This is a genomic window from Streptosporangium sp. NPDC049376 (assembly GCF_044466505.1).
Taxonomy (GTDB): domain Bacteria; phylum Actinomycetota; class Actinomycetes; order Streptosporangiales; family Streptosporangiaceae; genus Streptosporangium.
On sequence record NZ_JBITMT010000003.1, the window covers coordinates 393453 to 448607 of the forward strand.

Below are 55155 nucleotides of genomic sequence, written 5' to 3' on the forward strand. Positions count from 1 at the left end.
AGCATCTCGATGAGGGAGTCGGTGGCGCCGATCGCGTCGTTGTTGTCGACGGCCAGCAGCAGCATGCCGAGCGCGTTACGGGTCGACTGGTCGAGACGGCCGACCGAGCCGAAGTCGAGCAGCCCGAGCCTGCCGTCCTCGGTGAGGAGGATGTTGCCAGGGTGCAGGTCGGCGTGGAAGACGCCGGTGTGCACGAGCTGCCTGAGGATCTCGCCGAGCAGCCGTCCGGCGATCGCCTCCCGTTCCGCCGGGGGCAGCGCGGCCAGCAGCTCGCCCGCCTCACCGACCGGGGTGCCGTCGAGGCGGTCCATGACCAGGAGCCTGCCGGTCGAGTACCCCTCGTGGGCGACGGGCACCCTGATCCCGTCGCCCAGGGTGGCCGCGACACCCCGCAGGTTGTCCAGCTCGACGGTGTAGTCGAGTTCCTCGTCGAGGGAGGCGGCGAAGCCCTCGGCCAGCCGGGACACCCGCAGCGACCTGCCCCACGGCGTCGTCCGCTCAAGCCACGCGGCCAGCCTCAGGATGATCTCGACGTCCGAGGTGACCTGCTTGCGCGCCCCGGGACGCTGCACCTTGAGCACGACGGGCTTGCCGTCGAGCAGCCGGGCGGAGTGGACCTGCGCGACCGAGGCCGAGGCGAGCGGGGTGGGATCGACCGTCTGGAAGACCTCGGTGAGCGGCCTGCCGAGCTCCTCCTCGATGGCCCGTTCGATCTGTTCCCACGGCTCGGGCTCCGCCCTGGTCTGCAGGGTCGCGAGCTGGTCGACGAAGACCTCGGGCAGCAGGTCGCGCCGGGTCGAGAGCATCTGCCCGAGTTTGACGAAGGTGACGCCGCCCTCGTTGAGCGCGTCACGCAGCGAACGGGCGATCGCGGCGGGCCTCTCCCCGGCCCTGCTGCGCCGTCCGAGGTAACCGCCGAGCCCGTGCTTGGCGGCGATCCGCATGACCTGGGTGTAGCGCCGGGCCCTGCTCCTGCGGGCCTTCCAGCCGCGCAGGAACGCCGAGGGCGCGGGAAGCGTGCCCGTCGGGACGAACAGTTCGAGCAGGACCAGGACGATCAGGCCGATCACGAAGGTCCACGCGGTGACCAGCGCCGTGACGACGAAGACCACGCTGAGCGGGGCGCTGATCCTGCCGTTGGCGTAGACGCCGGTCAGCGTGCCGACCTCGGTGGCCGCCCACGCGACGCTCAGGCCCAGGACCACGCCCATGACGAGGGCGCGCGGCCAGCCGACCGGCACCCCGAGCGTCCTTCTGGCGAAGAGCGCGACGAGATAGGCGTTGACGATGGTGGCGAAAACAGCGATCAGGTTGGACATGTCAGTATCCGTCTCCGCCGTTCAGGCCGTCCCCGGGTGCCATGGCGCAACCCTAATGCGTTTTCCGGACATAGATCGGTATGTCCGGTGCCGTGTTCACTGGACGATGCGCAGCATGATGTCGGCGGCGGTCGGCCGGTTGCCCGGCTGCTTGTCCAGGCACTCCGAGGCCAGCGGGCGCAACGACTGGGGCAGCGCCGACAGGTCGGGATGCTGGTTGATCACCCGGTTGAGGATCGCCGGGATCGTGTCCTCGCCGAAGGCCACGCGCCCGGACGCGGCGAAGATCATGGTCGCCGCCCAGCTGAACACGTCCGTCTCCGGGCCGATGTTCCCCCCGGCGAGCTGCTCGGGGGACATGTAGGCGGGGGTGCCCATGATGTTGCCCGAGGTCGCGGTGACCTGGTTGAGGGCGCGGGCGATGCCGAAGTCGATCACCCGGGGGCCGTCCGGGCCGATCAGCACGTTCGCGGGCTTGAAGTCACGGTGCACGACCCCCGCCCGGTGGATCGCGGCGAGCGCGCCCGCCGTGGCCAGGGCGAGCCGGGTCAGGCCGTCCTCGTTGCGGGGACCCTGGTCGCGGACGAGCTGCTCCAGCGAGATGCCGTCCACGAACTCGCTGACGATGTAGGCCTGGTCGTCGGTGATGTTCACGTCGAGCACCCTGGCCGTCGAGAAGGTCGCCACCTTGCGCGTCGCCTCGACCTCCCGCAGGAACCTCTCCCTGACCATCTGGTCGCCGGTGAGGTGCTGGTGCAGGAGCTTGATCGCGACCTTCTGCCCCTGCGGGGTGAGGGCCAGGTGGACCGTGCCCTGCCCGCCCTTGCCCAGCTCCCCGATCAGCCGGTACGGCCCCAGCCAGCCCTTGGTCGGGTTCTGCTGCTGGGTGGGAGCCGGCTGCGGCCGGGACGGCTGGGAGTGCTGGAGGTGAGGCTGGGGCTGGGGCCGTACGGTGTGCTGGACCGGCCGGTGGGCGGGCGGGTGGACGTTCGAGGCGACGGTCGGCGCGGTCGGGTACGGCACGGCATGGACCGGGGGCGGGGGCGCGTTGAAGGACTGCACGCCGTAGTTCGGCATGTTCCGCGGGCCCTGCGCGTTGTGGGGGTCCTGCCTGAAGACCGATCCTCTGATGATCAGCGCGTGCCCCATGCCGCCGAGCCAGCTGCCGAAGAGCCCGATCGTCGTGACGGCGTCCAGCCAGCCCGGCATCAGGTCGGTGTCGTCGTAGACGGAGATCGCGACGATGAACACCCCGATGCCCAGGGCGTACAGGACCGCGGCCAGGGCGTGGAGCGGACTGCGCAGTCTGCGGGCGGCGTGCGCCATGATCAGGGGCGTCCCCATGCCACAGGTGAACAGGGGGACCAGTGCCCACACCACACTCAGCCCCGTATTCGATCGAGGAGGTGGCGGCTGGTTGTGCCACGGGGCACCGTACTGGTGGGACATGTGGCGAAGAATACGTATTTCTGGTTGGTCTTGCAGTCCTCTTCAAGGGTGATTCTTCGGCGGAAGGCGACACTCGAACACACAGTCTGTGGATAACGGCTGTGGATAACTTGGGATGATCGGCGGACGTGTTGTGTTTTGCGAGGTTCTCGCGCACGGGTTCTCGTTCGCGGGGGACGGGGATGTCAAGATGTTGAGGTGGCACGGATACCAGGAGTGGGGCTGGCGAAGGGGCTCTCCGTCACCCTTCGCCACATGCTGAGCAAGTCGGTGACCCAGCAGTACCCCGAGGTGCGGCCCGACCTGCCCGCCCGTAGCAGGGGCGTCATCGGCCTGGTCGAGGAGAACTGCACGGTCTGCATGCTCTGCGCCCGTGAGTGCCCCGACTGGTGCATCTACATCGACTCCCACAAGGAGACGCTCCCCGCCCCCGAGGGAGGACGGCCCCGCGCCCGCAACGTGCTCGACCGCTTCGCGATCGACTTCTCCCTGTGCATGTACTGCGGCATCTGCATCGAGGTCTGTCCCTTCGACGCGCTTTTCTGGTCCCCCGAGTTCGAGTACGCCGAGGGCGACATCCGCAACCTCCTGCACGAGAAGGACAGGCTGGCCGGATGGGCGGAGACCGTGCCCCCGCCGCCCGCGCACGAGCCGAACGCCGAACCGCCGAAGGAACTGGCCGCCGGGTCCCGGCCGGCCCGCACCCCGCCGTCAAGGCCCGGCGGCGGTCGTACGGCGGGGGACGGTCCCGTGGCTCCGGGCGACTCCCCGGATGTTCCTTCAGGTGATTCCGGAGACTCGGGCGCGCGGCCGCCTCGGGACGCTTCCGGACCACCGGGTTCTTCGGCTGGGGACGGGCCGGCGCGGCGTGTTTCCGCGGGGCATGCGAATGTCCGGGCGATCAGGCCGCCGGGTGCGCTTCCCAGGAAGGACACGCCTCCTGCACAGGACGCCTCGGGGGCCTCCGGGTCTTCCTCCGATCCTTCGGGGCCTTCGGGTGCTTCGGGGCCTTCTGCGGCTTCCGGGGCCTCGGCCGGGGGCAGGCCCGCGCGGCGTGCTTCGGCGGGGCATGCGAATGTCCGGGCGATCAGGCCGCCGGGTGCGCTTCCCAAGAAGGACACGCCTCCCGAGGAGGAAGCGGGGGGAAAGTTTTCCACAGGCGAGTCCGCCGGTGAGAAGTTGTCCACAGGTGGGGGTGGCGTGCCACCGGCGGAGGGCGCGACGGAGCAGACTTCTGCCACGGAACCGAACAGCGGGCCTCAGCGGCCTGAGGAGCCCGGGGAGTCCTAGGAGGAGACGTGGCCGACGTGCCGTCCTATCTGTCACCGACGGGGCAGGAGATCGTCTTCCTGCTGCTCGGCGTCGTGGCGGTCGGGGCGGCGCTGCTCGTGGTGACGACCAGACAGCTCGTCCACGCGGCCCTGTGGCTGGTCGTCTGTCTCGGCGCCCTCGCCGGGGGCTATCTCGTCCTGACCGCCGAGTTCGTCGCGTGGGTCCAGGTGCTGATCTACGTCGGCGCGGTCGTGGTCCTGCTGCTGTTCGGCCTGATGCTCACCCGAGCCCCGATCGGCAGGGCCGCCGATCTCGACAGCCGTAACCGGCCCGTCGCCGCGGTCGTGGCGACGGCCACCGCGGTCGTGCTGGTCACCGTGGTCGTCGACGGCTTCCGTACGGCCTACGCCCCCCTTGAGCCGGGTGGCGGGTCCGCCAGAGAGATCGGCTCCAGCGTCTTCCGCACCTGGGTGCTTCCCTTCGAGGTGCTCTCGGTCCTGCTGCTGGCCGCCCTCGTCGGCGCCATCGTCCTGTCCCGCACCGACATCCGCGGGAGGAGATGACGTGCACGTCGTCTATCCGGCGGTCGTCTCCGCGCTGCTGTTCTCCATCGGGGTGTACGGCGTGCTCGCCCGCCGCAACACGATCCTCGTCCTGATGTCGGTCGAGCTGATGCTCAACGCGGTCAACCTCAACCTCGTCGTGTTCGACGTGTGGCTGCGCGACCGGCTGCACAGCGGCCAGGTGCTCACGCTGTTCGTCATCGTGATCGCCGCGGCGGAGGTCGGCCTGGGGCTGGCGATCGTCCTCGGCCTCTACCGCAACCGCGCGACCGTCGACCTCGACCGCCTCCGCGCCCTGGCCGAGTCCCCCGACCCGCCCGCCGAGACTCCCACCGGGAGCCCTTCAGGAGGGCCGCGGAAGGGCGCGGCCGGGCAGACCGCCAGGGCGGCCGTCGTCACGGCTCCCACCCACCCGCCGGGCCGGGACGACCCCCCGGAGGTCACGCCGTGACCGCCGTCGCCCTCGTCATCCTGCTGCCCTTCCTCGCCGCCGTCGCCGGGCTGCTGGGCTCCAGACTGCCCGGGGGAGCCAGGGGCGGGGCCGCCGACCTGGCCGCCAACCGCAGGGCGGCCCTGATCGCGGTCGTCCCGGCCGCCCTCTCCACCCTGCTCGCCCTCTGGACGGCCTACACAGCCCTCACCGGCGGGGGCGTGTCAACGGGCACCCTCGACGTCATCCCCACCGGGTCACTGCCGATCTCGGTCGGCCTCCTCGTCGACCCCCTGTCCGCCTCGGTCGCGGTGCTGGTGACCGTGGTCGCGCTGGCCGTGCAGGTCTACTCGGTGGGCTACCTGTCAGGAGACCGGCGCTACCCCTCCTACAGCGCCTTCGTCAGCCTGTTCACCAGTGCCATGCTCCTGGTGGTCCACGCCGCCGACCTCCTCGTCCTCTACGTGGGCTGGGAGGTCATGGGCCTGTGCTCCTACCTGCTGATCGGCCACTGGTGGGAAGACCGCGCCAACTCCCGGGCCGCGATCAAGTCGTTCCTGGTCACCAGGGTCGGCGACGTCGGCTTCCTGTTCGGGGTCTTCGTCCTCGGCACGGCGGCCGGGAGCTTCAGGATCGCCGACGTCATCGCGGCGGTCCCGCTGATGTCCTCGGGCACGGTCGTCACCGCGACCCTGCTGCTGCTCGCCGGGGTCGCGGGAAAGAGCGCCCAGGTGCCGCTGCACACCTGGCTTCCCGACGCGATGGCGGGCCCGACCCCCATCAGCGCGCTCATCCACGCCGCGACCATGGTCGCGGCCGGGATCTTCCTCGTCGCCCGTCTCCACCCGGTCTTCGCCGGGGCGGGTCCCACCCTGGACGTGCTCGCCGTGGCCGCCGCGCTCGGCATGCTCGGCGCCGCGCTGGCGGCCCTGGCGCAGGACGACCTGAAACGGGTCCTGGCCTACTCCACGATCAGCCAGCTCGCCTACATGGCCGGAGCCCTGGCCGCCGGGTCGGACGACGCCGCGATCCTTCACCTGATCACCCACGGCGCCTTCAAGGCCCTGCTCTTCCTGTGCGCGGGGGTCGTCATCCACACGGTCGGCTCCAACCTGATGAGCGCGATGGGCGGTCTGCGGGGAAGGCTTCCCGTCACCTTCGCCGCGATGACCGTCGGCTTCGCCGCCCTGATGGGCCTGCCCCCGGCCAGCGGCTTCTTCAGCAAGGACGAGGTGCTGGTGTCCATGGAGCGGGCCCTGTCCACCGGGCCGCTCACCGACGCCGCCGCCCTCCTGCTGTACGGCTGCGCCCTGGCCACGGTCGCGGTGACCGGTGCCTACGCGACCCGGGCGTGGCTGCGGACCTTCTTCGGCGAGCGCCGGGCCGTACCGCTTCCGGTGTCCGCCGCTCCGCACACCGGCGGTTCCCGTGAGGCTCCGTCGAGCATGCTCTGGCCGGTCGTCGTGCTCGCGGTGCCCACGCTGCTCCTCGGGTTCACGGGCGTCGGCTTCGCGGGTGCCGCCGACGTTCACTGGGGCACCGCCGTCCTCAGCGTCCTGCTGGCGCTGCTCGGGGCCGCCTCGGTCTACGTCGTCTGGCGCGGCGCCCCGCTGGACGACCCCGCCCGGGTGCTCGGCCCCTTCCGGGTGTTGTTCGAACGGGCCTTCTTCGTCGACTCCCTCTACCGCGCGCTGTTCGTCCTGCCGGTGCTGCGCCTGGCCCGTCTGACGGCCCGCGCCGACGACCGGGTGGTCGACGGCGCCGTCCGCGGCTCGGGAAGGGCGACACTGAGCCTGTCCGGCCTGGTCAGGGCGACACAGAACGGCAACGCCCAGCTCTACGTCACCGCCGTCCTTGCGGGTGTCCTCCTTCTCGCGGTGGGGGCGGTGGTCCTCGGATGACCGGCCACCTCCAACGCCGAGCGCCGCGCCCTGGTCGCCGTGATCCAGGCGGTGGTCCTCGGATGACCGGCCATCTCCGCCACGGCCCCACGTGCCAGGTCTCTCCCGCCGACCGTTCCCGCCGCGATTCCCACCGTGATCTCACCGCCCGGGGCACCGTCCCGGCCCAGGAGAGGGGGGCCGGGAGATGAGCTGGGTGCCGGTGGCGATGCTCGCGGTTCCGCTGGCCGGGGCCGTGGCGCTGCTCATGCCGTACGGGAGGGGGCGGCTGCTCAGGGCGCACGCGCTGACGGTCTCCGGGGTGACGTTCGCGCTCTCCCTGGTGGCCGCCGTCACGTACGTCCGTGGCGGCGCGACGGGCATCGGCCTGGAGACCGACCTGGCCTGGGTCCCCTGGCTGAACCTGAGGTTCCACCTCGGCGTCGACGGGGTCTCCCTGCCGCTGGTCGTGCTGACCACGCTGCTGACGTTCCTGTGTTTCGTCTACCTGTGCCGTGGGGGCGTCGGCGGAACGGACCGGCTGCCAAGAGGGAGGCCGGGGCCGGAGCGGGCCAGGGCACTGGTGTTCACGCTCCTGCTCCTCGAAGTCGGCATGGTCGGCACCTTCCTCGCCCTCGACCTGCTGCTGTTCTTCGTGTTCTTCGAGGTCGTCCTGGTCCCGATGTACTTCGTGATCGCCATCTGGGGCGGTCGTGCCCGGCGGGCGGCGGCGACCAAGTTCATCCTCTACACGCTGCTCGGCTCGGTCGTCCTCCTGATCGGCCTGCTGTTCGTCTGGGCGCGGACCGGCACTCTGGACATGGTCTCCCTCGCCGCGGCGCACGGGGCGGGCATGTCCCGCCCGGCGCAGATCCTCGCCTTCGTCGCCATCGGCGTCGGGCTCGCCGTCAAGGCCCCGATGTGGCCGCTGCACACCTGGCTGCCGGCCGCCCACACCGAGGCGCCGACCGTCGGCTCGGTGCTCCTGGCGGGTGTGCTGCTGAAGATGGGCACCTACGGCTTCGCCCGCATCGCCATCCCGATCCTGCCCGAGGGCGCCGCGGCCGTCGCCCCCTGGCTCGGCGCGTTCGCGGTGATCGGCGTCATCTACGGCTGCCTGGCCTGTCTGGCCCAGCGTGACCTGAAGCGGATGATCGCCTACTCCTCGATCGGCCACATGGGGTTCGTGCTCCTGGGCTTCGCCACGCTCACCCCGGTCGGGCTCAACGCCGCGCTCTTCGGCAACATCGCCCACGGCCTGATCACCGCGCTGCTCTTCTTCGTCGCCGGAGCGATCAAGGAGCGCTACGGCACCGCCGACATCCCGGCACTCGGCGGCGGCATGCTGGCGCGCCTGCCGCACCTCGCGTCCCTGCTCACCTTCGCCTGCTTCGCCTCCCTCGGCCTGCCCGGTCTGGCGGGCTTCTGGGGGGAGATGCTCGCCCTCCTCGGCGCCTTCGACCCGGCACCGGGTCTGTCCCGGCCGCTCTTCCTGCTCTTCATGGTCGTCGCGGGGGTCGGCACCGTCCTGACCGCGGCCTACTTCCTGGTCATGCTGTCCAGGGTCACCCACGGCCGTCCGACCGAGACCGTCCACGCCCCCCTGCTCACCGCGGCGGGCGCCACCGGGACGCCGGAGGCGGGTGAGGCGGTCCAGGAGGCCCGGGAGGCCCAGGAGGCGATGGTGGCCGCGGAGCGGGTGACGGAGAAGGTCACCGCGGACGCCGAACAGGTGGTCGAGGAGACCATGGCGGGTGACGGCCCGCCGGACACGACCGAGAGAGCCGGAGGTTCGGGAAGCGCGGGAGAAACCGGAAGCGGCCGAGGCACCGGAGGAGCCGGGAGCGGGCGCACGCGGGACGTGACCGCCCATGAACTGGCCGCCTGGGTGCCGCTGGTCGCCCTGATCCTGCTGTTCGGTCTGTGGCCGAAGGCACTGCTGTCCCTCACCGACCCGGTGGTCCACAGCCTGCTGGGGACGCCATGATTCAGTCGATCGACTACTTCGCGGTGGCGCCGCCACTGGTTCTGGCGCTGGCCGCCGGGCTGGTGCTGCTCCTGGACGCCTTCCTGCCGCGCAGGCCGTACGTCAGGCCGATGCTCGGCGTGGTCACGCTGGCCGGGGTGCTCACCGCCCTGGGCTTCGTGGTCGCGCAGGCGTCGCGTTCGGGGGAGGCCCTCCGGACCTTCTGCGTGCCCGAGGGCCTGACCACCGCGCCCAGGATCGTCCCGGCCCTCCCACCGGGTGTGCGGCCGACGACGGGGAAACTCACCGGAACGATCGCGGTCGCCGCCTCCGGGCCTGAGACGGGGGCCGTGCCGTCGTGCTCGTTCGTGGTCGACGACTTCACCCTGGTCTTCGCCGGGCTCGCCCTGGCCGCCGGGATCGTCGTGGTGCTGCTGTCCATGACCTTGCTCGCCTCCGGTGAGATCCCCGTCGGCGAGTGGCACTTCCTGCTGCTGTGCACGCTCACCGGCGCCGTCGCCCTGCCCGCCTCCCGAGACCTGATCATGCTGGTCGTCGCGCTTGAGCTGGTCTCGCTGCCGGTCTTCGCGCTCACCGGGCTCAGACGCCACGACGGCCGTGCCTCAGAGGCGGCGGTCAAACTCTTCCTGGTCTCCGTGGTCTCGACGGCGGTGACGCTCTTCGGCGTCTCCCTGCTGTACGGCGCGACGGGAACCGTCCACCTCGACCGGCTGGCCCAGACCCTGCGTGAACGCGCGGCCGTTCCCGCCGTCCCCGGTCCCGGCCAGGCGGCCGGTGACGCGCTGCCCCAGGTGACCGGGACCACCGAGGCCACCGAGGCCTACGTCTCCGCGCTTCACCTCTCCTACGACTCGCCGCCTCCCGACCTGTCGTCCGTGCTGGCCGTGGCCGTCGTCCTGGTGCTGGCCGGGTTCGCCTTCAAGGTCGCCGCGGTGCCGTTCCACGCCTGGGCGGGTGACGTCTACCAGGGGGCGCCGGTCCCGGTGGCCGCGCTGCTCTCGGTGATCTCCAAGGCGGCCGGGTTCGCCGGGCTGATCCTCATCCTCGTCACGGCGCTGGGGAGCGAGGCGAGCACCTGGGGCCCACCGGTGGCGCTCGTCGCGGCGCTGACCATGACGGTCGGCAACCTCCTGGCGCTACGGCAACGCCACGCCGTACGGCTGCTCGCCTGGTCCTCGGTGGCGCAGTCGGGCTACATCCTGGCGCCGCTCGCCGTCCGTGACGACGAGGCGACGGGCGCGTCGATCGCCTATCTGGTGTTCTACGCGGCGATGAACCTCGGGGCGTTCGCGGTGGTCATGCTGGTCTCGCGGCGCGCCGCACGCAACGAACTGGACGACTACCGGGGGCTCGCCTTCCGTGACCCGGCCGCCGGGCCGGCGCTGGCGTTCTTCCTGCTCTGCCTGGCGGGCCTGCCGCCGGGGCTGGCGGGTCTGTTCGCCAAGATCGTGGTGTTCCGCGAGCTCGTCGGTGGCGGCGTGGCATGGCTGGCCGTGGTGATGGCGGTCAACACGGTCATCGGCCTCTACTACTACGTGGCCTGGGCGGCACGGATCTTCACCCCGGCCCCGCGCGGAGCCGACCAGGGGGTTGTTTCGGATATGCCGGATATATCGGCTCCGGGGGCCGTGGCGGACCCGGAAAATCCGGTCGGCTCGGGGGAGGAAACGGGTGGCGGTCGCAGGGGGTGGTTGCCGGTCGTCGTCGCGATCGGACTGACCGTTGTCGTCGCCCTGGTGTTCTCGGTCGCGCCACAGGTGGTGCTCGACCTCCTCCCCGGGGGCGCCGGCATCGGGAGGTGAACGTTTCCGGGAACGTTCGGCCAGGCCGGAGACGTTGGAGAAGGTGAATCGGCATCAACCGACAAGGGGGGTGTAGTGCACCACAACGGTCTGCGTACCGCCGTCCTCCTTGGCGCACTGTCCGCGGCGATCATCGCCGTCGGGGCGTGGCTGGGCGGTGGCGTGGGCCTGCAGATCGGGGTTCTGGCCGCCCTGCTGACCAACGGTTTCGCCTACTTCTTCTCCGACAGGATCGCCCTGTCGGCCATGCGGGCCCGTCCGGTGAGCGAGGTCGAGCAGCCGACCCTGTACCGGATCGTGCGTGAACTCTCCACCGAGGCCCGTCAGCCCATGCCCAGGCTGTACGTCTCGCCGACCATGCAGCCCAACGCCTTCGCCACCGGACGCAACCCCCGCAACGCCGCGGTCTGCGTGACCTACGGCATCACCCAGTTGCTCGACGAGTCCGAGCTGCGCGGGGTCATCGGACACGAGCTGTCCCACGTCTACAACCGCGACATCCTGATCTCCTCCGTGGCCGGGGCGCTGGCCACGATGATCACCTACCTCGGATACATCGGCCTGTTCTTCGGCGGGGGAGACGACGACGAGGGGCCCGGTTTCCTCGGCGCGCTGCTCATGATCGTGCTCGGCCCGGTCGCCGCGGGGATGATCCAGATGGCGGTCTCCCGCTCCCGGGAGTACCAGGCGGACGAGTCGGGGGCCCGGCTGACCGGAGACCCCCTGGCCCTGGCCTCCGCGTTGCGGAAGATCGAGATGGGCGCCCGGCAGCTTCCCCTCCCGGAGAACGCCCGTCTCGCCTCGGCCTCACACCTCATGATCGCCAACCCCTTCCGGGGCGCGGGCATCGGCAGGCTGTTCTCCACCCACCCGCCGACCGCCGAGCGCATCGCCCGTCTGGAGCGGATGGCGGGCTACCGCCGCTGAGCGGGGCGGTAGCCCGACCGGCCGTCACGTATGCCCGGCACACACCTCGCCGCCGGTCACCGTACGTCTCTCAGCAGGCCGACCAGCGGGGCGGCGGCCAGCGTCAGCAGGCCACAGACCGAGAAGAGCACGAAGTAGTTCGGCCCCTCGGCGAAGGGGTCGGACCCCAGGCCGAGCAGGACCGGAGCCAGCGCCGGGGCGATAGCGCTCGGCAGGTGCTTGGCCATCGCGAAGGCGCCGAGATAGCGGCCCGCGTCCCGCTCGTCAGGAAGCACCTGGGTGACCAGGCCGAGATCGACGGCGTAGTAGACGCCGGTGGCGGCGCCGCTGATGACCGCTACGACGATCACCACGCCGACGCTGGCGGTCGCGGCCTTCAGCAGCAGCGTCACACCCAGGATCGCCGTCGCCCACAGCACGAACGGACGGCCCCTGCCGATCCTGGCCGACCAGCGGCCACCGAGATAGGCGAAGAGACCGGACAGCAGGGTGCTGGCGATGGTGGTCAGCCCGACCAGCGCGACGGCCTCGGCGGTCGGCATGCCGATGCGACTCTGCAGGTAGTAGAGCGAGTAGGAGGAGATCAACGCGAAGCCGATGCTGACGAGCAGCCGCTGCACCCACAGCAGCCGGTAGTCACGGGCGTGCCGGGGCAGTACGAGCAGCGCCGAGGCGAGACTGCCGACGTTCACCGGGCGTCGCTCGGCCGGGTCGAGACGACGGTCGGGCAACAGCGCGCAGAGCACGCCGGCGGCCGTCACGGCGAGTCCACCGCAGATCGTGAACTGCAGCAGCAACTCGCCCTTGAACATCTGGGACAGCGCCATGGCCGGGACGACGCCGAGCATGTTGCACATCGAGAACACGCCCGCCACCCGGACGCGGCGTTCCACGGGGAACTGGTCGACGACCGTCGCGGTCAGCCCGGCGACCATGGCCTGGTAGCCGGTGACGGCGACCATCCAGCCGACCGCGACGAGGGCGATCGACCCGGCGAGCGCCAGGAGGATCAGCCCGGCCAGGCCGAGCAGGGAACCGCCCAGGATCCACGGCCTGCGCATGCCGTACCGGCTGGTGGTGCGGTCGGACAGGTGGCCGCTGAGCGGGTTGGAGATCACCGTGGCCACTCCGCCGAGCGCGGCGACGAAGCCGAGTACGGCCTCCTTGTTGGCGGGCGCGATCTCCTGGACCTTGAGGCCGAGACCGAGGATCAGCGGCAGGGCCCCGGCCGCCGCGTAGAAGAGTTCGGCCACACCGATGGCCGCGACCAGCCCACGGCCGGTTTTTTGGGGTGCGCCGGTTTCCCGGGGAAGGGTGAGGGACACGGGGTCGCCTTTCTGGTCAGCCGACGAGGGCGGCGCGCAGCCGCTGGACGTGGCCCTCGGTCAGACCGTGGGCGGTGAGCAGCCGTTCGGCGCCCCCGCGGGCGTCGAGAGCGGTCAGGAAGGTGCGGATGGCGGCCTCGGGGGCGTCGAGCAACCCGGACACGGCCCCCGCGACCGAGACCGAAGCGGCCGGGGACAGAGCGACCGGGGACAGAGCGACAGGGGGCGGGGTGGCCAGAGGCGAAGCGGCCGGGGGCGGGGTGGTCAGGCCGAGCATCGTCATGATCTGGGGGAGGTGCGTCACGGTCGCGGCGTAGTCGCGGACGATCGCCTCGTGATCCACCCCGACCAGATCGAGGATCAGGGCGACGACCAGGCCGGTGCGGTCCTTGCCCGCCGCGCAGTGCACCAGGGCGGGCAGCCCGTCGGCGATCTCCGCCACGACGGAGGCGAACCAGGCGGTGCGGTGGTCGAGCATCAGCACATAGAGGTCGCCGAGGTCGATTCCCGGCGGAAGGGCGGACAGGTCGGCGGGGGATCCCGAGGTGCCGAGGCGGGTGACCCTGACACCGAGGTCGGTCAGGAGGGCCCAGTCGTCCCCGGCGAGTTCGGCCTCGCTTCGCAGGTCCGCGACGAGCCGTAGTCCTTCGAGCTGCCCACCGAGGAGATCCGCCAACCGGTCGGTGTCGGCGGCGGTCAGCCGGTGGGGTTGCGCCGAGCGCAGCAGCATCCCGGAGCGGACAGGAGTTCCGGCGCCTTCGGCGACGTCACGGAGGTTCAAGAGCGGCATGAGTCATATATATGACCGGCTGACCTGCGTGAACGCGGCGAAAAGATGGATTCGCGATGAACGGCCGGGCAATCCCTGGATCATCGGCGGGGCAGGGAAGGCGGGAGCCGTACAGTTGTCCAGATGTCCAGAGAAGCCCGCTACCGCGCGATCGCCCGTGAGCTCGGGCGGCGCATCGAGTCCGGTGAGCTGCCCCCCGGTGAGCGGTTGCCGACCGAGGACGCGCTCGCCGAGCGGTTCGGCGTGCACCGGCTCACCGCCAGGCAGGCCATGGTCGAGCTGCGTAGGGCCGGGCTGGTCGAGACACGGCACGGCCTGGGGAGTTTCGTCAGGCGTGTCCCGCGCCGGATCGAGGTGTCCATCGACCCGGTGACCCGCAGGCACCGGCGGGCCGACCTGGAGGGGCTGGCGACGGTCTTCGCCGGGGGAGAGGAGATCCTCGGCCGGGGGCTCGTCGAGCATCCGGCGGGGGCGCGGCACCTGAGGGTCGCGGGTGAGGAGGTCTACGAGATCACCACCCTGCTCAGGTCCGAGGGGGCGCCATGTGTGCTGAGCCGCTACCGGCTCCACCCGGAGCGCGCCGACCTGCTCTGCGACCCCGAACTCGGCGTGCTCGGCTCTCTGGAGGCCGGTGGGGTCTCCTACCGCTACACCTGGCACGCGATCTCGGCGGACCTCGCCGACCTCGCCGACCAGTCCGCCCTCGCGCTCGACGCGGGCGCCGCGGTACTGGTGCGCGAGGGGCTCGTCATGCACGGCGACGAGCCCCTGTGTCACGTCGAACGGCGCTGCCGCGCCGACCTCGTCTCCTTCGTCACCCGCTATGACCGGCCAGGTGACTGAGCAGTACCTCGGTGTCCAGCTCGTAGACCGGGGGAGCCGACGTCATCGGGACGACCGTGGTGATCACACCGTCCTCGGTGACGTCCACCCGGCTGAAGGCCTGTGACGGTATGCCCCTGGTCTTTCCCGCGGGCGCCATGGTGTCGGCGGCGTAGGCCCCGCCGGGACCGATCCAGACGGGGATGCCCGCCAGTGTGCCCGCGGACGCGCTGTGCGTGTGCCCGGCGAGGACGATCCGTACGTCGGAGCCGGTCAGTGCCCGCGCCAGCCTCTCCGGCTCCCGCAGGCCGATCCCGTCCATCAGCGGCAGCACACTGGGGATGGGCGGATGGTGCAGCACCAGCACGCTCCCGTCGGGCGCGGGCTCGGCCAGCACCGAGGCCAGCCACTCCAGCTGGTCGGCGGACAGTTCGCCGTGGTGCTCACCGGGCACGGTGCTGTCCAGCGTCACGATCCGCAACCCGCCGACCCAGGTCACCACGTCGTACGGCTCACCGCCCACCTGGTCGCCTGTCCGGTCACCTTCTCGGCCGTCCGCCTGGTCGTTGACGAGGGCCGAACGGAAGGCGCCCCGCTCGTCGTGGTTGCCCATCGCGACCACGACGGCCGCGCCGAGCTCACCGGCGGCCTTCTCCAGCGCCCGCGCGACCAGCCGGTAGGAGGGCTCGTCCCCCTGGTCGGCGATGTCGCCGGACAGGATGATCGCGTCCACGGGCTGCCCCGCGGCGACCACGGTGTCCAGCGCGTTCCTGAACGCCGTGGTCGAGTCGACGTGGCCGTGGAGCAGGCCGTCGGCGACGGCGTGGACGTCGGTGAGATGGATGAGGGTGTAACGCTTCATGACCACAACGGTCGTCCACGCCACTGAACGTGACCGGTCATCTATATGAATTACGGCCGTACGGCTCGCGGCGCACCGGTCAGGAGTGCTGGGTGACCGGGTCCGTCTCCTCGGGGGCCAGGCCGGCGATGCCGTCGATGCTCTCCCGGTTGTTCTTCGCCCGGTAGATCCGTCGCTGCTGCACGTCCTTGCGCTCCGCCCACTCGTCGAGCAGCGTCCGGTCCTTGTCGAACGACATGAACGGCACCGAGAAACCACAGGAGTCGGCGATGCGCTCACAGTCGACGATGATGATCGACCGGACACCCGGATGCGACCCGAACCTCGTGAGCAGCCCGGAGAACTCGGCGTCGCCGGGGGTGACGACCCGGCCTGTGCCGTACAGGCGAAGGATGTTCGGAGGACCGGAGAAGGCGCAGAACATGATCGTGATACGCCCGTTCTGGCGGAGGTGGGCGATGGTCTCCACACCGCTGCCGTCCAGATCGAGGTAGGCCACGGTGGTGTCGTCGATCACGGAGAACGTGTCGGCGTATCCCTTGGGGGAGACGTTGACGTGACCACCCTGCTCGGGAGCGGTGGCGACGAAGAAGACCGGCTGCGCCTCGATGAACGCACGCAACCGGTCACTGAGCTTTTCATGGACTTTCCCCATGAAGAGAAGATATGTCCTCCCAACCCACCGGGTTTAGGTCACTCGCCGAGTTTCGGGCCGCCGGTTGAGCCTTGGACCGCTCATTGAACTTGGGCCGTCGGTTGAGTCCGGATCGCCGGCCGGGTTTCAGGTAGCTGACCGAAGCTTTGGCTGTCAGTCGGGTCTTGGCCACCGGCCGAGTGTTGAGTCGCTCGTGGGGCCTGGGCCATCGGAACGGGTTCTGGGTGATCGGCTGAGTGTTGGGTGGCTTGTCGGGCCTGAGCCATCAGCCGGGCCATGGGGTATCGGCTAGGCCATAAGCCACCGGCCGGGCGTTGGATCACTCGCCGGGTAGCCACCAGCTCCACGGGGCGTTCTTGATCGGGAAGGAGTCCACCGTGCGGACGGTGCCGGTCCTCGCGTTCACCGTACGCTTCGCCGCCGAGGTGACCTGTCCGCCGTGGGCCTCGCTGAAGCTCGTCCAGAGCGTCAGCGCGCCCGCCGGGTTCCAGGAGAGCCGCTGCGCGCCGTCGTTGACCGAGACGCCGAGCCGTACCGCCGCCGAGACCGTGTCCGAGGTCAGGCTGTAGGTGTGCAGCCGAGCCTTCTTCGTCATCGCCCCGGTGACGACGAACGCCGTCGTGGTGCCGTCGTTCGCCAACGCGACCGGGGAGTTGTTGGCCACGATCTGCGGCACGACCCGGCTGGCCGTCACCCGCCCCGCACCGTCGAAGACCACGAACTCAGTGGTGCTGTCATCGGTGTAGCGGCTGGTGAGCACGTGCCGTCCGTCCGGGCTGAAGCCCATCACGTTGATCTTCGCGGGAAGCGTGGCGATCTTCCCGCTCTCACGGTCGACGAGCAGGGACGGCAGTCGCTCCTCGTCGTCGAGGTAGTCGATCACGACGGCCGATCCGTCCTCGGAGAGCATGGTGTCCACGCTGGCCTGGTCGAGCCCCTTGGGCAGGGTCGCGGCCCTTCCCGGCAGCGGGACGACCTTCCCACTGGTGACGTCACGAACGACGAGGACGTCCCCCCTGAGGTAGTTCACGACCCGGCCGTCACCGCTGACCGCGAAGGTCGTGCCCGCGTCCTTGTCCACGGTGCCGTTGGCCCGCCGGGGATTGACCCGCGCGTCGTCGAGCCTGACGGTCCTGCCGCTGCGCAGCGTCAACGTCCACTTCCCGCAGGGGACCGTGTGGTCTCCCTTGGCGCAGCTCTTGATCCACGCGTACCGGACCAGGTCGTCCGTCCTGGCCTCCGCCGGGGGAACGGTCATGGTCATGGCCACCACGGTGGCTGTCACGGTGCCGAGCGCGAGTACGGCCAGGCCGCGGATCGAGGACATCGCGTCTTCCTTTCGTCACCGAGGTAGATGCCTCCTCCGGGCGAAAGGTTCTGTCACGGATCAGCCACACCACCGGTTCCGGTACTCCAGCGGGGTGAGCCCGATCCTGCGGCGCATCAACGCGCGCAGGTTGGCGGCGGTTCCCAGCCCGCTGCGCCGCGCGACCACCTCGAAGCGCGACTCGCCACGCTCGATCATCCGGCACGCCACGTCGAGCCGTTCCCCGGTGAGCCAGGCCAGCGGTGTGGTGCCCAGCTGCGCCCGGAAACGGCGGTGCAGCGTCGCCTGACTGACCGAGGCCCGCGCCGCCAGGTCGGAGACCGTGAGCGCGGTGTCCAGCCGTTCCTGCGCCCAGGCAAGGAGGGGCGCCAGGGACTCGTCCGGTACGTCGGGAACCGGCCGTTCCACGAACTGCCGCTGCCCGCCGTCGCGGTGCGCGGCGAAGACGAGCCGCCTGCTCACGGCGTTGGCGACCTCCGCGCCATGGTCGAGCCGGACGATGTACAGACCGAGATCGAGCGCCGCCGAACTCCCCGCGGCGGTCAGGATGTCGCCGTCGTCCACGAACAGCACGTCCGTCTCCAACCGTACCGACGGGAACCGGGACCGGAAGGAGTGCGCCCACTGCCAGTGCGCCGTGGCCCGCCGTCCGTCGAGGACCCCGGCCTCGGCAAGGGTGAAGGCACCGCTGCAGAACCCGACCAGCCGGGCGCCCCGTGCGTGCGCCCGCCGAATGGCCGCGAGTACGGCGGGCCGCCGGGGAACCTCCACGTCGGGGCGGTTGGGGACGATCAACGTGTCCGCCGTCTCGGCCGCCTCAAGGCCCGCGACGCCCGTGAGCGTGAAGAAGCCGTCCCGCATCGGCGTACGCGGCTCCGGCGAGCACAGCCGAAAATCGTAGAGGTCACGCCCGAGCTCCGGCCTGCGCAGACCGAAGACCTCGGTCGCGCACCCCAGCTCGAACGGGTTGGAGTTCTCGTCCACGATCACGACAACCCGGTGCAGCGCCTCCCCCGCACCCACCGCTCGTCTTTTGCCCTGCTCCGCATGCGCTTCGCGGACCGCGCGCACCGCCTGTTCCATGTGCGCTTCACGAGCTGCGTGTGCCGCTTGTTCCGTGTGCGCTTCACGGACTACGCGCGTTGGCTGTCCTGCGTGCGCTGTCTGCTCCGTATGCGCTTCGCGGGCCGTATGCACCGCCTGTTCCGCGTGCGCTTCTCGAACCGTGTGCGCCACCCGTTCTGTGTGCGCTTCACAGGTTGTGTGTGCTGCCTGCTCTGCCTGCTCTGTGTGCGAGGATTCTTGCGCCATGTGCTATTCCTAGCACTCGCCCCGGCCGTACCGGTGGGCCAGGATTCACCTGTGAGCAACGAACCCATCGCCCTCGACGAGGCCCTGACCTCGTTCGACGCCCTCTGGAGTCCCCGCGTCGTCACGCACGTCAACGACTACGACGTTCGGATCGCCAAGGTCGAAGGCGAGCACATCTGGCACGTCCACCAGGAAACCGACGAGTTCTTCCTGGTGCTCGACGGGGAACTGACCATCGGCCTGCGCGAACCCACCGGAGAACGCACGGTACGGCTCCCGCGCGGCTCGGTGTTCACCGTCCCCCGTGGCACGGAGCACCGGCCGTCGGCACCCACCGGCGCCGCGATCCTCATGTTCGAGCCGACCGGAACCTCGTCGGTCGGTGACCGGCCAACCGAGATCCCCGCCCACATCGACGCCACGACGGGCCACCCCCTCGGCACCTGACCAGAAGGCTCGTGATGCCGCACAGAACCGTCAACCTTCGGGGGCCGGCATCACATGAACACGGCCGCCGTCGTGGGGAGGGCGGGGCGCCGTACGGGGGTTCCACTTCGGGCCTCGTCGCCGTGGACGCACGCCAGGCTTCTCGTCGGGCGTTTCTTCCCGGAACGGACACGGTCGCCGTACGGCGGCCTCGTCATCGTGGACGCATGCCACACCTCTTTAGGGCGCGGCGGCCTCTCTTCGGGCGTGCCGGGTTTCCTTCCGGAGGAAATGCGTGGAGGCTGCGCCATCATCTCCCCGCGGCTGAGGCCGTACACCGGTCCAGATGGGCGCGTCCCGGTCTGCCGGACCGGGGTTTGCCGAAGCGGGGCTCCGTGGGGCCGGAGTTCTGCCGGATCGGAGATTTCGTCGGGTCAGGGCACAGGCCTTCGGCCGTGTGCCCCTGGCATACCCGTTGGCGCTATCGGTAGTTCGTGAACTGCAGCGCGATCTCCAGGTCCTTGCCCTTGAGGAGGGCGATGACCTCCTGGAGCTCGTCCCTCTTCTTGGAGCTCACCCGCAGTTCGTCACCCTGGATCTGGGCCTTGACGCCCTTGGGGCCCTCATCCCGGATGATCTTCGAGATCTTCTTGGCGTACTCCTGGTCGATGCCCTCCTTGAGGGTGACCACAAGCCGGTACTCCTTGCCGGACAGCTTCGGCTCACCGGCGTCCAGGATCTTGAGGGAGAGCCCCCGCTTGATCAACTTGTCCTTGAACACGTCAAGGACGGCGTTGGCGCGCTCCTCGCTGTTGGCCTTGATCTCGATGGCTTTCTGCCCGCCCGACCAAGCGATGGTCGCGCCGGTGCCCTTGAAGTCAAACCGGTGCCCGACCTCCTTGACCGTCTGGTTCAGCGCGTTGTCGGCCTCCTGGTGGTCGATCTTGCTGACGATGTCAAAACTGCTGTCGGCCATGCGTCGACTGTCCTCTCTAGCTCTCCTGCCGACCCTAGCGCCTCACCTGTCGGCTCATGATGAACGTGACCACCAACACCACGACAACGGTGTCGAAAACCGCCGGGCCCAGCACCCCACGTGAACCGTCATCCCCTTCGTTCCCAGCCGGTACCCCCATGGCGCGGGCGGCAAAAGTCCTGGTACGGCGGGCTTTCGGTAGGCAGTCTCCGCCGATGTCACGTCACACCCGGAAGTCCGCTATTCTTCTTCCTGTCGCCGCCACAGGCGGAGGACAAGGCAGGTTGCCCGAGTGGTCAAAGGGAGCGGTCTGTAAAACCGTCGGCTCAGCCTACGCAGGTTCAAGTCCTGCACCTGCCACCAAAAGCAAAAAGAGCCCCTGACCAGCAGAGATGCCGGTCAGGGGCTCTTTCGTTCATGTCCGGCCATGTCCGGCCGTCACTGGCTGTCTACGGCTGGCCGTTCCCAATGCGTTCCCAAGCAATCAGGGCTGGGTCGCGGTCCAGATTCGACGCATCGCCTCGTTCTGCTGGCCATGGATGCATTTGGCGTAGACCTTCAACAGGACGTCCACGCTGTGCCCGGCCCACTCGGCGACCTGGGGCGCCGGGACAGCAGCGTTGAGCCAGGTGGACACGGCAGCGTGCCGTAGGGCGTAGGGCACATCCATGAGCGGGGAGGCGGCTTCCTCAGGGGTGAAGGCGGCGGCCCGCGCTTCGTGGAAGACCTTGAGATAGGACCGGTCGGTCATCTCACCGCCCCGGGGGCCGATGAACACCCGTCCCCCGGGGCCGGTGCCGAACGTCTCCAGGTGCCAGCGCAGCAGCGCCACCAGTTCGGGGTGGATCGGGACCGTACGGGTGTCCCCTTTGGCACGGTGCTTGAGTTCGCGGCGCTCACGGGGTCGGCCGTTGTCGGTCCATCGGCTCCCGGGGCGGGGGGAGGCGCCGGTCAGCCGCATCTCTCCCCATGCGCCCGGTTCGGCGGGTAGCTCGGTCAGGTGGGCGTGGTGCAGGTCGATGACCTCTTCGGGGCGCAGGGCGGCGAAGTACATGCAGCCGAAGAACGCCTTCATCCGCTCTCCGCGCTGGCTGTGCTTGTGAACGGCGGACAGGAACCGGCGGGCCTGCTCGACGTTGATGACCACGCGGGGGTCCACGGTGGTCAGAAGCCGCGGCTTGGTCCACTTCACTGCCTTGAGCGGGTTGCCGATCAGGGGGGTGATCTCCTGGGCGTAGCCCATGGCGTTGTTGAGCGCCATCCGCTTGCGGTTGGCGGTGTTGGCGGCGGCCATCTTGCCGTTCTTCTTCCGGCTGATCCGGTCGAGTACGGCGCGGGCCAGACGAGCAGCCTCCTTGGGATCTTCGAATGCGCTCATCGGGACCGTGTGCTGATCGAGCCACGTCACCGTCTCGACCAGCCCGGCCGGGGGCGGTGCGTCCGGGTCACGGGCGCGGTCGCTGTAGGCCCATCGCAGCGCGGCCCGGATCTCCTCTCGTGATGGGGCGGTCTTGTCCACGTCGATCAGGAGTACCTCGGTGGCGTCGGTGAGCGCTTCGGCGATGCCACGGCGGTGGTTGGCACTGACATAGGACCACTTCGAGTCCACGTAGCTCACGGCGAAGGCGTACCAGCTTGGCGACGGTGGAGCATCGTCCTCCTTGGTCTTCCGCTGCCAAGAGATCGGCAAGCCCGTCTCCAGGTTGAATGCTTCGCCCCGCTTGCTCGCGGTCATCAGCTCGGACCGGAAGGCGTCTGCCAGAGGGTGGGTGCTGAACGTTTGCTTCTGCACCTCGCCAGCGACCTTCCATGACACGCGGTGGGAGGTGACCACTCCCGCAGTGTTCTTGCGCGGCTCGATCCCATGAATCCGCACGTCGTACGTGACGTTCTCCATCAGGCGGCGTCCTCCAGCTTGGTCAGCCACGCTTCGTAGACGGCCCGCCGGATACGCAGCTCCCCATTGGGCAGCTTCTTGCACTTGGGTGCTCGACCCTTGGCCTTCCAGTCGTAGAAGGTCGATCGGGCAATGCCCAGGTCTTTGCAGATGTCGGCGACGGTGAGCATTCCGCGTGGTGTCGCGGTCTCAGCCATGGGTGACTCCTCAGCGATTGTTCAGGCGGGGGCAAGTGGCGTAGTTCTTCCAGCGATTGAGGGAGTCCGCAGGGTTGTGTCCGGTCACTTTTGAGGGGGGTAGCCGTACCAGCCGTACCAGCCTCGTTTTCGCTGGTCAGGGCTGGTACGGCTTGTTTCGTGGTACGGCTCAAGCCGTACCAAGGTCGGGCGCTGGTACGGCTTGAGCCGTACCAGGCTTCAAGCCGTACCGCGTCTGACCTGCACTGTTGAGGCTGGTACGGCTGGTACGGCTCCCCCTCTCAAACGGGAGCATCGTCGCCGGTTCGGGGGCCTTCTCCGGGCTCGATCCGGCCTCGTCGGTGGCGGGGCAGTAGCGGTTCCAGGCGTCGATGAAGTCGATGCGCTGGTATCCCTTGGCCTGCCCGACAGGGAGCGGGAAGCGGATGGTGTCAGAGCGGATGTCGTATTCGCGCAGCATCGCCCCCAGCTTCATCGGGGTCAGCCCGTTGGGGCCGTAGTCGGCCCACGGGGCTTCCGGGTCGGCCTTGAGCCGTTCCAGCAGAACCGCGGTGGGCAGGGCGGCGGTGGTACCGAAAGCCGCGCGGCAGTCGGCCAGCAGCCGGACTCGCGGGGAGGGCTGACCGGCGTCGTCGGCTTCGGCGGTCAGGGCCAGCACCGCAGCGCGAGCACGGTCGGGCCAGTTGCCCCCGGCGTGGTCGGCGACGGCGACGAGGGGTTCCCAGGTGTCGGCGGCCCGGTCCTCGACCGGCATCGGCGGTTCGGCGGCTTCCAAGATGGCCAGGTCGGCGCGCAGCCACATGGACAGTTCGGCGGCCAGCTGGCGCAGCGGCGGCCGGTCGCGCCGGTGCCGGTAGGGCGACACCGTCTCCCCGGGGCTACGCCGACGCATCCGGACGACGACGGCGCGGTCTTCGATCGTGTCGGGCATGGCGCCGATCCCGGCGAGCGCGGCCATGCAGAACGTGGGGATCGACTCGACGCGGTTGGTTGCGGCGTCGTACCGCTTGGCCGGACGGTTGCGCTGGTGACCCGCGTTGAGCAAACCTCTGAGGTCTTCGTTGCCGTCGGCCTTCGGCCCGAAGATCGTGTCAGCCTCGTCGACGAGCATGGTGGGCGGGTCGTCGGAGATGCTGCGGTAGACGGCGGCGCTTGAGCTGTTGACGGTGATGAACGGCTCGTGGCAGGTGGCCTCGACCACGTCGAGCAGCCGGGACTTTCCGCATCGCTTCTCGGGCGCGCGGATCACCAGGCGGGGGGCGTGTGCCCATGCGGGCTGGGCGTGGGTGGCGGCGATCCACAGGGTGACCGCGTCGGCGGCCTCCTCGGTCGGCAGGATGACGTACCGGGTGAGGGAGGCGCGCAGCCGGTCGAGCAGGTCGGCGCCGCTGGTGATGGGTTCGGGCATCGGGTCTCCTGCGGTGTGGGTCGGGGTGGTGGTCATGCGGCGATCGTTCGGGGCCTCTTGGCTCCGGCGCGCAGGCCGGAGGCGACGGTGCGTCGGGTTTCGGCGGGGCTCAGCCCGGCATCGCCCCCCTCCTGTTCCAGCAAGGTCGTGACCTCGTTGCCGTCGAGTTCGCCCCCGGCGACCAGCTGTCCCAGGGCGGTCGCGGCCAGGTACAACGAGCCGTTGCGCTGCCCCTGCGGGGCGGTGGCCACCCGCTGTAGTTCGCGAGTGAGCGCCGCGCGCAGGTAGGCACCCCGCCGGGTGTCGGGCAGGGCCAGGCGCACCGGCTCACGCTCGGGTCGAGGCGGGGGAACAAGCAGCTGGAACAGGAGGGGGGGAAGCGGCGCCGGGGCGGTGTTGTGCAGCACCTCGTAGGGTCCGGTGCCGTCAGGCAGATCCACGTAGCTACCAGGGCCGACGACGTACCCGCCGTGGCCACGGGTGTCGATCAGCCACCCCAGACCGGTGCCCTTGTCGCCTTCGGTGTTGCCCAGGCGGACCCCGTCGGGGGCGGTGTAGTACAGGTGGGTTCCGCCTCGACGGGTGCGGACGGTGAACGTCTCGAACGGCAAGGGCTGGTTGGCGCGTTCGAAGATGAGGGCCAGCGCATCGGCGCCCTCGGTGACCCCCGGCAGGTCCCAGGGGGGCGGGGGGCGAAGCCCCTCCTTCCCGGGTTTGGGGGTGTCGAGGTCAACGACGAGCAGGTTGGACGGGCCGCACGCGATGCCGACGTTCCACGGTGCCCGCGACCACCAGCGGCGGATCAGGCCGGGGTCCGTGGTGGCGTTGGTCTCCCAGTTGGTGAAGCCCTTGGCGGGGGGCTTGTCGTGGACGGCGAGGGGGAAGACGTGCCAGCCGCGGGTGGCGGCGGCCAGGGCGTAGCGAAGCTGGTCAGAAGAGGTGCGGTCGATCATGCGGCGGCCTCGTTTCCGGCCGGTGTGGTTCGGTGGGCGGGCAGGAGGGTGTTCAGGGCGGCGATGGCCTGTTGAGGGACGACGCCATTGCCTAGGGCGTGGAGTTGCTGGGTGCGGGTCAGGCCGGGTACGGCGGTGACCCACCCGGGCGGCAGGCCCATCAGCCACTCGACGAAGACGGGGGCGAGGCGTCGTCGATCGTCAGTTGGCCGGGGAGCGCGGCGGCCCGTGACCGCCTCCCACCGGGTGATGGCCGGGCCGTACTTGCCCCACGCCAGGACTCCGGTGCTTCCTCCAGGCTGGTCAGTTCCCTCGGCAGGATGCCGGAGGTCAGCTCGATCGCCTGTTCCAGGCTCGGAGAGGAGCTGTGCTTCAGCATCGTTCCGCGGCTCGTCCTGGTCGCCGAGACGCGTGGTGTGGGGAGCAGTTCGGCCACTTCGGCGGCCAGGCACAGTCCGTGTGTGCCTGCCTGCTGCGAGGGGGTGCGCCGGGTCTGCCGGTTCTCCGCTGCCGATGCCCGTGGGGTCGGCAGGAGTGCGACCTGGGCTCGCAGGGTGTCGTTGCGGGGGCCGTCGGGTGGCCCGGTCCCGGTGCCCTCCGAGGTGGTGGGGGTCGGCAGCAGCGCCACCGTGTTCGGCAGCTGCCCGGGGTAGCCGGCGCCCTTCCAGTCGCGGGCCGTCGGGGTCGGCAGGCCAGGCCAGCAGGAACCAGCGTTCGCGGCGGTGCGGGGCGCCGACGTCGGACGCGCGTACACATGTCCATTCCGCATCGAACCCGAGGTCGGCAAGCGAACCGAGGACGATGTCGAGTCCGGGACGCCGGGCAACGATCGCTGCCACGTTCTCAAGGAGCAGGAGGCGGGGTCGTAGTACGCCCACGGCGTGGGCGATGGTGAGCCACAGTCCACTGCGGGTGCCTTCCGTGATTCCGGCGCCGTGCCCGGCGTATGACAGGTCCTGGCAGGGGAACCCGGCGGTCAGCACGTCCACCGGCGGCACGGTGGTCCAGTCGAGGGTGGTGAGGTCGCCGAGGTTGGGCGTGTGCGGGTAGTGGTGGGTCAGGATCGCGGCCGGGGCGGGGGCGGGGTCGGCGACCCAGGCCAGGCGGGTGTCGAGCACGGCTGAGAGGGCCAGGTCCAGCCCGCCGTAGCCGGTGCACACCGACCCCACGCTCAACGTCGCGGACGTCGCGGGCGTCACGGAAGCCGGACCTCCAGGTAGACGCGGACCTGACGGCCGGTGCCCCGTGTCGGGTACGGCGCGGACACCTCGATCACGTCGAAGGTCTGGGTGAGGAGGTCCACGGCCTGGGCGGTCTCGTCGGGTAGGCCAAGGAGGCGGATCTTCATACGGTGTCCTTCCTGAGGATCAGGTGGGCGGTGGCCGGAATGCTGGCGTCGGTCAGGCGCTGGCGTAGCTGCCGGGCCAGGGTGATGAGCTGGTCGGCGGCGGTGATTCCGGCGGCGACGTCGAGCGCGACGCCGCGGTCGTGAAGGGCGGCGTCGGGGTGGGCGGTCAGGTAGGCGTCCCAGCGCTCCAGCTGGCCGACCGTGTTGGCCTGGTCGATCAGCACGGCCACGGCGGCGGCCAGGTCGGCGCCCTCGGGCAGGCCGACGCGGTCCCAGTACAGATGCCGGGCGAGAGGGTTCGGGGTGGGGTAGTCGGCGGGCGGGTCCTGACGGGTGGGCCTGGTCAGGCAGACGCTGCAGCGGTCGCAGATCTGCCCGCCCTGGAAGTGGACGCCGGTATACGGGTCGAGCCACGGCTGTGGGGTGTAGGGCTGGTGGCCGAAGGCGGCGCATGCGCGGGCGGCGGTGCAGTCCCGGCAGCGCCACCGCTCGGCGTCGGCCGGGATGTCGAGGCCCGGGGGTTCGGCGTCGTGGGCGCGGCTCCAGCCGCTTTCCTCCAGGGCACGGCGGGCGGCCTGAAGGGTGGCGAAGTGGATGTCGCTGTCGTCGTAGCCGAACGGGGCGGCGCAGTCCAGGCAGGCGGCCAGGACACAGGTCGCGGTGATGAACGTCGGACGAACGGTGTCCGGGGCGGGCATGGGTTCTCTCCTTTCGGGTCAGCGGACGTTGAGCAGGCGGGCGCCGGGGCGGGCGCGTTCGCCGATACCGGTGCAGTCGGGGCATCGGCCGTTGGAGCGGTAGATCAGGGCGCTTCGGCGGTAGCCGGTGCCGCGGCAGGGGCGGCAGATGGCATACGGCCGTCGGGTCAGCAGGCGCCGGTATCCGAGGAGGGCGGCGGCCAGTACTGACACGAGCAGGAGGACGAATGTGGTCAGGTGGGCGACGGTGACGACGGCGAGGACTAGTAAGAGCGGGACGGCTTTGGGCATGCGAACCACGACCTTCGACGGCGGTGACAGAAGAGAGGAGAGGGGTGATCAAACCCGGCTTGCGGTCACGCTGAGTAATTCAGGTGAAGGGAGTCCCAGGGGTACAGGGTGTTGGGGGTGTTGGGGGTGTGAGAGTCGGTCAACACGAGGGGGTAGAGGGCTTCCAGACCGGTCGCCCGGGGTACCCACGGGGGTCCAACACCCCTCCAACACCCCTATGTTTGCGCTGTTCAGGCGGGTGTGGGAGTCCAACATGGGAGGGTGTTGGGGTGTTGGACTCCCACGTGGGAGTCCAACACCCCTGCACGGGTCATCCGGAAGCCTCTGGGGCGATGGGAGGCTCACCGCGGTTGATACGGTCCGTAGCCGCCAGGATGTCGGTCAGGGCGTAGCCACGCCTGGCCTTGCCGCCCCGCTGGAAAGGCTGGTCCATGGGGGTGATCCCATACGGGCGCAGTGCGTCGGCCAGCGCCAGGACGTCGGGCTTGATGGTGCCGTCGGCATCCTGGGTGACGATCCCGAGCGCATCGGCCAGGGTCTCCGAGTGCATCCGGTCATCGCGCGCCGCCGTGAACGCCTGTCGAACCCGCGCGACGATTTCCGGGAGAGGCTGGGCAGGAGACGGTGCCGAGTCGGCGATGGGGTGGATCTGTTCGGCGCGCAGGGGGCGGCGGGGGTCGGGCCAGTTGGCGGCGTCCGCCATCGAGGCGGGGGCCTGGCGGCGTTGGATCAGGGTCAGGGGGTCGGCCCAGGTGCTGGCGTCGGCCCCGCCGGGCAGCATGGTCAGGTGACGCCCGGCCGGGCGCTCGACGGCGTTGCCGGGCGGGACGGCGGGCAGGTTCGGGGCCTCCTCATCCCCGTCGTGGTCGTCGGTGTTGTTGGCGCGGTCGGTGAAGGTCCGGCACATCCGGTCGTAGCGGGCGGCGTAGGCCGGTCCAGCGGCCTGAGCGGAGGCGGCATCCAGGTCGGGGCGGATGCTGGCCACGGCCAGCGCCGCCTCCTCGATCTGGGCGGGCAGCACGTTGTAGGCCCGGAATGGTCGCGGGGTCGAGCCGTCGAAGGACAGGAAGCCGGTTCCCTTGCCCGCGAGTTGTTCCAGGCTGAGCTTGCCGCCGGTCGTCCAGCCGAACATGTGGCTGAGTTCTTCCTGGTCAGGCCCATACATCTGGATGCGGACGCCGGACTGCTTGCGCATGTTGACCGGGACCAGGTCGCCGGTCGGTCGTAGGGAGGACAGGATGATGTTGACGGCCTCGTTGCGGCCGATGTTCTGGAGTTCCTCGACGAGCTTGCACAGGTCCCGGTCGCCGACGGCCTGGGCGCCCTCGTCGATGACGATCGTGATCTGGGGCAGGTCACTGGAGACGGGCAGCAGGTTCGTGTTGTGCTGCCGCTTGAGCTTCCGGTAGCTGGCCTTGCGGTGCTTGGCGATCTCGATCCCGGCGGCCAGCATGACCTTTCCCTCGGCCAGGTTCGGGGCGGCCCAGTCGATCGGGCACCGCTGCACCCGGCCGTTAAGCCACACGTCCACCCATGGTTGGGTCAGGCCACCGCCGTTGAGGTCGAGGTGCCAGATGAGGTTGTCGCGGCAGCGGCCCAGCGCTACCGAGATGTCTTGCAGCAGGGTGGTCTTACCCGAACCGCGTTTGCCGGAGATCAGCCCGGCCTCTTCACGCACCTCGACCCCGGCCGGGTCGCTGTTGGAGTACTCGCCCAGGACGATCGGGTCGAGGATCGAGCGGGGGCTGTAGTCGGCCGGGTAGCCGACCGTCTGGCCCAGCCGGTTGACGGTGGAGACCCGCAGCACCACCCGGGACCGGCCCTGGCCTTCCACCCCGAGGACTTCGACGCTGCACCCTTCGGGCAGGTCAGCGGCAGTGGCCAGAGACTCGGCGCGGCTGGCCAGATCGGCGCGGGTGGCGCCGCTGGGCGGCAGGGTCAGGAACACGTCATACCCGGCGCCGTTGGGCCAGGTGGTCACGTCGGTCACGGTGACCGCCACCCGGCAGATCCGGCGAATCCGCTCCTCCCACTCGATGCCCAACCGGGCCGTGGAACGCAGCACCAGCGCCGAAGAGGGGCGACCGGAAGCCGGGCGGGGGACCGCCCGGCCGATGGAAGCGGTCATCCCGGCGACCAGGGCACCGACACCGAGTGAAGCCCAGGCACCTTGCGTCCAGGGGGTGGTGATGAGGGTGTAGGTCCACCAGGCGCCGCCCCCGATCCAGCAGCCCAGCCGGTACAGCAACGCGCTTGGGCCGTGGTTGTGGTGGGCACTGACCAGGACCGTGCCCAGCGCCCCGGCGGCGGTGGCCACCCCGCCCCAGAGCGGCGACAGCCCGGCGGCGTGGCCGACGGTCGCGGCGGCGGCCAGGGCCAGCGTGCCCTGCACGGTCGCCGAGACGGCGCCGCGCGGTTGAAGGGACCAATCGACAGCAGGACGTTGGGCGTTCTTGGCCGTGGTCGTGCCCACCAGCGTTCTCCTTTCTCGTCTCGGTCAGGGGGCGGTACGCCGCTACATGCGGCCGACGTCCCACTTCGGCTCGCCGGTGCGGGGGGCATCCCCGCGCGCCAGGTCGGCGGCGTGCACGGTGCGGAAGACGGTGACGACCTGCTCAGCGAGCGGCACGAGCTGCGCCATCGCGGCGTACAGGTCGTGCAGCGCCTCCCCCACAGGCGCCTCAATCGGGTACTCACCCGACTGCAGCCGCATGGTGTACGTCCGCAGGGCCAGGGCGACGTTGGCGGGGATCTCGGGAAGCTGCTCGATCTCTCGGGCGACGGTCCACATGTCGTCCGGGGCGTAGCCGGACGCGGCGGCGTTCAGTTCGGCGGTCGCGGCGGCCAGCGGGTTGTTGCTCACGGTTCTCCTCCTGAAGGCGGTCGGTGCGGTGGTCGGGGCCGGACCCGTGGGGGCATCGGCCGTGGTCGAGGTGGGCGTGTTCTCGGTGGCCGGTTCGGGGTGGCGGGTGAAGCGGATGCGGTAGCCGCACGGGCACTCGACGGTGTGCGTGTCGCCGACCCGTGCGACGGTGATCGTGTGCGTCGCTTGGCATCGGGGACAGGTGACGGTCGCGGTGATGGGCAGTTCGCCCTCACCGCCGTGCACCACGCCGGGGCTCTCGGCGTCGGCCGTGGTGTCGTCGGCAGGGGTGTCGGCCGTTGCGTCGGGGGTGGTGTCGTCGGCCGAAGTCTCGGCGGGCTCGGTGGCGCGGGCGGCTTTGCGGGCCTTGTAGCGGCCGACGATCCAGGCCAGCAGGGCCATCACGCTTGCGGTCAGCGGCGCGGCCCGGCCGCCCAGCACCGCGGCGCCCCGGCGACGGGCGGCACGAAACCCCTTGGCCTCGCGCATGGCTTTCCAGGCGGCCGAGTAGCGGCGTCCGCTGCGGCGGTCCACCCACGCCCCGGCCTTCTTGGCCTGCCGTGCAGCGGCCCGACCGCCCGCGCGGGCCAGACGCCCGGCGTGGCCGAACGCCTTGCCCGCCTTGCCTTTGGTGACCTTGTTCGCCCAGGCCGCGGCTTTGCGGGTCTGCTGGACAGCACTACCTCCGACCTTGCGGGCATGGTGGCCGAAGGCCCGCCCGACCGTCCGGGTAGCGGCGCTGGCCTTTTGCGCGGCCCGTTGCACGGCCGGGGCTTTCGGCGTCTTGCCTGCCTTCGTCCGGCCACCGCCACCGCCGGGCCCGCCCGAACCTCGGCCCGAACCGCCCAGCAGACCGCCTCCTCGGCCGCCCTTGCCGAACAGGGACCGACCGCCGCGTCCTGCGGAGGACCCACCGAACAGGCCCCCGCCATGGCCGCCGGAACGGCCCGACGAACGACCACCGGGCGAGCGGCCACCGCTGAACAACGCGCTGGCCACCCCGCCCCGGGTCCGGCGTCCGGAGGAACCCCCGTGGGACGACGACCGTGACGGGCTCGGCTGGTGACCGCCCCGGCGGGTGTTCTTGTGGTAGCGGTGGCGCAGGTAGGCCACGGTGCCGCCCCCGGCCAGCACCGCACCGCCCACCAGGCCGGGCAGGCCTAGCATCTGGTAGATGGCGCCCAGCGCCACCGCACCACCGGACAGGCCGCCCGTGGCCAGATGTGCAGCAGGGATGCCCTCGGGGCGCTCCCTGGCCGGGGCCGGTTCGGGGGCGGACGGCTCAGCCGGGGCGGGGGGTTCGGTCGGCTCGACGGGGCCGGGGTCGGCGGGCGGGTTGGTGGTCTCGGCGGGAGTGCTGCTCATCAGCTCACCTCCAAATCGAACAGGTCCAGCTGACCCGCGCACAGGCCGCACGGCTCCCACAGCGAACAGTCGTGGGTGCGCGGGATGCGGCACTGCTGGTCGGCCGGAACACGAGGCAGCGACATGACGTGCTGGTTCAGGTCCACCAGGGCCATCCGGCGGGCGGCCTGCTCCTCGCCGGTCGCTCCGCAGGGGCACGTGAACCGGTAGACGGTGCCGACCTGCCCGGCGGTGCGGGTGATCGTCGGCCGGTGCCGGACCGGCGCGGACGCGGCGGCCATCACGCACCCTCGACCAGGGCGTCACGGACGTCGCGGGCGACGTCCATGCCGCACCGCAGCGCCCGGCGAATCGCGGCAGCACTGGGGAACGGCGGCAGCTGCCCGGCCTCGATCAGCCGTCGCGTCTCGGCCAGCTCGGGAGCGAAGTCGGCCTTACCGTCCCCCTTACCGGGGTTACCGGACTCCTCCTCGGCCGGGCCTTCCGGAGGGGTGTTTTCCCTGTACGTAAGGCCAGTAAGGGCATCAGTAAGGCCGGGGGCGGGCAGGGTCGCCAGGACCGACCACAGGGTCGGCAGCAGCCAAATCGCGGTCACCGCGCCGAGTGGCCCCAGCGCATGCACGAGCAGCGGCAGCAGGTCGAACCCGGACCACTGGAGCGCGGGCCAGCAGTTGAGCACGAGCGTCAGCCCCAGCAGCAGGGCTTCGGCTTTGAACAGCTTGCGGCCGTGCGGGCTGCTGCGATCGACCGGCCGCCCGCGCATCGCGGCGTAGGCCTGGACGGCGACGGCGGCCAGCAGGGGCAGGCTCAGGACCGGTTCGACGCCGAAGGCGGCCCACCAACCGGCCGTCCCGGCGTCGAGGGCGAGCCCCTTGGCGACGCTGGCTTGTACGCCGATGGAGGAGATGCCCAGGGCGATGGTCGCGGCCGACATCGCCATGACCGTGCTGATGCGCCGCATGCGGGCGTCGGTCCAGGCCAGGGTGGTGGGGTCCTGGCTCAGTGCGTACAGCCGCGCGGCTTCGGCCACCCTCGCGCGGCGCTTACGCACTCGGGCGGTATCGACCAGCAGCGGCGCATTGTCGGCCTGCAGCTCGACGAGGCGGCGGGATTCGGCGACCCGGGCGCGCAGCTCACGAACGCGCCGGGTCTCTCCGTCCTCCTCAGCTGGGGCCGCGGGGGGAGCCGGGTCGGCTGTGTCGTTGGTCGGGGCCGGGTCGCGCAGCGCGGCGACCCCGGCGGCGTAACGCTCGATCTCGGCCAGTCCCTGGGCGATCTCTTCCGGGGACGGTTCCGGGGAGGGGGCGGGGATCGCGGTGCTCATCGCCCACCCCACAAGGCCGCGAGGGCCATGATGGCGAGCCAAAGACCCACGACGCAGATCAGGGTGCTGAGGAAGCTCATGCCGTCGCCCCCGGCAGGGGCAGGACGTTGGGCTCAGCGGAGAAGAACAGGACGTTCGCGCCGTGCCCCTTGCCCGGCATCTGGTCCAGCGCCCAGGACAGCAGGCCCTCCCGGGTCGATCGGCCGCCCACGTCGAGCGTCCGCATGAGGGTCCACTGCTCGAACCCTCCGCTGTGCATCGGCTGGGAGATGGTCAGGATGATCAGGAACGGCACGGTCGTGGGAGCTTCGGGCTGGTGGCTCATCGGTGCACCTCCGGAACGGGGCGGGTGATGTCGCGGTGGCCGGTCCACATCCGGTAGAGGGCGGACACGGCGGCGATGTCGGGCAGGTCCTTGGGGCGGAGCGCGGCGCGCTTCCAGGCCAGGACGTCACCCAGGCGCATGAAGGGCAGGCCGTCGATCGTGTCGGCGGTGGCGATCAGCCGGTCACTCGACCATCCGGGCGTCCACCGGTCGAAGACCTCGATGTCGGCGTGCGGGTGGTGGATGACCTGGCCGTGCCCGGACGGGGCCGGGCGGGGGGTGCCGAGTGTGGTGGCGATGTCCCAGGCCGGGCCGGTGGCCAGCACGTCGAGGTCGCCCATGCGGTCGCGCAGGCCGCGCACGTACAGCGCGGCCGATCCGCAGATCACATACGAGCCGTGGGGCAGACGCAGGCCGGTCAGGGTGGCGAACAGCCCGGCCGGGTCGGTCAGCAGGGGCAGGAACATCTCAACCCCCGGAGGAACGGGCCAGGCCGCGGCAGGTACGGCAGCCGTGCAGGCGGCGGGCGCCGTGGGTGCGGCAGCGCTGGACCTGGCCACCGGGGCCGGTCGAGCAGCGCGGGCACCCGGTCAGCGCGGTGTGACGGCGCGAGCAGGCCGAACACTGGAAGCGGGCCATGTTCACCCCTCCTCGTCGTCGCTGGCTGGGGCTGGGGCTGGGGCGGAGGTGGTGGGGGTGGGTTTGCCGGTGGCCTGCCGGGCGGCCCAGTCGGGGACGGGGCCGAAGGCGGTGGCCAGGGCGGTGCCCATCGCGATCCACAGCGCCCACGCCTCGTCGGCGTTCAGACCGAGCCGGGCGTTGCCGACGCACAGGTACACCGCGTACGAGCCGCCGGTGCGCACCGTGACGCGGGTCGTACCGGACTTGTTCCACGGCGCCGGGGCCAGGACGGAGAAGTAGCGCTGTTCCATGTCAGGCCACCCACTGTCCGAACTCGTCCGCCTGGTCGAGGTCGGCGGCGTCCTCGGCGATCTGCTCGGGCGTGCGGCCCGCCCAGATGCCGAAGGAGGGACGGACCTCAGCGGCGTACAGGCCGCAGAACAGGCGCGCCGGGCAGGTGGCGCACACCTCGCGGGCGATCTCCTCGCGGGCGGCCTGTTCGCTGGGCGTCTCGGCGCTGTGCTCGGGGCCGGTGTGCAACTGCGGGTCGTAGGCGCACTCGGGGACCGGCGGCTCGCCCTCGACCCACCAGGCCGTGTCGAGCTGCTCGTCGGTCATCCGGGACGGGTGCAGGGGCGGGGCGACCTGGGCGCCGTAGGCGTCGGCGTAGACGCGGGCGACGGCGCCCAGGTCGGTGCCGCTGTGGTTGGTCAGGTTGGTGGTGCACACCGTGCCGAACCGGCCGTCGGTGCGCTCGACCACGGCCAGACGCGCCGTGGCGGGCAACGACGGGTCGCACAGGCGTAGGCCGTCGGTGATGGGCTCGACCCCGACCGTGTGGCGGTTCGGGGTGGTGGTGTGCAGGCGCGCGAGGTTTGCCATGATGGCGAGAACTCCTGACTACTGAAGGTGGGATGGGGTTGTCCGGGGCGGTGCGGCTCTTGGTGGGTGCGCACCGCCCCGGATCAGTGACGGGCGTTGGGCGGGTCAGCTGGCCATCACGGTGGAGATGTGGCCGTTGGCGCACTCGCCGGTGTACAGGCCCTTGAGGTCGTCGCTGTAGCCGATGGTCGGCTGACCGCACGAGCAGGTGTAGGCCATCGTGAACCGGGCGTGGGGGTTGGTCCGGTACACGGCGAAGTCGACTTTCTTACCCATGAGGTGCTCCTCAGCTGGCTTGCGCGGAGTTGTTGCCCTGGCATATGGGGCAGGGGTAGGGGCCGGTGCCGGGGTTCCAGATCTGGCCGTTGCGGCAGTCCGACGGGCAGTTGTCGGACTTGGCCGGGGTCGCTCGGTGGAGCATGATGAGTACGCTCCTTACGGAGTCGAAGGGGGCGGCCTCACGTCTTGGAGGATGGGGAGGCCGTCCCCGTGTGAGTTACCGGCCAGGTGGCCGGAGCGCCCCGGCAGGGAGTCGAACCCTGCCTTTCGACCATCGGGGCTGGTAGAGCGTTAGGGCGGGTCAGAGGCTGGTGAGGAAGGCCGCGAGGCTTTCCGCGACGGCGCCGAGACCGGTGATGGCCCTCGTGGTGAGGTCAGCGGCTTTCGCCGGGTCACGGACCACGACGAACAGCGCCAGCGCGATCACGAGGACACCCAGCGCGCGACGCCAGGGGTGCGAGGAGGGGTGCATGGGGCGGGTCTCCGTTCAGCGCGCCGTGACGTAGTTCCGGCGAGGGCCAAGCACCCGGCCGGAGACGGAACGGGCCTCCACGATCAGCGCGCGAGGGGGCATGTCGTGGGCGACGAGGGTGGTGATGCTGCCGGAGGTCGAGGTGGCGCAGAGGCGGCCGGGCAGGGTCGCGGTCACGGTGATGTCGCCGGAGACGGTGGTCAGCCGGGCCGACCCGCCGAAGTCACGGATGCTGATATCGCCGCTGGTGGTTCCCAGCACGGCGACCGTAGTGAGGCCCATCCGGATGTTGCCGGAGACGGTCTGCACGCTGGCCGTGTCCGTCTTCGAGGCGCGCACGTCACCGGACTTGGTGGTCGCGGAGAGCGCGTGAGCCTCAGCGACGTCCAGGGTCCCGGAGACGCTGTCGAAAACGACGATGCCCAGGGAGCCGCAGGTGAGGACCCGGGCGGAACGGGTCTTCACCCGTAGGTTCGACCCGCGCGGCAGGCGGATCGTGGCGCGCACGTCCCCACGGCCGGCGACAACGGCGCCATCGCCGAGAATGACCGTCCCGGCCCCGTCGATGACCAGGCCGGTCACAGTTCCGGTGACCACCGTGTGTCGGCTGATCACGGTCACGGTGTCGCGCCCGGAGGCGGGGAGGTTCAGGCGTACGGCGGAGCCGCGGGTGGTCAGGGTGGCGTCCGCGATGGCGCGGGCGGCCGAACCGTTGACGGAAGCTTCAAGGGTGATCTCGACGTGGTCGATGTCGTCGGCGATCACCTCGGCGTACCCGTCGGGCATGGCCAGCTCGAAGACGAGATCGGGCGGGCTCGGGACGGACAGGGTCCGTGTGGTCATGGTCATGAGTGCTCCTTGATGGAGTACGGATGATGGTCAGCGCAGGGACGAAGCCCCACGCGGGCCGCCTTGTGTCGGGCGGCGGTGGCCCTCTTGCTTCTCTGTTGAGTTCTCAAGGTGCGCGGGTGCGTCTGGCCCGTCGGCTAGAGCGGGTCCGGCAGCGTGGCGCGCGGTCCCGTCGGACCGCCTTCCAAGTGCTCCCGGCTGTGCAGGGCTTGCTACGCCAGGAACCTAACAGTTGGATGGCTTATCTATCAACTGTTAGGTCTCAAGATCTTTTTATTGGGCCTCTGAACAGGGAAAATGCGCCCCTATCAACTGATAGGTAGGCTGGTGGTGCACCCGACCGGCGGAAGGATCATCGGCACATGACGACCCCGCGAGAGCGGCTCAATCGCTCCCAGTCCCTGCATCAGCAGGTAGCCCGCAACATCCGCAACGACATCGAGGCTGGTGTGCTTCGACATGGCGAAGCGCTGCCGTCATCACGTGAGCTGGCGCAGGAGTGGGGGGTTAGCGTCTTCACGATCACCGAGGCCATGAAGGTGCTGGCCGAAGAGGGCATCGTGGTCAACAAGTCCAGATCCAAGCGCGTTGTCAACGCTCCTGATCAAACAATCAGGAATGACCTACGCGCACAAAACCCGCACGTAATTATTATTGGCGGATATGCGGGCAGCGGAAAGACCGAGCTGGGCAGGATTCTCGCTAGAGAAACAGGCTGGTCCATGCTCGACAAGGACACGATTACGCGCCCTGTTGTTGAAGCCGCCCTAGAGATTCTTGACCTCTCCCCGAATGACCGCGAATCCGAGGAATATTTCACAAGAATACGCCCTCGCGAGTATGAAGCACTGATGGCGGCAGTGGAAGAGAATCTGGCCTGTGGCAATAGCGTCATTGCAACCGCGCCGTTCATTCGGGAGTTTAATGACGCCGCATGGCTAGCGCGGACAGAAGCTTCCTTTGCTTCCAAAAGTGCGACAATATCGCTGGTCTGGGTATATTGTGACCCGAATACCATGCACACCTATATCCGGCATCGGGGTGCGGCACGTGACGCAGCGAAGCTGGGGAATTGGCCCGGCTACCTGTCGAGCATTGACGTGGAATTCCGTCCGGCTGTTCCTCATAGCGTGATCGACAATAGTGTGTCCAGCGAGCCCTTGCAGAATCAGGCACGCAATCTCCTTAAGGAGATTCTCGATGCGAAGGAAGGCTGATGCCAGGCATCATCCTTTACGGCCCCCCGGCGGCTGGGAAAGACACGATCACGACGGAACTCGAAAAGCTTGATAGGCGGTATCAGGCGTTCGCCCGACTCAAATCCGGAAGCGGCCGCACTCGCGGATATCGCATCACGACCGATGCCGCCATTGCGGAACTCCGGGAGGAGGGCGGTGTCATCTGGGAAAACAGCCGATACGGGGCTATATATGTAGTCGATCGTCCCGGGTTGACACAAAGCCTCGAAGGGGGAGTTCCCGTGGTCCACCTTGGACAGGTCGAAGCTGTCAGCAGGATTACCGAATTGATTCCTGACAGGTGGCTGGTGGTGTCCCTTTGGTGTCCCCGGGACGTAGCTGAGGAAAGAATTACCGCCCGCGGATCGACCGACCTAGCGGAGCGACTGCATGCCTGGGATGCAACAGATCCTCTCGTCAGTGCGGACCTAGCCATTAACACAGCCAAGGTTGCACCCGAGAAAGCGGCGCAACTGATCGACGCTGAGGCTCGCAGGGTTGTGGACCTGTAAAATACGTGCTTATGCAGCGGCTTGCGCTCTTTGATCTGGACAACACCCTTGTCGACTTGGATCGAGCCTTTGCGGTGTGGGTAATCGAATTCGCTGATCTACATGGATTGGGCTATGAAGCGGTTGATCTGATGATGTCGTTAGACCGGGAAGGCTACCCCCATCGTGAGGTGTTCTTCGCCAAGGTTCGCGAACACTTCGCTCTGTCTGAACCGGCCGGAGAGCTGTGGAGGCAGTACCGCCAGCGCATGCCGTACCTCGTTCGCTGCCCACCTGAGGTCAAGGACGGCCTTTTTCGACTTCGCGCGTCCGGCTGGAAAGTAGCCATCGTCACTAACGGGACGGCAGACAACCAGCTCGGAAAGATTCAGCAGACGGGGCTATCCGAGGTAGTGGACGCCTATGTGCTCTCGGGCATTGAGGGAATTCGCAAGCCAGATCGCAGGCTGTTCGAGATCGCAGCCGAACGATGCGGCATGGATCTCTGCGTTGGGGGCGGGTGGATGATCGGAGACAACCTTGTAGCCGACATCGCTGGGGGATGCACAGCAGGTCTCCGCACGATTTGGATCGACCAGGGGAAATGGCCCGGTCGTGAACATGGGGCAGACTACGTCGTCGCAGACGTACTCCAGGCGATGGAAGTTCTGCACCGAGAGCAGTGAGGTGAACGGCGTGACGGCGGCGAAGGTCCGGCGTACGGTCGAGCCATGGCCAGCAATGACGATGAGGAAGCCCCTCAGCGGCATCGATGCGGCGCCTGCCTGGGTGAGGGCGGTAACTGGGAAGACCGCAACGGAACCGGTCCCAAGCAGTCCGTGTGGGTGAAGTGTCGCGCTTGCCGCGGCACAGGATGGCAGACCGCCACATGACCGATCCACTCACCTGCCCGGAGTGCGCGGGGACCGGCGAGGACCGCAGCCTGCCGGGGTACGTGCTGAAGTGCATGTGCTGCTACGGGCGCGGCGTCGTAGGAGGCCCTGGCGACCCCGAGGAGAACCCACCCCCACCGCCGACCACACCACCTCCCGCGTGGAACCATCGCATCTGGCACGATCCGGCGATCTCCGCTGCCCTGCCGTGCCGCCTCTGCCTTGGGTCGGGCAGGCTCGCCCACGTTGATCGGGTCACCAGGAGCTTGACGACGCTGCCCTGCCGGTGCCAGGCAAGCCGATAGCTCCCGGCCCAGAGACCCTCTTCAGATTCGGGTCATAGCAAGGCAACTGGCCCGCCCCCGTGGCAAGATGAGCACCGAAGATTTTCAGCGAACCTCCCGGGGTTTCTGCACTACCGGAGGTCCGCTGAAAAACAGCCTCAGATCTCCCCAATGATCTGACCGCTGATCTGCAGCTTTACATTGGGGTCCTCATCACCCCTACGAGGGTTCGCAACACTCTTCAGGCGAGAGGGCGAGCGCCTGGACGTGGCGTCCTCATCACCCCTACGAGGGTTCGCAACGACAGGATGAGGACCGGCTGGCCGTCCTCCCATTCGTCCTCATCACCCCTACGAGGGTTCGCAACTCTCGCGGGTCAGGGATGCCCTTGATTGCCGCCCAGTCCTCATCGCCCCTACGAGGGTTCGCAACTTTCCACGCTTACAGGTCTGCGAGATACCGTTTTGCTTCAGGTCCTCATCGGCCCTACGAGGGTTCGCAACATCTTGAGTTCAGGGACTTGATCACTTTGGGAACTGGTCCTCATCGGCCCTACGAGGGTTCGCAACACCGTGATGCGGACGGTGTCGGGGCTGGCGAACTGGTCCTCATCGCCCCTACGAGGGTTCGCAACACCGTCAGCTACAGGATGTACGAGCGCAGCAAACGACTGGTCCTCATCGCCCCTACGAGGGTTCGCAACAAGGTGGTGATGCTCAGGTGGACGGCCTCGACCAGGTTCTCATCAGCCCTACGAGGGTTCGCAACAGCGGCGAGGTCACCTCGGCCTCAAGCTCGAACGCCGGTCCTCATCAACCCTACAAGGGTTCGCAACAGCTGGAACGGCACCAGGTACCCGCCCGCGCTGTCGTCCTCATCAGCCCTACGAGGGTTCGCAACAAGTTGCCGAACAGCTGGCCGAGGATGCAGCGGAAGTCCTCATCAGCTCTACAAGGGTTCGCAGCGCTAAGAAGTCGGGGTCGGCAACGCCAGCTGATGCCAGTCTTTGGGAAGGGCTGTGTCGTATGCGCGTCGCCATAAGTGCTTGGCCGCTCGTCGCTGCTGCGTTTTGGCACGTCAAGTACTGCGCAGCGCCTCATTAGACAGGGCTCTGTAAAACTGCCAGCCAGGCTCTCTGGGCGCTCAGGCCCCGGCCTCCTGGGTTCATACCGATCCGGGCCGTCGGCTTCGCTTTTGGCCTGGCGGTGGACCATCGGCGCGGCCGTCGCTGTCTCCAGAGGGGTCGGTGCGCCAGGAGGCGGAGGAACCCAGAAGGGCGTTGACCCGAAGCATCGGGCGAAAGGTCAATGTCACCGTGCCGGTAGTGCGCCTCTGATCACGAACAACTACCGTTCGTATCTGTTCTAGCACCCTGTGTAACTCTGGTCTCTGGTTGGAGTTTCATGCCCCCACGGCGCACACTGCTGCTCACCACCGCAGCCCTGGCCCTCGCCCTGACCGGTGCCCCCGGCTCGGCATTGGCCGCATCGTCTCCCGCCCCCGCTCACCTCTCCTCCGCCGCGCAGCAGGTACTGCTGAGCCAGGCGGTGGCCGACCTACCGGAGGCGGTCGAGGACCGTACCGGCTACCAAAGATCGTCTTTCAAGCACTGGATCGACGCGGACGGCAACGGCTGCAACACCAGGGCCGAAGTCCTCCTGGCCGAAGCCATCACCCCGCCCACCGTCGAACCGGGCTGCCGCCTCGGTGGCGGAGTCTGGTACTCCTACTACGACAACCAGACCGTGGAGGGCTCCTCCGGCCTGGACGTGGACCACTTGGTCCCGTTGGCCGAGGCATGGGATAGCGGGGCCTCCACCTGGACCGCGCAGCAGCGGCAGGACTACGCCAACTTCCTGGACGACTCCTTCCACTTGGTCGCGGTGACCGCCCGGTCCAACAGATCGAAAGCCGACAAGGACCCGGCCGACTGGATGCCGCCTTACCCGGACGCGCGGTGCCGGTATGCCGCCGAGTGGACCGCGGTCAAGCGGCGGTGGAATCTGTCCGTCGACGAGCGGGAGAAGGCCGCCCTGACGGCGCTGGCCGTCGAGTGCCCCGACGCGACGCTGCCCGACTCGGCCGAGCCCCCAAGCCCGTAGCCGTCGGCCGTTCGTGACCGCCGGTGGCGAGCGCGCGCCTTCGACGTGATCCGCCACCCCGCACCCGGCACAGCGCCCCTCGTGAGCACCCGATCGCGGTCAACGACGTGATGCGGAAAACGATCGGCGGCCGATGCCTGCGAAGGCGGCACACCGCGCCATCTGCGAACACACCTCGAAATCGTCCGGACGCCGGAAACAGTGACCCGGCGGTCCGGGTGTCCGACCGTACCTCTCCCAACAGAGCGGAGTTCTTCGTGTTGTTGCCACACCGATCCCGGTCCGCACTCGCCGCGCTGGCCTACACCCTGACGGCGCTGCTGGCCGCCTCGGGCACCCAGGCCGTGACCACCACCTCGGCGCACGCCGCCGACGGCGCGTACCAGGCCGTCACGCAGACCGCCAACACGCAGTGCGTCCGGCCGGGGCAGCACAACTACCCCGTCGAGTACTACTGGAAGAACATCATCGGCTTCCGGCTCGGCAACGGGAACATCTCGGTCACCACCTCCCCGTCCCTGTGGGGCGGGCAGATCGCCCCGGGTAGCACCTTCACCCTCACCCTGCGCCACCAGACCGCCAAGTGGCCCTTCGTGGTGCGCTCCTACACCACCAGCTGGGACATCTCCTCCCTGCTGGCCAACGCCACCGTCGTCTCCCAGTCCGGGGTGGGCGTCATCAGCGGCAACACCCTGTCGATCACCTCGCCCGGCTCCAAGACCGACCCGGCGGCGAAGGTCATCACCTTCCGCGTCAAGCCGGGCACCGTCGGGCGGAGCATGACCATCCGGCCGACGGCGATCAGCAGCGTCATCGCCCTTCCCGGCCAGCTCGGCAACAACACCCAGGCCCCGCCGATCCGGATCGTCAACGGCAACTCCATCTCGCCCACCAACGCCGTCAACGACACCGCCACCACCGCCGAAGCCACCGCCGTCACCGTGCCCGTGCTGGCCAACGACACCGGGACCGCGCCGACGATCACCAGCGTGACCCAGCCCCGCCACGGCACCGCGACGATCTCCGGCAACACCGTCATCTACAAGCCCAACCCCGGTCTGGGCGGCACCGACACCTTCACCTACACCATCACCACCGCCTGCGGAACCAGCACCGCCACCGTCACCGTCAACGTCACCTGCGCCCGCGAGCCGATCAATCTTGTCAACGGCAGCTTCGAGACCCCGCGGATCACCGGCGGGTACCAGATCCTGCCCGACGCCTCGGCCAACCCGGCCATCGGCTGGCACACCACCGCCTCCGACCGCCAGGTGGAGCTGTGGAACTCCGGCTTCCAGGGCGTCCCGGCCGCTGACGGGCAGCAGTTCGCCGAGCTCAACGCCAACCAGGCCTCCACCCTCTACCAGGACGTGCCCACCGTTCCCGGCACCACGATGACCTGGTCGCTGTATCACCGGGGCCGGTCGGGAACCGACGTGATGCGGGTCCGCATCGGCACCCCGGCCGCGACCGTCCCGCAGACCCCGAACGGGGCCTCCTCGCCGGAGATCTCCGACGGCAACACCGCCTGGGGCCACTACACCGGCACCTACGTCGTGCCCGCCGGGCAGACCGTCACCCGTTTCGCCTTCGAGTCGGTCTCTGCCGCCGGCGGCAACGCGGCGATCGGCAACTTCCTGGACGGCGTGGTCTTCCAGACTCCGCCCTGCCGCCCCATGAACTGACACGCCCGCACGACCCGACCACCCCCGGGGCGAACCGCACACCAGCGGCAGGCCGCCCCGGGGGCTTTCCATGAACGGTCTTCACCGCCACCCGGCCGCGAAGACCCGGTGAAGGAGCTTTTCTGTGAAACCTCGTGTTGTCCTGCCGTTGCTGCTCACTGCCGCGTTGTCGCCGCTCTTGCCGTCCGCTCCGGCCCTCGCCCAGCCGCCGGCCGCCGTCCAGTCCGTCGTCCAGCTCGCCCGGCAGCAGGCGGTCCAGGCCGCCCTCGACGCGATCGTCGCCGCCGGGGCCCCCGGCGCCCTGGCCGAGACCTACGACGAGGACGGCCGCTGGAGCGGCACCGCGGGCACCGGCGATCTGCGCACCCACGCCTCCGTCCCGCGTGACGGGCGCTGGCGCATCGGCAGCGTCACCAAGACCTTCGTCGCCGCCCTGATCCTCAAGCTCGCCGACCAGAACAAGCTCGCCCTGGACGACCCCATCGACCGGCACTTGCCCGGCCTGCTGCCCCACGGTGACCGGGTCACCGTCCGGATGCTGCTCAACCACACCAGCGGTGTCGCCGACTACGCCGCCACCTTCGAGGAGACCCCGGCCGGGCTGCGCCGTCTGGCCGCCACCACCTACACCCCCCGTCAGCTGATCGGCATCGGCACCGGTCTGCCGCCCACCTCCGACCCGGGTGTCCGCTGGGCCTACTCCAACACCGGTTACGCCGCCCTCGGCCTGCTGATCGAGAAGATCACCGGCCGGAGCCTGTCCATCGCCCTCTTCACCCGCCTGCTCGCCCCGCAGGGCCTGCCCGCCACCACCCTGCCCACCACCGCCCGCACCATCGTCGGCCCCCACCCGCACGGCTACATGCGCGACGAGAACAACCGCCCCGAGGACATCACCGCCTTCAACCCCTCCAACGCCTGGGCCGCGGGCGCCCTCGTCTCCACCGCCTCCGACGTCAACCGCTTCTTCGACCGGCTGCTCCACGGCCGGGTCCTGTCCTCCGGTTCGCTCGCCCAGATGAAGCGGACCGTCCCGGTCGCCCCCGGCTTCGCCTACGGCCTGGGCCTGATGAGACTCACCCTCACCTGCGGTACCACCGTCTGGGGGCACAAGGGACACATCCCCGGCTACGCGACCTACAGCTTCCACAGTGACCGCCGCGGCATCACCGTCGCCGCCACCGCCCTTCCCTCCTCGAACGACGCCGCCGTCGACCAGGCCATGAACCAGGCCCTGAACGCCGAATTCTGCGGCTGACGGACAAGCCCGCCTCGGTGGTGGCGGCGTGCAATGTCCGTTTCGGGGGCGGCCATGAGGCGCCTGTTCCCAATGTGTTCCCTGCGGCGGAGCGCGGAGGAGAGGTCGCAGCTCAGGGGTGGTTTGCGTCGGGTCTGTAAAACCGTCGGCTCAGCCTACGCAGGTTCAAGTCCTGCACCTGCCACCAGCAGCGAAAAGAGCCCCTGACCAGCAGAGATGCCGGTCAAGGGCTCTTTCGTCATGTCCGGCTGTCCCCGGTCGTCAACGGCGTTCTACGGGCGTCCGCGTCGTATGCGCGTCGGCGTCAGTCGGCGGCATGAGACGCCCTCAGCGCCGCGCTGATGAGCTTCCGGGCGGTCGCATCCTGACCCACGATGCACTTGGCGTAGACCCGCAAAAGCACGTTCACACTGTGCCCCGCCCACTCGGCGACCTGGGTTGCGGGCACCCCGGCGTTGAGCCATGTGGACACGCAGGCGTGTCGCAGATCGTACGGCCGCTCGGCGAGCGGTGAGGCGGCCTCTGCCTCACCCAGCGCAGCCGTACGAGCCTTCTGCCAGACGCGCCCGTAGACGCTCTCGGACAGCGGGCCGCCTCGCTCGCCGACGAACAGATGACCATCCGGGCTCACGCCGTGCTTGGCGATGTGGCTTCGGAGGACGGCGACCAGGGGCGGCGGGATCGGCACCGGCCGTACGGCCTTGCGCGCCCGGTGTTTAAGTTCCCGTGATTCCCGGCGCTGGCCGTTTCCTGTCCAGTCGGCTCCCACAGCCGGGGCGGAATCGCCCAGCAGGAACCACCCCCATTCATCGCCGTTCCCAGGGGCCGGGAGGTCGATCTCGTCGAGGGTGAGGCCCACGGCTTCCGCGGGGCGCAAGGCCGCGTAGTACATGGCAGCGAAGAACGCGGTCAGCTGATCCATGGTCTTCCCGACCGCGGTCAACAGCGCTTCGGCCTGCTGCGGATTGACCACGCGGCGGGGAGAGATCTCCTCGGCGATCTTCGGTCTCTTCCACTTCACGTTGATCAGCGGGTTGTTGCTTAGCAGCTTCGCGGGGCTCACCGCGTAATCCAGCACGTTGTAGAAGACCGCGCGCTTACGGGCAATGGTGGTTCCCGAGGCGGTCTTTCCTGTCAGGGTCCGGGAAATGCCTTTCAGCGTTCCCAGGATCACGGCCTCATCGGCCAAGGCGGCCACGGGAACCGTGTTCTTCTCCAGCCACGCGACGGCGCGGGCGATGTCCTTTGGCATCTCCCCGGCGGTACGGCGCGGCTTGTGTGCAGCCCACTTGGACACAGCCCGGCGAATGTCCGGCTTGGACGGTTTCCCAGCCCCGGAAGCGACCAGGGAAAGCGTGGCGGTGGCCAGAGCATCAGCGATGGAACGGCGAGTGTTCGGGGCCGCGTCGTCCCAGCGGTGGTCAACGTACTCACACATCAGCGCCCACCAGGTCACCGACTGGCCACGCTGTCCGGCGTACTCGGCGGGTCGCCCCGTAGCCAGGTCGAACGCCTTGCCCTGCCGAATCGCGGTGAGCAGCTCGGCACGGAAGCTCTCGGCGAGCGCTCGCGTGGTGAACGTTTCTCGCCATGACTTCTCGGCGGTGACCCATCGGGCGGTGTAGGTGTTCCCACCCTTATTCCTGTTCGTGAGAACGCGCCATACGCGCACGTCGTAGGTGGTGTTCATCAAGCGGCGCTCTCCAGGGCTTCGAGCCAGTTCTCATAATCGGACAGGTAGATGCGCAGGTCCCCGTTGGGAAGCTTGGTGCACTTGGGGGCGCGGCCCTTGGTGCGCCAGTCGTAGAAGGTGGACCGACTGATACCGAGGTCTTCGCAGATGTAGTCAACGGTGATCTTTTTGGCGCTGGCCCTGGGCATAGGGCGTGTCCTTCCGGTTCCGTGGTCGGTGGCGGGTGTGGTCGAGGGGCTGGGCATCGCGAGGAGTGGGAAGCTGTGTGGCTGTTGTGGGGAGGGCTGAAACATCTCCGCATCTCCGCATCTCCGCAAAGGCGCCTCTGAGCTGCGGGAATGCTTGCGGAGATAGAAAGTTCCGGAGTGCGTCCATCTCCGCAAACGATCTCCATCTCCGCAGCCGGTGCGGAGCTGCGGAGATGGAACTCCGAGGCCGGTCTCTATCTCCGCAAGCGTTTGTGCAGGTAGATGGGCTGTCTGCGGAGTTGCGGAGATGCGGAGATGTTTCAGCGCTTTTCAGTCCGCAGTGGGTGCGGAGCCGGGGTCAGGTGTGGTGCTCGACCCAGAAGACGTTGCGGTCGCCGCGGTCGCTCTTGCCCGAGCGGATCACGTACTCGCCGCGCCACCGGCCGATCTGGCCGGTCAGCAGCCGTCCCAGGGACAGGGCGTTGGGCAGCCGCCCGGAGGAGGTGGTGATGAACTGGCCGTCCCACCGGTCGACCTCTTCGAAGCCGACCCGGTCCGGCTCGCCGCTTTTCCGGAGGTCGGCGGCGGTCATGGGCTGCTGGCCGTGCTGGCGGTGCCAGCAGGACAGGAACGCCCTCCAGCGGCTCTCGTCCTCGTCGATGTCGCGCACGTCGGCGGCGTTGGTCAGGAACCCTTCAATGCCGTGGTGGGCGAGGAATCCGCCCAGGGCTTGGGTCCAGGGGGTGAACTGGCGCATGGCCATTCCGGCGGATCGGGGGGCGCCCTGGCCGGTCCAGTCGAGGACCAGGATGAGCAGGTGCCACAGGACGGTCATCTGGTTGCCCGGCACGGTAATCCACTGGTCGAGGTGAGGGATGCCGAACGTGCTCTGGTCGCGCTGGTCGGGGCGGGGCATGTTCGGGTCGAGGTGCACCCGCACCGTACGGGAGGCCATGTCGCCGCCGACCTGGAGGTTGTTGCCGGTGGCCATCCACAACCGGTCGTTGACGACGGCGACGTTGCGGGAGGCGCCCAGCTGCCGGTCCGACCACACTCCGGCGGTCACCAGCAGGGCCAGGGTTGCGGAGTCGATGACGGTGCCTTCGGGGAGGTTGTCCCAGATGACCACGCCGACCTGCTCGGCCAGCACCGCGGTGATGCTCTTGCGGAGTTCTTCCTCGGCGTCGACCCAGGGCATGATGCGCTGGCCGTAGAGCATGCCGGGGCCGCCGGTCAGGATGGATTTGCCGGAGGCGGGCATGGTGGCGTCGATCATCGCGAACGGGGTCAGCGACCGGGTGAAGTGCCGCAGGATTGGCGTGGCCAGCAGGGCCAGGTAGTTGGCGCGGTCAGCCGGGCTCGCCCAGGGGAAGTCCCGCAGGAACCGGTTCAGCAGGAACGACCTGGCCTCGCGCACCTGCTGGGCGGTGGGCCGGTCGGGGACCGGCGGCAACGCGACCTTGGAGGCCAGGTACAGGCCGGTCGCCGGGTCGTAGCCGGGCTTCTGCAGGAGGGTGCCGTCGCGGCGGAGGATCGGGGCGCCGATCACGCCGCGCAGCGGCGGCAGGTGAGGCCAGGTCTTGCCCGCCAGGACCGAGGCCAGGATCTCCCGGGGTGGGGTGACCTCCTCCTCGACCAGCTCGCTCCCGCCGGAGGCGTCCTTGCGGGAGCGCATCCGGTAGACGTAGGCGTGCTCGGCGAGCAGCCCGGCCAGGGTGGCGGGGGTGATCGGGCTGGCGGTGGTCGGCAGCGGCGAATCCTCGTCAGCCGCTGGGGAGGCGTGGCCGCCGGAGATGGTCTCCATGTGCACCAGGGCGCCGCCGGAGACGTAGGTGTCGGGCAGTAGTCCATCGGCCAGGCGTCGTTTGAGGACCCGGATGGTTTCTGGGCCGGACCCGACCTGCACCTGGGGCGTGTCCTGCTCGGGCTGCTTGGGCGTGGTAGGGGTGGTGCTGGTCATGCGGGAACGCTCCGGGGTCGTCGAGCCCCGGCGCGGAAACCGGAGGCGATGGTACGGCGGGCCTCACCCTCAGATAGGCCCGTACGGATGGCGGCGTCGGTCAGCAACTGGGTGACCTCGCCCTCGGGCAGGGCGCCTCCGGCGACGAGTTGCCCGAGGGCGACGGCGGCGCCGTAGAGGGTGGCGTTGCGGTTGGTGTGGGCGGTGGTCGAGGCCAGGGCGGTCAGGCTGGCGCGGATGGCCGCCGTCAGGTACGCGCCCCGGCGCCCGGAGCGCAGTTCGACCACGACGGGCCGCTGGGGCGGGAGGGGGGCGGGGCGTAGTCGTTCGGTCAGCCAGCCGGGCAGCGGGGCCGGGTCGGCGGTGTGGAGGGGTTCGTACCATCCGGAGCCGTCGGGAAGGTTCACGTAGCTGCCGGGGCCGACGACGTATCCGCCCTCTGCGCGGGTGTCGATTCGCCAGCCCAGGCCGTTGCCCGCCTCGCCGGAGGTGTTGGTCAGGGTGAGGTCGGGTGGGGCGGTGAAGTACAGGTGGGTTCCGCCCTTCCTGGTGCGGACGGAGAAGGTCTCCCACGGCACCGGCTGCCCGGCCTGTTCGCACAGGAGCGCGAACACGTCGGCGCCATCGGCCACCCCGGGCCGCTGCCACTGGGCGGGGACGGGTTCGCCGGGCTTGGGCAGGTCGAGGTCGATCACGACCAGCTTGGAGGGGCCGCAGGAGATGCCGATGTTGAACGGTCGGCGCGCCCAGATCCGGCTGATCACCTCGGGGTTGGTGGTGGCGTGCCGCTTCCACCGGAACCCGGGCAGCGGTGTCTTGTCGCCGATGGCGACGGGGAAGACCGCCCAGCCGCGGGCGGCGGCGGCCAGTGCGTAGCGCAGCTGGTCAGAAGGCGGGAGCGTCACGGGTCTCCTGTCAGGTCAGTGGACATTGAGCAGTCGGGCGCCGGGGCGGGCGCGTTCGCCGATGCCGGTGCAGTTGGGGCATCGGCCGTTGGAGCGGTAGATCAGGGCGCTTCGGCGGTAGCCGGTGCCGCGGCAGGGGCGACAGGTGGCATACGGGCGTCGGGTCAGCAGTCGCCGGTAGCCGAGGAGGGCGGCGGCCAGCAGCGGCACGAGCAGGAGGAGGAACGTGGTCAGGTGGAAGACGGTGACGGCGGCAAGGGCGAGCAGGGCCGGTAAGGCGGCTTTGGGCATGCGAACCACGACCTTCGACGGCGGTGACGGAAGAGAAGAGATGGGTGATCAAACCCGGCTTGCGGTCACGCTGAGTGATTCAGGTGGAGAGGGGGTTCCGGGGCCGGTGGGGTGGGGGTGTGTGGGGTGTGTGGCCCACACAGGGGATGAGGGGAAGGGGGGTCAGGGCCTTCCGGGCGGGAAATCCAGGGGGTTCGTTGCCCCCGCACACCCCCCACACACCCCCTTGTTTTGCCTGGTCAGGCGGGTGTGTGGGCCACACGTGTGGGGGTGTGTGGGCCACACGTGTGGCCCACACACCTACGCGGCTGGCCAGGAAGCGACCTCGGCGGGCACCTCGATCTGGCCGCAGCGGATACGCTCCGCAGCCGTCTCCAGGTGTCCACGCTCGTACCCGCGACCCCGTTGACCGCCTCTCAGGAAGGGGGTGGCCAACGGGGAGACTCCCAGCGGGCGCAGCAGGTCGGCCAGCGCTTGGGCGTCCGGCCGAGGGCCGTCGCTGCTGTCGGAGACGATCCCCAGCGCTTCGGCAAGTTCCGCGCTGTGCAGTCGGTCGGTGCGCAGCTGTGAGAAGACGAGGAGGGAGCGCCGGACAATTTCCGGGATTGGCGCCACGTCCTCCGGCGCGGTCGGAGTTCCGTTGCCGTCGCCGGGGCCGATGGGGTGGATCTGTTCGGCGCGCAGGGGGCGGCGTGGGTCGGGCCAGTTGGCGGCGTCCGCCATCGAGGCGGGGGCCGGGCGGCGTTGGATCAGGGTCAGGGGGTCGGCCCAGGTGCTGGCGTCGGCCCCGCCGGGCAACATGGTCAGGTGACGCCCGGCCGGGCGCTCGACGGCGTTGCCGGGCGGGACGGCGGGCAGGTTCAGGGTCTCCTCCTCGTCGTGGTCGTCGGTGTGGTGGGCGCGGTCGGTGAACGTCCGGCGCATCCGGCCGTAGCGGGCGGCGTAGGCCGGTCCGGCGGCCTGAGCGGATGCGGCATCCAGGTCGGGGCGGATGCTGGCTACGGCCAGGGCTGCCTCCTCGATCTGCTGAGGAAGGATGTTGTAGGCCCGGAACGGTCGCGGGGTCGAGCCGTCCAGGGACAGGAAGCCGGTCCCTTTGCCCGCGAGTTGTTCCATGCTGAGCTTGCCGCCGGTCGTCCAGCCGAACATGTGACTGAGTTCTTCCTGGTCAGGCCCATACATCTGGATGCGGACGCCGGACTGCTTGCGCATGTTGACCGGCACCAGGTCGCCGGTCGGTCGCAGGGCGGAGAGGACGATGTTGACGGCCTCGTTGCGGCCGATGTTCTGCAGTTCCTCGACCAGCTTGCACAGGTCCCGGTCGCCGACGGCCTGGGCGCCTTCGTCGATGATGATCGTGATCTGGGGCAGGTCGGCACTGACGGGCAGCAGGTTGGTGTTGTGCTGCCGCTTGAGCTTGCGGTAACTGGCCTTGCGGTGCTTGGCGATCGCGATCCCGGCGGCGAGCATGACCTTGCCTTCGGCCAGGTTCGGGGCGGCCCAGTCGATCGGGCAGCGGCGCACCCGGCCGTCGAGCCAGACGTCCACCCAGGGCTGGGTCAGGCCGCCCCCGTTGAGGTCGAGGTGCCAGACGAGGTTGTCGCGGCAGCGCCCCAGTGCGACCGAGATGTCCTGCAGCAGGGTGGTCTTACCCGAACCGCGTTTGCCGGAGATCAGCCCGGCCTCCTCGCGCACCTCGGCCCCGGCCGGGTCGCTGTTGGGGTACTCGCCCAACACGATCGGGTCGAGGATCGAGCGGGGGCTGTAGTCGGCCGGGTAGCCGACCGTCTGAGCCAGCCGGTTGACGGTGGAGACGCGCAGCACCACCCGGGACCGCCCTTGGCCTTCCACTCCGAGGACTTCGACGCTGCATCCTTCGGGCAGGTCAGCGGAGGTGGCCAGGGATTCGGCGCGGTTGGCCAGGTCATTCCTGGTGGCGCCGCTGGGCGGCAGGGTCAGGAACACGTCGTATCCGGCGCCGTTGGGCCAGGTGGCGACGTCGGTCACGGTGACCGCCACCCGGCAGATCCGTTGAATCCGCCCCTCCCACTCGATGCCCAGCCGGGCCGTGGAGCGCAGCACCAGCGCCGAAGAGGGGCGGCCGGAGGCCGGTCGGGGGGCCGCCCGGCCGATGGAGGCGGTCATCCCGGCGACCAGGGCGCCGACGCCGAGCGAGGCCCATGCCTCTTGGGTCCATGGGGTGGTGGCCAGGGTGTAGGTCCACCAGGACCCGGCCCCGATCCAGCAGCCCAGCCGGTACAACAGGGTGGCCGGGCCGTGGTTGTGGTGGGCACTGACCAGGACCGTGCCCAGCGCCCCGGCAGCGGTGGCCACCCCACCCCACAGCGGCGACAGCCCGACCGCGTGGCCGACGGTCGCGGCGGCGGCCAGGGCCAGCGTGCCCTGCACGGTCGCCGAGATGGCGCCGCGCGGTTGAAGGGACCAATCGACAGCGGGTTTCTTGGCCGTGGTCGTGCCCACCAGCGTTCTCCTTTCTCGATGCGGTCAGGGGCGGCGCGCCGCGGCTACATGCGGCCGACGTCCCACTTCGGCTCGCCGGTGCGGGGGGCATCCCCGCGGGCCAGGTCGGCGGCGTGGACGGTGCGGAAGACGGTGACGACCTGCTCAGCGAGGGGAACGAGCTGGGCCATCGCGGCGTACAGGTCGTGCAGCGCCTCCCCCACAGGCGCCTCAATCGGGTACTCACCCGACTGCAGCCGCATGGTGTACGTCCGCAGGGCCAGGGCGACGTTGGCGGGGATCTCGGGAAGCTGCTCGATCTCCCGGGCGACCGTCCACATGTCGTCCGGGGCGTAGCCAGAGGCGGCGCCGTTCAGCTCGGCGGTCGCAGCGGCCAGGGGGTTGTTGCTCACGGTTCTCCTCCTGAAGGCGGTCGGTGCGGTGGTTGGTGCGGTGGTCGGGGCTGGACCCGTGGGGGCGCCGGTCGGGGTCGAGGTGGTCGGGGTTGGGGTGGCCTGGTTGGGGTGGCGGGTGAAGCGGATGCGGTAGCCGCACGGGCACTCGACGGTGTGCGTGTCACCGACCCGTGCGACGGTGATCGTGTGCGTCGCTTGGCAGCGGGGACAGGTGACGGTCGCGGTGATGGGCAGTTCGCCCTCACCGCCGTGCACCACGCCGGGGCTCTCGGCGTCGGTCGTGGTGTCGTCGGCGGGGGTGTCGGCCGTCGGGCCGGGGGTGGGGTCGTCGGCGGGAGTCTCGGTGGGTTCGGTGGTGTCGGCGGTGCGGGCGGCTTTGCGGGCCTTGTAGCGGCCGACGATCCAGGCCAGCAGAGCCATCACGCTCGCGGTCAGCGGAGCGGCCCGGCCGCCCAGCACCGCGGCGCCCCGGCGGCGGGCGGCACGAAACCCCTTGGCCTCGCGGATGGCTTTCCAGGCCGCCGAGTAGCGGCGTCCGCTACGGCGGTCCACCCACGCCCCGGCCTTCTTGGCATGGCGTGCAGCTGCCCGGCCACCCGCGCGGGCCAGACGCCCCGCGTGGCCGAACGCCTTGCCCGCCTTGCCCTTGGTGGCCTTGTTCGCCCAGGCCGCGGCCTTGCGGGTCTGCTGGATGGCACCGCCCCCGACCTTGCGGGCACGGTGGCCGAAGGCCCGCCCGGCCGTCCGGGTAGCGGCGCCGGCCTTTTGCGCGGCGCCCCGCCCGGCCGGGGCCTTCGGGGTCTTGCCTGCCTTCGTCCGGCCACTGCCGGAGCCGCCCGAACCTCGACCCGAACCGCCCAGCAGACCGCCCCGGCCGCCCTTGCCGAACAGGGAACGACCAGCGCCACGTCCTCCGGAGGACCCGCCGAACAAGCCCCCGCCCCGGCCGCCGGAACGGCCCGACGAACGGCCACCTGGCGAGTGGCCACCGCTGAACAACGCGCTGGCCACCCCGCCCCGGGTCCGGCGTCCAGAGGAACCGCTGTGGGACGACGACCGTGACGGGCCAGGCTGGTGACCGCCCCGGCGGGTGTTCTTGTGGTAGCGGTGGCGCAGGTAGGCCACGGTGCCGCCCCCGGCCAGCACCGCACCGCCCACCAGACCGGGCAGGCCCAGCATCTGGTAGATGGCGCCCAGCGCCACCGCGCCACCGGACAGCCCGCCCGTGGCCAGATGTGCAGCAGGGATGCCCTCGGGGCGCTCCCTGGCTGGGGCAGGTTCGGGGGCGGACGGCTCAGCCGGGGCCGGGGTGGGGGGTTCGGTCGGCTCGACGGGGTCGGCGTCAGCGGGAGCTGGGCCGGTCGGGGTGGCGGTCTCGGTGTCGCTCATCAGCTCACCTCCAGATCGAACAGGGAGGTCTGGTCCGCGCACAGGCCGCACGGTTCCCACGGCGACCGGCCGTGGGTGCGCGGGGTGCGGCACTGCTGGTCGGCCGGAACGCGCGGCAGGGACAGGACGTGCTGGTTCAGGTCCATCAGGGCCATGCGGCGGGCGGCCTGCTCCTCACCGGTCGCCCCGCAGAGGCACACGAACCGGTAGATGGTGCTGACCTGACCGGCGGTGCGGGTGATCGTCGGCCGGTGCCGGACCGGCGCGGGCGCGGTGGTGGCCATCACGCGCCCCCGACCAGTGTGTCGCGGACGGCGCGGGCGACGTCTGTGCCGCACCGCAGCGCCCGGCGGATCGCGGCGGCGCTGGGGAACGGCGGCAGGTGCCCGGCGTCGATCAGCCGTCGCGTCTCGGCCAGCTCGGGAGCGAAGTCGGCCTTACCGTCTCCCTTACCGGGGTTACCGGAATCGTCCTCGGCCGGGCCTTCCGGAGGGGTGTTTTCCCTGTACGTAAGGCCAGTAAGGGCGCCGGTAAGGGCCTCTGAAAGGCCGGGGGCGGGCAGGGTCGCCAGGACCGACCACAGGGTCGGCAGCAACCAGATCGCGGTCACCGCGCCGAGCGGCCCCAGCGCGTGCACGAGCAGCGGCAGCAGGTCGAACCCGGACCACTGGAGCGCGGGCCAGCAGTTGAGCACAAGCGTCAGCCCGAGCAGCAGGGCTTCGGCTTTGAACAGCTTGCGGCCGTGCGGGCTGCTGCGATCGACCGGCTTGCCGCGCATCGCGGCGTAGGCCTGAACGGCGACGGCGGCCAGCAGGGGCAGACTCAGGACCGGTTCGACGCCGAAGGCCGCCCACCAACCTGCCGTCCCGGCGTCGAGGGCGAGCCCCTTGGCGACGCTGGCCTGCACGCCGATGGAGGAGATGCCCAGGGCGATGGTCGCGGCCGACATCGCCATGACCGTGCTGATGCGCCGCATGCGGGCATCGGTCCAGGCCAGGGTTGTGGGGTCCTGGCTTAGCGCGTACAGCCGCGCAGCTTCGGCCACCCTCGCGCGGCGCTTACGCACCCGGGCGGTATCGACCAGCAGCGGCGCATTGTCGGCCTGCAGCTCGACCAGGCGACGGGACTCGGCGACCCGGGCGCGCAGCTCACGAACCCGCCGGGTCTCACCGTCCTCCTCAGCCGGGGCCATCGGGGGAACCGGGTCGTCGGCCGGGGCCGGGTCGCGGAGGGCGGCGGCCCCGGCGGCGTAACGCTCGATCTCGGCCAGCCCCTGGGCGATCTCTTCCGGGGACGGTTCCGGGGAGGGGGTGGGGATGGTGTTCATGCCGTCACCCCCGGCCGGGGCAGGGCGTTGGGCTCAGCGGAGAAGAACAGGACGTTCGCGCCGTGTCCCTTGCCCGGCATCTGGTCCAGCGCCCAGGACAGCAGGCCCTCCCGGGTCGAGCGGCGGCCCACGTCGAGCGTCCTCATGAGGGTCCACTGCTCGAACCCTCCGCTGTGCATCGGCTGGGAGATGGTCAGGATGATCAGGAACGGCACGGTCGTGGGGGCTTCGGGCTGGTGGCTCATCGGTGTACCTCCGGCGCGAGAACGGGGCAGGTGTCGCGGTGGCCGGTCCACATCCGGTAGAGGGCGGACACGGCGGCGATGTCGGGCAGGTCCTTGGGGCGGAGCGCGGCGCGCTTCCAGGCCAGGACGTCGCCCAGGCGCATGAAGGGCAGGCCGTCGATGATGTCGGCGGTGGCGATCAGGCGGTCACTCGACCATCCGGGCGTCCACCGGTCGAAGATCTCGATGTCGGCGTGCGGGTGGTGAATCACCTGGCCGTGCCCGGAAGGGGCCGGGCGGGGGGTGCCGAGTGTGGTGGCGATGGTCCAGGCCGGGCCGATGGCCAGCACGTCGAGGTCATTGATGTGGGTGCGCAGGCCGCGCACATACAGCGCGGCCGATCCGCAGATCACATACGAGCCGTGGGGCAGACGCAGACCGGTCAGGGCGGCGAAC

General features: G+C 69.8%; 55 protein-coding genes, 1 tRNA gene, 1 pseudogene and 1 CRISPR repeat array (2 of these 58 running past the window's edge). Of the genes and pseudogenes, 16 read left to right on the forward strand and 41 right to left on the reverse strand.

Annotated elements, in window-relative coordinates; translation table 11 throughout:
* Positions 1 to 1319 carry the 5' portion of an ABC1 kinase family protein gene (locus ACIBVQ_RS11630; RefSeq protein ID WP_399177101.1) on the reverse strand. Its footprint begins 640 nt before the window's first position, so the window shows 1319 of its 1959 coding nt (coding positions 1-1319); it begins with the start codon at positions 1317 to 1319; its stop codon lies off the left edge, out of view.
* Positions 1320 to 1415: 96 nt separating this feature from the next.
* The gene (locus ACIBVQ_RS11635; protein WP_352010823.1) at positions 1416 to 2768 is read right to left on the reverse strand and encodes a protein kinase; all 1353 of its coding nucleotides are present in this window, start codon (positions 2766 to 2768) and stop codon (positions 1416 to 1418) included.
* A 198-nt stretch (positions 2769 to 2966) separates the two neighbouring features.
* Here ACIBVQ_RS11635 and ACIBVQ_RS11640 point away from each other — a divergent pair, with 198 nt between their 5' ends.
* The 7 genes and pseudogenes from ACIBVQ_RS11640 (at position 2967) to htpX (ending at position 11629) form a co-directional block, all read left to right on the forward strand.
* Positions 2967 to 4058 carry a 4Fe-4S binding protein gene (locus ACIBVQ_RS11640; RefSeq protein ID WP_399177104.1) on the forward strand — a complete coding sequence of 364 codons (1092 nt, stop codon included), beginning with the start codon at positions 2967 to 2969 and terminating at the stop codon, positions 4056 to 4058.
* A gap of 8 nt (positions 4059 to 4066) precedes the next feature.
* On the forward strand, positions 4067 to 4603 hold the full coding sequence (locus ACIBVQ_RS11645) for an NADH-quinone oxidoreductase subunit J (protein ID WP_352010822.1): 537 nt from the start codon (positions 4067 to 4069) through the stop codon (positions 4601 to 4603).
* A gap of 1 nt (position 4604) precedes the next feature.
* Positions 4605 to 4901 (forward strand): annotated as a pseudogene (gene nuoK / locus ACIBVQ_RS11650) (NADH-quinone oxidoreductase subunit NuoK); the annotation flags it as partial.
* Positions 4902 to 5050: 149 nt separating this feature from the next.
* Entirely contained in the window at positions 5051 to 6934 is a 1884-nt protein-coding gene (locus tag ACIBVQ_RS11655; RefSeq protein WP_399177106.1) for an NADH-quinone oxidoreductase subunit L, read from the forward strand.
* A gap of 187 nt (positions 6935 to 7121) precedes the next feature.
* Complete coding sequence (locus ACIBVQ_RS11660) at positions 7122 to 8900, forward strand: NuoM family protein (RefSeq protein WP_399177108.1); 1779 nt, start codon at positions 7122 to 7124, stop codon at positions 8898 to 8900.
* Positions 8897 to 10702: an NADH-quinone oxidoreductase subunit N gene (locus tag ACIBVQ_RS11665; RefSeq protein WP_399177110.1), complete on the forward strand. Its 1806-nt coding sequence runs from the start codon at positions 8897 to 8899 to the stop codon at positions 10700 to 10702. The genes ACIBVQ_RS11660 and ACIBVQ_RS11665 overlap by 4 nt, the downstream gene beginning before the upstream one ends.
* A gap of 75 nt (positions 10703 to 10777) precedes the next feature.
* The gene (gene htpX / locus ACIBVQ_RS11670; RefSeq protein ID WP_352010818.1) at positions 10778 to 11629 is read left to right on the forward strand and encodes a zinc metalloprotease HtpX; all 852 of its coding nucleotides are present in this window, start codon (positions 10778 to 10780) and stop codon (positions 11627 to 11629) included.
* Between the two features lie 56 nt (positions 11630 to 11685).
* Here the strand turns inward: htpX and ACIBVQ_RS11675 are convergent, their stop codons facing one another.
* Both ACIBVQ_RS11675 and ACIBVQ_RS11680 read right to left on the reverse strand, forming a co-directional pair.
* A complete protein-coding gene (locus ACIBVQ_RS11675) occupies positions 11686 to 12954 on the reverse strand; it encodes an MFS transporter (protein ID WP_352010817.1) in 1269 nt (422 codons plus the stop codon).
* A gap of 16 nt (positions 12955 to 12970) precedes the next feature.
* Positions 12971 to 13744, reverse strand: a complete 774-nt coding sequence (locus ACIBVQ_RS11680) for a tyrosine-protein phosphatase (protein WP_399177113.1) — start codon at positions 13742 to 13744, stop codon at positions 12971 to 12973.
* Between the two features lie 123 nt (positions 13745 to 13867).
* Here ACIBVQ_RS11680 and ACIBVQ_RS11685 point away from each other — a divergent pair, with 123 nt between their 5' ends.
* On the forward strand, positions 13868 to 14587 hold the full coding sequence (locus ACIBVQ_RS11685; RefSeq protein ID WP_390039819.1) for a GntR family transcriptional regulator: 720 nt from the start codon (positions 13868 to 13870) through the stop codon (positions 14585 to 14587).
* On the opposite strand, the gene ACIBVQ_RS11690 is transcribed toward ACIBVQ_RS11685, so the two are convergent.
* From ACIBVQ_RS11690 to ACIBVQ_RS11705, 4 genes are all read right to left on the reverse strand, one after another.
* Positions 14559 to 15428 carry a metallophosphoesterase gene (locus ACIBVQ_RS11690; RefSeq protein ID WP_362912635.1) on the reverse strand — a complete coding sequence of 290 codons (870 nt, stop codon included), beginning with the start codon at positions 15426 to 15428 and terminating at the stop codon, positions 14559 to 14561. The two genes, ACIBVQ_RS11685 and ACIBVQ_RS11690, sit on opposite strands and share 29 nt — an antisense overlap.
* A gap of 79 nt (positions 15429 to 15507) precedes the next feature.
* On the reverse strand, positions 15508 to 16083 hold the full coding sequence (locus ACIBVQ_RS11695; RefSeq protein ID WP_399177117.1) for a pyridoxamine 5'-phosphate oxidase family protein: 576 nt from the start codon (positions 16081 to 16083) through the stop codon (positions 15508 to 15510).
* Positions 16084 to 16402: 319 nt separating this feature from the next.
* Positions 16403 to 17410 (reverse strand): hypothetical protein, encoded by a 1008-nt coding sequence (locus ACIBVQ_RS11700; RefSeq protein ID WP_386192142.1) that lies wholly within the window; start codon positions 17408 to 17410, stop codon positions 16403 to 16405.
* Positions 17411 to 17470: 60 nt separating this feature from the next.
* Positions 17471 to 18493, reverse strand: coding sequence for a GlxA family transcriptional regulator (locus tag ACIBVQ_RS11705; protein WP_399177119.1), 1023 nt, complete (start codon positions 18491 to 18493; stop codon positions 17471 to 17473).
* A 279-nt stretch (positions 18494 to 18772) separates the two neighbouring features.
* Here ACIBVQ_RS11705 and ACIBVQ_RS11710 point away from each other — a divergent pair, with 279 nt between their 5' ends.
* A complete protein-coding gene (locus ACIBVQ_RS11710) occupies positions 18773 to 19168 on the forward strand; it encodes a cupin domain-containing protein (RefSeq protein ID WP_352010810.1) in 396 nt (131 codons plus the stop codon).
* 460 nt (positions 19169 to 19628) lie between these two features.
* Here ACIBVQ_RS11710 and ACIBVQ_RS11715 read toward each other — a convergent pair whose 3' ends face one another.
* Positions 19629 to 20123, reverse strand: a complete 495-nt coding sequence (locus ACIBVQ_RS11715; RefSeq protein WP_352010809.1) for a YajQ family cyclic di-GMP-binding protein — start codon at positions 20121 to 20123, stop codon at positions 19629 to 19631.
* 278 nt (positions 20124 to 20401) lie between these two features.
* Between ACIBVQ_RS11715 and ACIBVQ_RS11720 the strand changes: the two genes are divergently transcribed.
* Positions 20402 to 20486, forward strand: a tRNA-Tyr gene (locus tag ACIBVQ_RS11720).
* A 121-nt stretch (positions 20487 to 20607) separates the two neighbouring features.
* On the opposite strand, the gene ACIBVQ_RS11725 is transcribed toward ACIBVQ_RS11720, so the two are convergent.
* From ACIBVQ_RS11725 to ACIBVQ_RS11825, 21 genes are all read right to left on the reverse strand, one after another.
* Positions 20608 to 21813 carry a tyrosine-type recombinase/integrase gene (locus ACIBVQ_RS11725; RefSeq protein ID WP_399177122.1) on the reverse strand — a complete coding sequence of 402 codons (1206 nt, stop codon included), beginning with the start codon at positions 21811 to 21813 and terminating at the stop codon, positions 20608 to 20610.
* Positions 21814 to 22019: 206 nt separating this feature from the next.
* Positions 22020 to 22217, reverse strand: a complete 198-nt coding sequence (locus ACIBVQ_RS11730; protein ID WP_399177124.1) for a helix-turn-helix transcriptional regulator — start codon at positions 22215 to 22217, stop codon at positions 22020 to 22022.
* A 169-nt stretch (positions 22218 to 22386) separates the two neighbouring features.
* Positions 22387 to 23661 (reverse strand): DUF3631 domain-containing protein, encoded by a 1275-nt coding sequence (locus ACIBVQ_RS11735; RefSeq protein ID WP_399177125.1) that lies wholly within the window; start codon positions 23659 to 23661, stop codon positions 22387 to 22389.
* Positions 23658 to 24578, reverse strand: a complete 921-nt coding sequence (locus ACIBVQ_RS11740) for a bifunctional DNA primase/polymerase (protein ID WP_399177127.1) — start codon at positions 24576 to 24578, stop codon at positions 23658 to 23660. Before ACIBVQ_RS11740 ends, ACIBVQ_RS11735 begins: the two co-directional genes overlap by 4 nt.
* A complete protein-coding gene (locus ACIBVQ_RS11745) occupies positions 24575 to 25777 on the reverse strand; it encodes a DNA cytosine methyltransferase (RefSeq protein WP_399177129.1) in 1203 nt (400 codons plus the stop codon). Before ACIBVQ_RS11745 ends, ACIBVQ_RS11740 begins: the two co-directional genes overlap by 4 nt.
* Positions 25774 to 25926: a hypothetical protein gene (locus tag ACIBVQ_RS11750; RefSeq protein ID WP_399177131.1), complete on the reverse strand. Its 153-nt coding sequence runs from the start codon at positions 25924 to 25926 to the stop codon at positions 25774 to 25776. The genes ACIBVQ_RS11745 and ACIBVQ_RS11750 overlap by 4 nt, the downstream gene beginning before the upstream one ends.
* Positions 25923 to 26624 carry a hypothetical protein gene (locus tag ACIBVQ_RS11755; protein ID WP_399177133.1) on the reverse strand — a complete coding sequence of 234 codons (702 nt, stop codon included), beginning with the start codon at positions 26622 to 26624 and terminating at the stop codon, positions 25923 to 25925. The genes ACIBVQ_RS11750 and ACIBVQ_RS11755 overlap by 4 nt, the downstream gene beginning before the upstream one ends.
* An 18-nt stretch (positions 26625 to 26642) precedes the next feature.
* Positions 26643 to 26915, reverse strand: a complete 273-nt coding sequence (locus tag ACIBVQ_RS11760) for a hypothetical protein (RefSeq protein WP_399177135.1) — start codon at positions 26913 to 26915, stop codon at positions 26643 to 26645.
* A gap of 310 nt (positions 26916 to 27225) precedes the next feature.
* Positions 27226 to 29388, reverse strand: coding sequence for a hypothetical protein (locus ACIBVQ_RS11765; protein WP_399177137.1), 2163 nt, complete (start codon positions 29386 to 29388; stop codon positions 27226 to 27228).
* A gap of 42 nt (positions 29389 to 29430) precedes the next feature.
* Positions 29431 to 31143: a hypothetical protein gene (locus ACIBVQ_RS11770; protein ID WP_399177139.1), complete on the reverse strand. Its 1713-nt coding sequence runs from the start codon at positions 31141 to 31143 to the stop codon at positions 29431 to 29433.
* The gene (locus ACIBVQ_RS11775; RefSeq protein WP_399177141.1) at positions 31143 to 31424 is read right to left on the reverse strand and encodes a hypothetical protein; all 282 of its coding nucleotides are present in this window, start codon (positions 31422 to 31424) and stop codon (positions 31143 to 31145) included. Before ACIBVQ_RS11775 ends, ACIBVQ_RS11770 begins: the two co-directional genes overlap by 1 nt.
* Positions 31424 to 32467, reverse strand: coding sequence for a hypothetical protein (locus ACIBVQ_RS11780; protein ID WP_399177143.1), 1044 nt, complete (start codon positions 32465 to 32467; stop codon positions 31424 to 31426). Before ACIBVQ_RS11780 ends, ACIBVQ_RS11775 begins: the two co-directional genes overlap by 1 nt.
* Before the next feature lie 76 nt (positions 32468 to 32543).
* Entirely contained in the window at positions 32544 to 32792 is a 249-nt protein-coding gene (locus tag ACIBVQ_RS11785; protein WP_399177145.1) for a hypothetical protein, read from the reverse strand.
* The gene (locus tag ACIBVQ_RS11790; protein WP_399177147.1) at positions 32789 to 33259 is read right to left on the reverse strand and encodes a hypothetical protein; all 471 of its coding nucleotides are present in this window, start codon (positions 33257 to 33259) and stop codon (positions 32789 to 32791) included. The genes ACIBVQ_RS11785 and ACIBVQ_RS11790 overlap by 4 nt, the downstream gene beginning before the upstream one ends.
* Before the next feature lies 1 nt (position 33260).
* Positions 33261 to 33431 (reverse strand): hypothetical protein, encoded by a 171-nt coding sequence (locus ACIBVQ_RS11795; protein WP_399177149.1) that lies wholly within the window; start codon positions 33429 to 33431, stop codon positions 33261 to 33263.
* A gap of 2 nt (positions 33432 to 33433) precedes the next feature.
* Positions 33434 to 33724, reverse strand: coding sequence for a hypothetical protein (locus ACIBVQ_RS11800; protein WP_399177151.1), 291 nt, complete (start codon positions 33722 to 33724; stop codon positions 33434 to 33436).
* 1 nt (position 33725) lies between these two features.
* Positions 33726 to 34295: a WhiB family transcriptional regulator gene (locus tag ACIBVQ_RS11805; protein WP_399177153.1), complete on the reverse strand. Its 570-nt coding sequence runs from the start codon at positions 34293 to 34295 to the stop codon at positions 33726 to 33728.
* A 105-nt stretch (positions 34296 to 34400) separates the two neighbouring features.
* A complete protein-coding gene (locus tag ACIBVQ_RS11810; protein ID WP_399177155.1) occupies positions 34401 to 34571 on the reverse strand; it encodes a hypothetical protein in 171 nt (56 codons plus the stop codon).
* 10 nt (positions 34572 to 34581) lie between these two features.
* A complete protein-coding gene (locus ACIBVQ_RS11815) occupies positions 34582 to 34716 on the reverse strand; it encodes a hypothetical protein (protein ID WP_399177157.1) in 135 nt (44 codons plus the stop codon).
* A gap of 159 nt (positions 34717 to 34875) precedes the next feature.
* A complete protein-coding gene (locus ACIBVQ_RS11820; RefSeq protein WP_399177159.1) occupies positions 34876 to 35046 on the reverse strand; it encodes a hypothetical protein in 171 nt (56 codons plus the stop codon).
* 15 nt (positions 35047 to 35061) lie between these two features.
* Positions 35062 to 35895: a DUF4097 family beta strand repeat-containing protein gene (locus ACIBVQ_RS11825; protein WP_399177161.1), complete on the reverse strand. Its 834-nt coding sequence runs from the start codon at positions 35893 to 35895 to the stop codon at positions 35062 to 35064.
* Positions 35896 to 36257: 362 nt separating this feature from the next.
* Between ACIBVQ_RS11825 and ACIBVQ_RS11830 the strand changes: the two genes are divergently transcribed.
* From ACIBVQ_RS11830 to ACIBVQ_RS11855, 6 genes are all read left to right on the forward strand, one after another.
* On the forward strand, positions 36258 to 37112 hold the full coding sequence (locus ACIBVQ_RS11830; protein ID WP_399177163.1) for a GntR family transcriptional regulator: 855 nt from the start codon (positions 36258 to 36260) through the stop codon (positions 37110 to 37112).
* A complete protein-coding gene (locus ACIBVQ_RS11835) occupies positions 37112 to 37645 on the forward strand; it encodes a guanylate kinase (protein WP_399177165.1) in 534 nt (177 codons plus the stop codon). The genes ACIBVQ_RS11830 and ACIBVQ_RS11835 overlap by 1 nt, the downstream gene beginning before the upstream one ends.
* Before the next feature lie 11 nt (positions 37646 to 37656).
* Positions 37657 to 38310 (forward strand): HAD family hydrolase, encoded by a 654-nt coding sequence (locus ACIBVQ_RS11840; RefSeq protein ID WP_399177167.1) that lies wholly within the window; start codon positions 37657 to 37659, stop codon positions 38308 to 38310.
* Between the two features lie 697 nt (positions 38311 to 39007).
* Positions 39008 to 39766: a CRISPR direct-repeat array (repeat unit 19 nt; unit sequence CCCTACGAGGGTTCGCAAC).
* A gap of 438 nt (positions 39767 to 40204) precedes the next feature.
* A complete protein-coding gene (locus ACIBVQ_RS11845) occupies positions 40205 to 40903 on the forward strand; it encodes an HNH endonuclease family protein (RefSeq protein ID WP_399177169.1) in 699 nt (232 codons plus the stop codon).
* A 257-nt stretch (positions 40904 to 41160) separates the two neighbouring features.
* On the forward strand, positions 41161 to 42588 hold the full coding sequence (locus ACIBVQ_RS11850) for an Ig-like domain-containing protein (protein ID WP_399177171.1): 1428 nt from the start codon (positions 41161 to 41163) through the stop codon (positions 42586 to 42588).
* Positions 42589 to 42712: 124 nt separating this feature from the next.
* Entirely contained in the window at positions 42713 to 43846 is a 1134-nt protein-coding gene (locus tag ACIBVQ_RS11855) for a serine hydrolase domain-containing protein (protein ID WP_399177173.1), read from the forward strand.
* Positions 43847 to 44150: 304 nt separating this feature from the next.
* Here the strand turns inward: ACIBVQ_RS11855 and ACIBVQ_RS11860 are convergent, their stop codons facing one another.
* The 11 genes from ACIBVQ_RS11860 to ACIBVQ_RS11910 all read right to left on the reverse strand — a co-directional run.
* Positions 44151 to 45536 (reverse strand): tyrosine-type recombinase/integrase, encoded by a 1386-nt coding sequence (locus ACIBVQ_RS11860; protein ID WP_399177176.1) that lies wholly within the window; start codon positions 45534 to 45536, stop codon positions 44151 to 44153.
* On the reverse strand, positions 45536 to 45784 hold the full coding sequence (locus ACIBVQ_RS11865) for a helix-turn-helix transcriptional regulator (protein WP_399177177.1): 249 nt from the start codon (positions 45782 to 45784) through the stop codon (positions 45536 to 45538). The genes ACIBVQ_RS11860 and ACIBVQ_RS11865 overlap by 1 nt, the downstream gene beginning before the upstream one ends.
* 301 nt (positions 45785 to 46085) lie before the next feature.
* Positions 46086 to 47687, reverse strand: coding sequence for a hypothetical protein (locus tag ACIBVQ_RS11870; protein WP_399177179.1), 1602 nt, complete (start codon positions 47685 to 47687; stop codon positions 46086 to 46088).
* Positions 47684 to 48592 carry a bifunctional DNA primase/polymerase gene (locus ACIBVQ_RS11875; protein ID WP_399177181.1) on the reverse strand — a complete coding sequence of 303 codons (909 nt, stop codon included), beginning with the start codon at positions 48590 to 48592 and terminating at the stop codon, positions 47684 to 47686. Before ACIBVQ_RS11875 ends, ACIBVQ_RS11870 begins: the two co-directional genes overlap by 4 nt.
* Positions 48593 to 48607: 15 nt before the next feature.
* Complete coding sequence (locus tag ACIBVQ_RS11880) at positions 48608 to 48883, reverse strand: hypothetical protein (protein WP_399177183.1); 276 nt, start codon at positions 48881 to 48883, stop codon at positions 48608 to 48610.
* A gap of 300 nt (positions 48884 to 49183) precedes the next feature.
* Positions 49184 to 51364, reverse strand: coding sequence for a hypothetical protein (locus tag ACIBVQ_RS11885; protein ID WP_399177185.1), 2181 nt, complete (start codon positions 51362 to 51364; stop codon positions 49184 to 49186).
* A gap of 44 nt (positions 51365 to 51408) precedes the next feature.
* The gene (locus tag ACIBVQ_RS11890) at positions 51409 to 53148 is read right to left on the reverse strand and encodes a hypothetical protein (RefSeq protein ID WP_399177187.1); all 1740 of its coding nucleotides are present in this window, start codon (positions 53146 to 53148) and stop codon (positions 51409 to 51411) included.
* Positions 53148 to 53432, reverse strand: coding sequence for a hypothetical protein (locus tag ACIBVQ_RS11895; RefSeq protein ID WP_399177189.1), 285 nt, complete (start codon positions 53430 to 53432; stop codon positions 53148 to 53150). Before ACIBVQ_RS11895 ends, ACIBVQ_RS11890 begins: the two co-directional genes overlap by 1 nt.
* Complete coding sequence (locus ACIBVQ_RS11900) at positions 53432 to 54475, reverse strand: hypothetical protein (RefSeq protein WP_399177190.1); 1044 nt, start codon at positions 54473 to 54475, stop codon at positions 53432 to 53434. The genes ACIBVQ_RS11895 and ACIBVQ_RS11900 overlap by 1 nt, the downstream gene beginning before the upstream one ends.
* Positions 54472 to 54720, reverse strand: a complete 249-nt coding sequence (locus tag ACIBVQ_RS11905) for a hypothetical protein (RefSeq protein ID WP_399177192.1) — start codon at positions 54718 to 54720, stop codon at positions 54472 to 54474. The genes ACIBVQ_RS11900 and ACIBVQ_RS11905 overlap by 4 nt, the downstream gene beginning before the upstream one ends.
* Positions 54717 to 55155: the 3' portion of a hypothetical protein gene (locus ACIBVQ_RS11910; protein ID WP_399177194.1), read on the reverse strand. It continues 35 nt past the right edge of the window; only the last 439 of its 474 coding nucleotides appear in the window; the start codon falls outside the window, past its right edge; the stop codon is at positions 54717 to 54719. Before ACIBVQ_RS11910 ends, ACIBVQ_RS11905 begins: the two co-directional genes overlap by 4 nt.

Excerpts from the sequence above, each read along its gene's own strand:
- ACIBVQ_RS11635 (WP_352010823.1), bottom strand. The coding sequence starts at position 2,768 with ATGTCCCACCAGTACGGTGCCCCGTGGCACAACCAGCCGCCACCTCCT.
- ACIBVQ_RS11660 (WP_399177108.1), top strand. The coding sequence starts at position 7,122 with ATGAGCTGGGTGCCGGTGGCGATGCTCGCGGTTCCGCTGGCCGGGGCC.
- ACIBVQ_RS11665 (WP_399177110.1), top strand. The coding sequence starts at position 8,897 with ATGATTCAGTCGATCGACTACTTCGCGGTGGCGCCGCCACTGGTTCTG.
- ACIBVQ_RS11680 (WP_399177113.1), bottom strand. The coding sequence starts at position 13,744 with ATGCCGCTCTTGAACCTCCGTGACGTCGCCGAAGGCGCCGGAACTCCT.
- ACIBVQ_RS11685 (WP_390039819.1), top strand. The coding sequence starts at position 13,868 with ATGTCCAGAGAAGCCCGCTACCGCGCGATCGCCCGTGAGCTCGGGCGG.
- ACIBVQ_RS11690 (WP_362912635.1), bottom strand. The coding sequence starts at position 15,428 with ATGAAGCGTTACACCCTCATCCATCTCACCGACGTCCACGCCGTCGCC.
- ACIBVQ_RS11695 (WP_399177117.1), bottom strand. The coding sequence starts at position 16,083 with ATGGGGAAAGTCCATGAAAAGCTCAGTGACCGGTTGCGTGCGTTCATC.
- ACIBVQ_RS11700 (WP_386192142.1), bottom strand. The coding sequence starts at position 17,410 with ATGTCCTCGATCCGCGGCCTGGCCGTACTCGCGCTCGGCACCGTGACA.
- ACIBVQ_RS11705 (WP_399177119.1), bottom strand. The coding sequence starts at position 18,493 with ATGGAACAGGCGGTGCGCGCGGTCCGCGAAGCGCATGCGGAGCAGGGC.
- ACIBVQ_RS11715 (WP_352010809.1), bottom strand. The coding sequence starts at position 20,123 with ATGGCCGACAGCAGTTTTGACATCGTCAGCAAGATCGACCACCAGGAG.
- ACIBVQ_RS11730 (WP_399177124.1), bottom strand. The coding sequence starts at position 22,217 with ATGGCTGAGACCGCGACACCACGCGGAATGCTCACCGTCGCCGACATC.
- ACIBVQ_RS11735 (WP_399177125.1), bottom strand. The coding sequence starts at position 23,661 with ATGACCACCACCCCGACCCACACCGCAGGAGACCCGATGCCCGAACCC.
- ACIBVQ_RS11740 (WP_399177127.1), bottom strand. The coding sequence starts at position 24,578 with ATGATCGACCGCACCTCTTCTGACCAGCTTCGCTACGCCCTGGCCGCC.
- ACIBVQ_RS11750 (WP_399177131.1), bottom strand. The coding sequence starts at position 25,926 with ATGAAGATCCGCCTCCTTGGCCTACCCGACGAGACCGCCCAGGCCGTG.
- ACIBVQ_RS11755 (WP_399177133.1), bottom strand. The coding sequence starts at position 26,624 with ATGCCCGCCCCGGACACCGTTCGTCCGACGTTCATCACCGCGACCTGT.
- ACIBVQ_RS11760 (WP_399177135.1), bottom strand. The coding sequence starts at position 26,915 with ATGCCCAAAGCCGTCCCGCTCTTACTAGTCCTCGCCGTCGTCACCGTC.
- ACIBVQ_RS11770 (WP_399177139.1), bottom strand. The coding sequence starts at position 31,143 with ATGAGCAGCACTCCCGCCGAGACCACCAACCCGCCCGCCGACCCCGGC.
- ACIBVQ_RS11775 (WP_399177141.1), bottom strand. The coding sequence starts at position 31,424 with ATGGCCGCCGCGTCCGCGCCGGTCCGGCACCGGCCGACGATCACCCGC.
- ACIBVQ_RS11780 (WP_399177143.1), bottom strand. The coding sequence starts at position 32,467 with ATGAGCACCGCGATCCCCGCCCCCTCCCCGGAACCGTCCCCGGAAGAG.
- ACIBVQ_RS11785 (WP_399177145.1), bottom strand. The coding sequence starts at position 32,792 with ATGAGCCACCAGCCCGAAGCTCCCACGACCGTGCCGTTCCTGATCATC.
- ACIBVQ_RS11790 (WP_399177147.1), bottom strand. The coding sequence starts at position 33,259 with ATGTTCCTGCCCCTGCTGACCGACCCGGCCGGGCTGTTCGCCACCCTG.
- ACIBVQ_RS11795 (WP_399177149.1), bottom strand. The coding sequence starts at position 33,431 with ATGGCCCGCTTCCAGTGTTCGGCCTGCTCGCGCCGTCACACCGCGCTG.
- ACIBVQ_RS11800 (WP_399177151.1), bottom strand. The coding sequence starts at position 33,724 with ATGGAACAGCGCTACTTCTCCGTCCTGGCCCCGGCGCCGTGGAACAAG.
- ACIBVQ_RS11805 (WP_399177153.1), bottom strand. The coding sequence starts at position 34,295 with ATGGCAAACCTCGCGCGCCTGCACACCACCACCCCGAACCGCCACACG.
- ACIBVQ_RS11810 (WP_399177155.1), bottom strand. The coding sequence starts at position 34,571 with ATGGGTAAGAAAGTCGACTTCGCCGTGTACCGGACCAACCCCCACGCC.
- ACIBVQ_RS11815 (WP_399177157.1), bottom strand. The coding sequence starts at position 34,716 with ATGCTCCACCGAGCGACCCCGGCCAAGTCCGACAACTGCCCGTCGGAC.
- ACIBVQ_RS11820 (WP_399177159.1), bottom strand. The coding sequence starts at position 35,046 with ATGCACCCCTCCTCGCACCCCTGGCGTCGCGCGCTGGGTGTCCTCGTG.
- ACIBVQ_RS11825 (WP_399177161.1), bottom strand. The coding sequence starts at position 35,895 with ATGACCATGACCACACGGACCCTGTCCGTCCCGAGCCCGCCCGATCTC.
- ACIBVQ_RS11830 (WP_399177163.1), top strand. The coding sequence starts at position 36,258 with ATGACGACCCCGCGAGAGCGGCTCAATCGCTCCCAGTCCCTGCATCAG.
- ACIBVQ_RS11835 (WP_399177165.1), top strand. The coding sequence starts at position 37,112 with ATGCCAGGCATCATCCTTTACGGCCCCCCGGCGGCTGGGAAAGACACG.
- ACIBVQ_RS11840 (WP_399177167.1), top strand. The coding sequence starts at position 37,657 with ATGCAGCGGCTTGCGCTCTTTGATCTGGACAACACCCTTGTCGACTTG.
- ACIBVQ_RS11845 (WP_399177169.1), top strand. The coding sequence starts at position 40,205 with ATGCCCCCACGGCGCACACTGCTGCTCACCACCGCAGCCCTGGCCCTC.
- ACIBVQ_RS11860 (WP_399177176.1), bottom strand. The coding sequence starts at position 45,536 with ATGAACACCACCTACGACGTGCGCGTATGGCGCGTTCTCACGAACAGG.
- ACIBVQ_RS11865 (WP_399177177.1), bottom strand. The coding sequence starts at position 45,784 with ATGCCCAGCCCCTCGACCACACCCGCCACCGACCACGGAACCGGAAGG.
- ACIBVQ_RS11870 (WP_399177179.1), bottom strand. The coding sequence starts at position 47,687 with ATGACCAGCACCACCCCTACCACGCCCAAGCAGCCCGAGCAGGACACG.
- ACIBVQ_RS11880 (WP_399177183.1), bottom strand. The coding sequence starts at position 48,883 with ATGCCCAAAGCCGCCTTACCGGCCCTGCTCGCCCTTGCCGCCGTCACC.
- ACIBVQ_RS11890 (WP_399177187.1), bottom strand. The coding sequence starts at position 53,148 with ATGAGCGACACCGAGACCGCCACCCCGACCGGCCCAGCTCCCGCTGAC.
- ACIBVQ_RS11895 (WP_399177189.1), bottom strand. The coding sequence starts at position 53,432 with ATGGCCACCACCGCGCCCGCGCCGGTCCGGCACCGGCCGACGATCACC.
- ACIBVQ_RS11900 (WP_399177190.1), bottom strand. The coding sequence starts at position 54,475 with ATGAACACCATCCCCACCCCCTCCCCGGAACCGTCCCCGGAAGAGATC.
- ACIBVQ_RS11905 (WP_399177192.1), bottom strand. The coding sequence starts at position 54,720 with ATGAGCCACCAGCCCGAAGCCCCCACGACCGTGCCGTTCCTGATCATC.